General features: G+C 72.1%; 39 protein-coding genes, 1 other RNA gene and 1 pseudogene (1 of these 41 running past the window's edge). 22 read left to right on the top strand and 19 right to left on the bottom strand.

Translation table 11 applies throughout. The annotated features are described in order from the left end of the window. Both ABFX81_RS36235 and ABFX81_RS36230 read right to left on the bottom strand, forming a co-directional pair. On the bottom strand, positions 1-822 hold the 5' portion of the coding sequence (locus ABFX81_RS36235; protein ID WP_346139252.1) for a hypothetical protein. It extends 57 nt beyond the left edge of the window; only the first 822 of its 879 coding nucleotides appear in the window; its start codon is at positions 820-822; its stop codon lies off the left edge, out of view. A 12-nt stretch (positions 823-834) separates the two neighbouring features. Continuing rightward, positions 835-1,080, bottom strand: coding sequence for a hypothetical protein (locus ABFX81_RS36230; protein ID WP_086604464.1), 246 nt, complete (start codon positions 1,078-1,080; stop codon positions 835-837). Positions 1,081-1,290: 210 nt separating this feature from the next. Between ABFX81_RS36230 and ABFX81_RS36225 the strand changes: the two genes are divergently transcribed. The 3 genes from ABFX81_RS36225 (at position 1,291) to ABFX81_RS36215 (ending at position 5,820) form a co-directional block, all read left to right on the top strand. Further along, positions 1,291-2,499, top strand: coding sequence for an MFS transporter (locus tag ABFX81_RS36225; protein WP_346139251.1), 1,209 nt, complete (start codon positions 1,291-1,293; stop codon positions 2,497-2,499). 91 nt (positions 2,500-2,590) lie between these two features. Further along, positions 2,591-4,846, top strand: coding sequence for an alpha-xylosidase (gene yicI / locus ABFX81_RS36220; RefSeq protein ID WP_086840585.1), 2,256 nt, complete (start codon positions 2,591-2,593; stop codon positions 4,844-4,846). Next, positions 4,846-5,820: a substrate-binding domain-containing protein gene (locus tag ABFX81_RS36215; protein WP_086840583.1), complete on the top strand. Its 975-nt coding sequence runs from the start codon at positions 4,846-4,848 to the stop codon at positions 5,818-5,820. Before yicI ends, ABFX81_RS36215 begins: the two co-directional genes overlap by 1 nt. A gap of 48 nt (positions 5,821-5,868) precedes the next feature. Here ABFX81_RS36215 and ssrA read toward each other — a convergent pair. From ssrA to ftsE, 5 genes are all read right to left on the bottom strand, one after another. Further along, positions 5,869-6,272, bottom strand: a transfer-messenger RNA (tmRNA) gene (gene ssrA, locus ABFX81_RS36210). A 182-nt stretch (positions 6,273-6,454) separates the two neighbouring features. Further along, positions 6,455-6,934 (bottom strand): SsrA-binding protein SmpB, encoded by a 480-nt coding sequence (gene smpB / locus ABFX81_RS36205; protein ID WP_086840581.1) that lies wholly within the window; start codon positions 6,932-6,934, stop codon positions 6,455-6,457. Positions 6,935-6,980: 46 nt separating this feature from the next. Continuing rightward, positions 6,981-8,150 carry a S41 family peptidase gene (locus tag ABFX81_RS36200; protein ID WP_346139249.1) on the bottom strand — a complete coding sequence of 390 codons (1,170 nt, stop codon included), beginning with the start codon at positions 8,148-8,150 and terminating at the stop codon, positions 6,981-6,983. 68 nt (positions 8,151-8,218) lie between these two features. Beyond that, entirely contained in the window at positions 8,219-9,136 is a 918-nt protein-coding gene (gene ftsX / locus ABFX81_RS36195) for a permease-like cell division protein FtsX (protein WP_086840577.1), read from the bottom strand. A gap of 40 nt (positions 9,137-9,176) precedes the next feature. After that, a complete protein-coding gene (gene ftsE, locus ABFX81_RS36190) occupies positions 9,177-9,866 on the bottom strand; it encodes a cell division ATP-binding protein FtsE (protein ID WP_003990615.1) in 690 nt (229 codons plus the stop codon). A gap of 314 nt (positions 9,867-10,180) precedes the next feature. On the opposite strand from ftsE, the gene ABFX81_RS36185 reads away from it, so the two are divergent. Beyond that, the gene (locus ABFX81_RS36185) at positions 10,181-10,372 is read left to right on the top strand and encodes a hypothetical protein (protein ID WP_086604469.1); all 192 of its coding nucleotides are present in this window, start codon (positions 10,181-10,183) and stop codon (positions 10,370-10,372) included. 112 nt (positions 10,373-10,484) lie between these two features. On the opposite strand, the gene ABFX81_RS36180 is transcribed toward ABFX81_RS36185, so the two are convergent. The 4 genes from ABFX81_RS36180 to ABFX81_RS36165 form a co-directional block, all read right to left on the bottom strand. Then, complete coding sequence (locus tag ABFX81_RS36180) at positions 10,485-11,120, bottom strand: hypothetical protein (RefSeq protein WP_086840575.1); 636 nt, start codon at positions 11,118-11,120, stop codon at positions 10,485-10,487. 290 nt (positions 11,121-11,410) lie between these two features. Beyond that, positions 11,411-12,517 (bottom strand): peptide chain release factor 2, encoded by a 1,107-nt coding sequence (gene prfB / locus ABFX81_RS36175; RefSeq protein WP_086840573.1) that lies wholly within the window; start codon positions 12,515-12,517, stop codon positions 11,411-11,413. A gap of 252 nt (positions 12,518-12,769) precedes the next feature. Continuing rightward, positions 12,770-14,017, bottom strand: coding sequence for a protein kinase domain-containing protein (locus ABFX81_RS36170; protein ID WP_086855379.1), 1,248 nt, complete (start codon positions 14,015-14,017; stop codon positions 12,770-12,772). A 122-nt stretch (positions 14,018-14,139) separates the two neighbouring features. Next, positions 14,140-15,831, bottom strand: coding sequence for a serine/threonine-protein kinase (locus tag ABFX81_RS36165; RefSeq protein WP_346139248.1), 1,692 nt, complete (start codon positions 15,829-15,831; stop codon positions 14,140-14,142). 380 nt (positions 15,832-16,211) lie between these two features. Between ABFX81_RS36165 and ABFX81_RS36160 the strand changes: the two genes are divergently transcribed. The 10 genes from ABFX81_RS36160 to ABFX81_RS36115 all read left to right on the top strand — a co-directional run bounded on the left by ABFX81_RS36160 (position 16,212) and on the right by ABFX81_RS36115 (position 35,838). After that, positions 16,212-20,048, top strand: coding sequence for an FtsK/SpoIIIE domain-containing protein (locus ABFX81_RS36160; RefSeq protein ID WP_346139288.1), 3,837 nt, complete (start codon positions 16,212-16,214; stop codon positions 20,046-20,048). 189 nt (positions 20,049-20,237) lie between these two features. Beyond that, positions 20,238-21,641 carry an extracellular solute-binding protein gene (locus ABFX81_RS36155; RefSeq protein ID WP_086850162.1) on the top strand — a complete coding sequence of 468 codons (1,404 nt, stop codon included), beginning with the start codon at positions 20,238-20,240 and terminating at the stop codon, positions 21,639-21,641. Between the two features lie 4 nt (positions 21,642-21,645). Further along, positions 21,646-22,992 (top strand): carbohydrate ABC transporter permease, encoded by a 1,347-nt coding sequence (locus ABFX81_RS36150; protein WP_428837248.1) that lies wholly within the window; start codon positions 21,646-21,648, stop codon positions 22,990-22,992. Beyond that, positions 22,989-23,849 carry an ABC transporter permease subunit gene (locus tag ABFX81_RS36145; protein WP_086850158.1) on the top strand — a complete coding sequence of 287 codons (861 nt, stop codon included), beginning with the start codon at positions 22,989-22,991 and terminating at the stop codon, positions 23,847-23,849. Before ABFX81_RS36150 ends, ABFX81_RS36145 begins: the two co-directional genes overlap by 4 nt. Before the next feature lie 142 nt (positions 23,850-23,991). Further along, the gene (locus ABFX81_RS36140; RefSeq protein ID WP_086850156.1) at positions 23,992-26,244 is read left to right on the top strand and encodes a CDP-glycerol glycerophosphotransferase family protein; all 2,253 of its coding nucleotides are present in this window, start codon (positions 23,992-23,994) and stop codon (positions 26,242-26,244) included. Positions 26,245-26,382: 138 nt separating this feature from the next. Then, positions 26,383-28,584: a CDP-glycerol glycerophosphotransferase family protein gene (locus ABFX81_RS36135; protein WP_086850154.1), complete on the top strand. Its 2,202-nt coding sequence runs from the start codon at positions 26,383-26,385 to the stop codon at positions 28,582-28,584. Between the two features lie 8 nt (positions 28,585-28,592). Then, the gene (locus ABFX81_RS36130) at positions 28,593-30,833 is read left to right on the top strand and encodes a CDP-glycerol glycerophosphotransferase family protein (RefSeq protein WP_086850152.1); all 2,241 of its coding nucleotides are present in this window, start codon (positions 28,593-28,595) and stop codon (positions 30,831-30,833) included. After that, a complete protein-coding gene (locus tag ABFX81_RS36125; RefSeq protein WP_086850150.1) occupies positions 30,830-32,635 on the top strand; it encodes an arabinofuranosyltransferase AftB family protein in 1,806 nt (601 codons plus the stop codon). The genes ABFX81_RS36130 and ABFX81_RS36125 overlap by 4 nt, the downstream gene beginning before the upstream one ends. A 129-nt stretch (positions 32,636-32,764) precedes the next feature. After that, on the top strand, positions 32,765-34,324 hold the full coding sequence (locus tag ABFX81_RS36120) for a hypothetical protein (RefSeq protein ID WP_086850148.1): 1,560 nt from the start codon (positions 32,765-32,767) through the stop codon (positions 34,322-34,324). Between the two features lie 245 nt (positions 34,325-34,569). Then, positions 34,570-35,838 carry an RNA-guided endonuclease TnpB family protein gene (locus ABFX81_RS36115; RefSeq protein WP_086850166.1) on the top strand — a complete coding sequence of 423 codons (1,269 nt, stop codon included), beginning with the start codon at positions 34,570-34,572 and terminating at the stop codon, positions 35,836-35,838. On the opposite strand, the gene ABFX81_RS36110 is transcribed toward ABFX81_RS36115, so the two are convergent. After that, the gene (locus ABFX81_RS36110; RefSeq protein ID WP_086850146.1) at positions 35,828-36,241 is read right to left on the bottom strand and encodes an Ohr family peroxiredoxin; all 414 of its coding nucleotides are present in this window, start codon (positions 36,239-36,241) and stop codon (positions 35,828-35,830) included. The genes ABFX81_RS36115 and ABFX81_RS36110 overlap by 11 nt on opposite strands. Before the next feature lie 125 nt (positions 36,242-36,366). Here ABFX81_RS36110 and ABFX81_RS36105 point away from each other — a divergent pair, with 125 nt between their 5' ends. Continuing rightward, positions 36,367-36,855, top strand: coding sequence for a transcriptional regulator, SarA/Rot family (locus tag ABFX81_RS36105; RefSeq protein ID WP_086850144.1), 489 nt, complete (start codon positions 36,367-36,369; stop codon positions 36,853-36,855). 60 nt (positions 36,856-36,915) lie between these two features. Here ABFX81_RS36105 and ABFX81_RS36100 read toward each other — a convergent pair whose 3' ends face one another. Then, entirely contained in the window at positions 36,916-38,502 is a 1,587-nt protein-coding gene (locus tag ABFX81_RS36100; protein WP_346139287.1) for a glycosyltransferase family 39 protein, read from the bottom strand. A gap of 157 nt (positions 38,503-38,659) precedes the next feature. On the opposite strand from ABFX81_RS36100, the gene ABFX81_RS36095 reads away from it, so the two are divergent. Beyond that, the gene (locus tag ABFX81_RS36095; protein WP_346139247.1) at positions 38,660-40,276 is read left to right on the top strand and encodes a glycosyltransferase family 2 protein; all 1,617 of its coding nucleotides are present in this window, start codon (positions 38,660-38,662) and stop codon (positions 40,274-40,276) included. Positions 40,277-40,341: 65 nt separating this feature from the next. Next, positions 40,342-41,322: a UDP-glucose 4-epimerase GalE gene (gene galE, locus ABFX81_RS36090; protein WP_086855485.1), complete on the top strand. Its 981-nt coding sequence runs from the start codon at positions 40,342-40,344 to the stop codon at positions 41,320-41,322. A gap of 19 nt (positions 41,323-41,341) precedes the next feature. Here the strand turns inward: galE and ABFX81_RS36085 are convergent, their stop codons facing one another. Continuing rightward, a complete protein-coding gene (locus ABFX81_RS36085; RefSeq protein WP_279545565.1) occupies positions 41,342-41,968 on the bottom strand; it encodes a TetR/AcrR family transcriptional regulator in 627 nt (208 codons plus the stop codon). A gap of 184 nt (positions 41,969-42,152) precedes the next feature. Here ABFX81_RS36085 and ABFX81_RS36080 point away from each other — a divergent pair, with 184 nt between their 5' ends. From ABFX81_RS36080 to ABFX81_RS36065, 4 genes are all read left to right on the top strand, one after another. Beyond that, entirely contained in the window at positions 42,153-43,079 is a 927-nt protein-coding gene (locus tag ABFX81_RS36080; RefSeq protein ID WP_086854854.1) for an ABC transporter permease, read from the top strand. Next, on the top strand, positions 43,072-43,902 hold the full coding sequence (locus tag ABFX81_RS36075; protein ID WP_086854855.1) for an ATP-binding cassette domain-containing protein: 831 nt from the start codon (positions 43,072-43,074) through the stop codon (positions 43,900-43,902). The genes ABFX81_RS36080 and ABFX81_RS36075 overlap by 8 nt, the downstream gene beginning before the upstream one ends. Positions 43,903-44,084: 182 nt before the next feature. Next, a complete protein-coding gene (locus ABFX81_RS36070) occupies positions 44,085-46,289 on the top strand; it encodes a CDP-glycerol glycerophosphotransferase family protein (RefSeq protein ID WP_086854856.1) in 2,205 nt (734 codons plus the stop codon). Beyond that, positions 46,286-47,932, top strand: coding sequence for a glycosyltransferase (locus tag ABFX81_RS36065; protein WP_086854857.1), 1,647 nt, complete (start codon positions 46,286-46,288; stop codon positions 47,930-47,932). The genes ABFX81_RS36070 and ABFX81_RS36065 overlap by 4 nt, the downstream gene beginning before the upstream one ends. 177 nt (positions 47,933-48,109) lie before the next feature. Here the strand turns inward: ABFX81_RS36065 and ABFX81_RS36060 are convergent, their stop codons facing one another. From ABFX81_RS36060 to ABFX81_RS36040, 5 genes are all read right to left on the bottom strand, one after another. Continuing rightward, complete coding sequence (locus ABFX81_RS36060) at positions 48,110-49,597, bottom strand: hypothetical protein (RefSeq protein WP_346139246.1); 1,488 nt, start codon at positions 49,595-49,597, stop codon at positions 48,110-48,112. Continuing rightward, positions 49,578-50,039 carry a GtrA family protein gene (locus ABFX81_RS36055; RefSeq protein WP_346139245.1) on the bottom strand — a complete coding sequence of 154 codons (462 nt, stop codon included), beginning with the start codon at positions 50,037-50,039 and terminating at the stop codon, positions 49,578-49,580. The genes ABFX81_RS36060 and ABFX81_RS36055 overlap by 20 nt, the downstream gene beginning before the upstream one ends. Positions 50,040-50,162: 123 nt before the next feature. Continuing rightward, positions 50,163-55,121 carry an NAD-glutamate dehydrogenase domain-containing protein gene (locus tag ABFX81_RS36050; RefSeq protein ID WP_086850358.1) on the bottom strand — a complete coding sequence of 1,653 codons (4,959 nt, stop codon included), beginning with the start codon at positions 55,119-55,121 and terminating at the stop codon, positions 50,163-50,165. 592 nt (positions 55,122-55,713) lie between these two features. After that, the gene (locus tag ABFX81_RS36045; RefSeq protein WP_086855641.1) at positions 55,714-56,376 is read right to left on the bottom strand and encodes an HAD family hydrolase; all 663 of its coding nucleotides are present in this window, start codon (positions 56,374-56,376) and stop codon (positions 55,714-55,716) included. An 89-nt stretch (positions 56,377-56,465) separates the two neighbouring features. Further along, entirely contained in the window at positions 56,466-56,978 is a 513-nt protein-coding gene (locus ABFX81_RS36040) for a DUF6912 family protein (protein WP_086855640.1), read from the bottom strand. A gap of 308 nt (positions 56,979-57,286) precedes the next feature. Between ABFX81_RS36040 and ABFX81_RS36035 the strand changes: the two are divergent. After that, positions 57,287-57,671 (top strand): annotated as a pseudogene (locus ABFX81_RS36035) (Rv3235 family protein); the annotation flags it as partial.

Raw genomic sequence — 57,671 nt, 5'->3', positions numbered from 1 at the left:
CGCACACCCGCCCGAAACCGCACCGGCGCCGCCACCGGCACCCGCACCCGTCACTTCGCCCGCCGGGACATCCCCACCGGACAGCTCCCTCGACGGAACCTGCCCCAGGCGATGCCGGGGCACAGTACGCACGGGCGGACGGGTCAGCGTGATCTGGCGGACGACCTGCTGGAAGCACGTGAGCGCAGCCAGCCCGGGCAGGGCGGCCGCCGCTGTGCCGAGGACGGTCCTCGGCGCCTGGGCGACACACAGCAGCACGGCGACGCACGAGAAGACCAGCACCACACACCAGGAGTGCACGGCGCGGCGCTGGTGCAGCGCGGCCCGCAGGACGGACAGCGAGGCCACCAGCCAGGGCCCGTACACCAGCAGGGGCCACCAGGCGCCGAGGCTGCGCTCCGCGGGGGACAGCGCGGCCAGGCGCAGCGGGTCGTAGGCGACCATGCCGCTCAGGAGACTCACCGCGGAGGCGATGACGGCCGCCAGGGCGGCGATGAGGAAACTGGTGGTGCGGAGCAGGCGGGGGGTTCTGCGGGCCCGCACCTTGCGGTGGCGCCGGGGGACCTCCCGCACGGGCGGCAGTTCCTCGGTGATGTCCTGGAGCCGCTGCATGCGCTCGCCCGGGGCCGGATCCGCGGGGGCGGCCGGTGCCGCGTCACGCGGGGCGGGGATCCTCGACTCCTGCTCCCCGAGTGCCTCCTCGAGGATGAACGCCAGTTCCTCGGCCGGGTCCCAGGTCGGGTCCGGTGGTGTCAGGGGAGTAACGAAATCCCGGGTCGGAGCCCGGTGCCGGCCGGTGCCCTCGATTTTATTGTCATACATGGCGCGGCCCGACTATTCCGCAAGCGCGAATGCGGGCCATTCCGTCGCACTGATCCACCGTCGCGCTAGATCCTTTTCCAGCACGCTCATGGTGTCGATGAAATCGCGCAGAACCGGCTCGGTCACTTGCAGTGTGACCGGGCAACCGCCGTTGGTGAGCGTGCCGTTGACTGTGGCCGACGAGTGCGCCGGAGCGGGAATGTAGGTGTACGGGCCGAGCGTTACCGCCCAACCGTCTTTCCTGGTCGCCTCGGTCATGTACCGACTAACCGTCGCCCCTCTTCGGCGGATGCGCGGCAAACGAGTGAAGGATTTTCCCGTTGAGCATCTTTTCCATGCGTCATGAGGAGTATGAGGAATATCCATATCCCTGTATGAAGAACACAAGGCGGTCCTACAACCCAGGTGCGTGAGTCCGTGCGGAACAGGTGTTGGACCGGTTGATCACCGCCGGGTGACGGTGGGCGCATGCCGCACCTCACCCCCTACCGCCGTCTCTTCCGCCTGCCGGGCGCCGGTGCGTTCACCGCCGGGAACCTGATCGCCCGGCTGCCGATGGGCATGTTCAGCGTCAGCGCGGTCGTCATGATCGCCGGGACGCGGGGCTCGTACGCCCTCGCCGGTGCCGTCACGGCGACCGGGCTCGCGGCGACCGCGGTGGTGGCGCCGTGGACCGCTCGGCTCGTCGACCGGCACGGGCAGGCCCGGGTGGCCCTGCCCGCCACGGTGATCGCCGTCCTCGGCTCGCTCGCGCTGCTGCTGTGCGTGCGCCACGGCGCCCCCGACTGGACCCTGTTCGCCTCCTACGCCGCCACCGCCACGACTCCCAACACCGGCGGCATGTCCCGGGCCCGCTGGGCGTATCTGCTGGCCGGTGACGCCAAGGCGCTGCACACCGCCAACTCCTTCGAACAGGCTGCGGACGAACTGTGCTTCATGCTGGGCCCGGTTCTGGCGGCCTTCCTGTGCGGGGCGTTCTTCCCCGAGGCGGGCACGCTGGTCGGCGCGGTGCTGCTGCTGACGGGAATGCTCCTGTTCACGACCCGGCGCGCGACGGAGCCGCCGGTCCGCGCGCACATACCCGTCAAGGCGCCGCTGAGCGCCCCCGGCATGCCCCCGCTGCTCGCGGTCTGCCTGGCGATGGGCGCGGTGTTCGGCTCGACGGAGGTCGTCACGCTCGCTTTCGCGGCCGAACGGGGTCACGGTTCGGCGGCCGGTGTCGTGCTCGCGCTCCAGGCGGCGGGCTCGTGCGCGGCGGGCCTGCTGTACGGCGCTTGGAAGCCCGCCGGGCCGGCCGCGTCCCGTCTGCCGTGGTGCGTGGCCGCGATGACCGCAATGCTGACCCTGCCCCTCCTCGTGGCCGTCCTCACCGGTTCGCTCCCGCTCCTGGCGGGTGCGCTGCTGATCGCCGGCATGGCGACGGCCCCGACGATGGTCACCACCATGACGCTGGTCCAGCAGCGCACCCCGGAGGGCCGGCTGAACGAGGGCATGACCCTGGCGGTGACCGGCCTGCTCGGCGGCATCGCCTGCGGCAGCGCGCTCGGCGGCTGGACGGTGGAGCACCTGTCGGCGACGGCCGGGTACGGCATCCCGGTGACGGCGGCGGCCGTGGCCCTGGCGCTGTCCCTGTGCGGGACGTCGAATCGCTTCACCGATCGGCGCACGCCCCATTGACGCCTTCCCGCACCCCCACATACGTTCTTCCGTCGAAGCGCTTCGACGTCACGTGCCGATCCCCGCGGGCACGGGAAGAAGGACCCCCCACATGAAGTTCACCGACGGCTACTGGCTGCTCCGGGAGGGCGTCACCGCGGCGTACCCGGCCGAGGTGCTCGACGTCACCGAGTCGGACGGCGCCCTGGAGATCCACGCGCCGACCCGGCCCGTCCGCTCCCGCGGGGACCTGCTGAAGGGCCCCGTCCTGACGCTCCGCGCGCACACGCCCATGCCGGACGTCATCGGCCTGACGCTGACGCACTTCACGGGAGGGGAGCCGCGGGGTCCCGAGTTCGAGCTCACCGGGTCGGGTGCCACCCCGCGGATCTCCTGCGACGACGAGCACGCGACCCTGACCTCGGGCGAGTTGTCGGTCCGGGTGGCCCGCGGCGCCCCCTGGCACGTGGAGTTCCTCGCGCACGGCCGCACCCTCACCAGCAGCGGCGACAAGAGCATGGGCATCATGCGGGACGCGACCGGCGCCCACCACCTGCGCGAGCAACTGGTCCTCCAGGTCGGCACATCCGTCTACGGCCTGGGCGAGCGCTTCGGCCCGCTGGTCAGGAACGGCCAGGTCGTCGACATCTGGCAGGCCGACGGCGGCACATGCAGCGAACAGGCCTACAAGAACGTCCCCTTCTACCTCACCGACGCGGGCTACGGCGTCTTCGTCGACCACCCCGGCAAGGTGTCCTTCGAGGTCGCCTCGGAGGTCGTGTCCCGGGTGCAGTTCAGCGCGGAGACGCAGGAGCTGACGTACTACGTCGTCTACGGCCCGACGCCGAAGGAGATCCTGCGCAAGTACACGGCCCTGACCGGCCGCCCGGCCCTGCCGCCCGCCTGGTCGTTCGGCCTGTGGCTGTCGACGTCCTTCACGACGTCGTACGACGAGGAGACGGTGACGTCCTTCATCGAGGGCATGCGGGAACGCGAACTCCCCCTGTCCGTCTTCCACTTCGACTGCTTCTGGATGCGCGAGTTCCACTGGTGCGACTTCCGTTGGGATGCCCGGGTCTTCCCCGACCCGGAGGGCATGCTGGCCCGGCTGAAGGCCCGTGGCCTGCGCGTCTCCGTCTGGATCAATCCGTACATCGCCCAGCGCTCCCCGCTGTTCGCCGAGGGCAAGGCGCTCGGGCATCTGCTGAAGCGCCCGGACGGCAGTGTGTGGCAGTGGGACCTGTGGCAGCCCGGCATGGCCCTGGTCGACTTCACCAGCCCGGCCGCCCGCGACTGGTACGCCGCCAAGCTGGAGGCGCTGCTCACGCAGGGCGTCGACTGCTTCAAGACCGACTTCGGCGAACGCGTGCCGGTCGATGTGGCCTGGTCCGACGGCTCCGACCCGGAGCGGATGCACAACTACTACACCTACCTGTACAACCGCACGGTCTTCGAGGTGCTGCGCAAGCACCGCGGCGAGGCGGAGGCCGTCCTCTTCGCCCGCTCGGCGACAACGGGCAGCCAGCAGTTCCCCGTGCACTGGGGCGGCGACTGCGAGGCGACGTACGAGTCGATGGCAGAGTCGCTGCGCGGCGGCCTGTCCCTCGGGCTGTCCGGCTTCGGCTTCTGGAGCCATGACATCGGCGGCTTCGAGGGCACTCCGACACCGGCCCTGTTCAAGCGCTGGCTGGCCTTCGGCCTGCTCTCCTCGCACAGCCGCCTGCACGGCAGCAGCTCCTACCGCGTCCCCTGGCTGTTCGACGAGGAGTCGGTGGAGGTCGCGCGCCACTTCATCCGGCTGAAGCTGCGCCTCATGCCCTACCTGTACGAGACGGCCCGGACCGCCCACACCGAGGGCGTGCCGATGATGCGGGCGATGGTGCTGGAGTTCCCGGACGACCCGGGCTGCGCGCACCTGGAACGGCAGTACATGCTCGGCCCGGACCTCCTCGTGGCACCGGTGTTCAGCGACGAGGGCGACGTCACGTACTACGTCCCCGAGGGCACCTGGACGCATTTCCTCACCGGCGAGCAGGTGACCGGGCCGCGCTGGGTGCGCGAGCGGCACGCCTTCCTGAGCGTGCCGCTGCTGGTCAGGCCGGGCTCGGTGATCCCGGTGGGCGCGGTGGACGACCGCCCGGACTACGACCACGCCGACGGGGTGACGCTGCGGGCGTACGGCCTCCGGCCCGGCGACGAGACGACGGTACGGGTCGGGGACGTGACCTTCACGGTCGTACGCGAGGCAGACACCCTCCGGGCGACGTGCAGCGACCCGGCGGCTCCCTGGGCGCTCGCCGCCGCCGGCCACGAGGTCCGGGCACCGGCCGGAACCCGCTCCCTGACACTGGGGCTGGAGCCGGCCTGATGGTCAGGATCACGGACGTGGCACGGCGGGCCGGGGTCTCCCCCAGCACCGTGTCGTACGCGCTGAGCGGCAAGCGCCCGATCTCCGCCGAGACCCGGCGGAGGGTCGAGGCGGCGGCCCGGGAGCTGGGCTACCGCCCGCCGGCGGGCGCGTCGGCGCACGGCAGGTCGAAAGTCCTGGCCGTGGCGGCTCCGCTGCGCACCGGCGTCCACGTACCGGCGATGATGCGTGTGACGCAGTCGGTGGTGACGGCGGCACGCGAGTACGACCACGACGTCCTGCTCCTCACCCATGAGGAGCGCCTGACCCGCGTCGGGGAATCGGCGCCGGCGGACGCGTTGGTGGTCATGGACGTCGGCCTCCACGACCCACGCCTCCCCTTGCTCCGCTCCCTGAACCGCCCGTCCGTCCTGCTCGGCCTGCCCGCCGACCCGCAAGGTCTGACCTGCGTGGACCTGGACTACAGAGCGGCGGGCGAGGCGTGCGTGCACCACCTGGCGCGGCTCGGCCACCGCGCGGTGGCCCTGGTCGGCTCGCCGCCGGAGGTCTTCCTCCGCAGGACCGCCTCGGCCCACCGCCTGGTCGAGGGCTTCACGGCCGCGGCCGACCACCACGGGCTGGCTTCGTCGGTGCACCCCGCCGTGCCGGCCCCGGCCGAGGCCCACGGCATCGCGGACCGGCTGCTGCGCGAACACCCCGCCCCGACGGCCGTGGTCGTCCACAACGCCCCCCTGCTGGAACCCCTGATCACGGCCTTCCAGCGGCTCGGCCTCCGCGTCCCCGAGGACCTGTCGATCACGGCCGTCTGCCCCGACGACCCCGCGACCGTCACGTCGGTCCCCCTGCCGGCCGCGGAGCTCGGCACCCGAGCGGTGGCACTCCTGATGGCAAAACTGCACGGCACACCCGTGCCGGAGGCGACGCTGCTGCCGCCGCGGCTGACGGAGCGGGCGAGCACGGGCCCCGCCGCATGACAAAGGCCCCGCCGCTCGTAAGCGACGGGGCCTGTGCCCACATGGGATGAGTGGAGATGGCGGGAATCGAACCCGCGTCCAACGGTGCGGAACCAGGGCTTCTCCGTGTGCAGTCGGCTGTGCTTTTCTCGGCCCCGGAGATCACGCCGACAAGTCTCCGACGGGCCCAGTCACTGTGTGGTTTCCCTCTTCACCCCGTGACCGGGATCAAGGTTTAGTTCCCTAAATGATGCCAGGATCCGGGTCGGGAACACCCCCGGGCTGACACTCCCTTAAGTAGGGGAGCCGCTGCTCGCTACCTGAAGATCAGGCAGCGAGGGCGAGCTCGCCCTGGGAGATGGATCGCTTGGAATTGGCGATTATTTTTTTCGGCCTGTGGTTTACGAGATCATGGCCGCTTCCTCGACACGCTTCCCCTGCTTCGACAGCCGCTGTCGAAACCGATCATCCCCATGTTGTTTTTTCAATCGTCGCCCCCGCTGTGAGGGGCTCACACCGCCTGGGCGGTGCAGATGCCATCGTACGGGATCAACCTCCGCCGATGCCACCGTATTCCCGGCGGTCACCCCGCCGTCGTACCGGGTTCAACGCCTCCCTGCGCCGGAGCATTCCCGACCCCGGCTTGTGATGCAGGTCACGCCCGCTGCTTCCGCCGTACCGCGGAGATCACCCGCTCGGCCTCGCGCCGGTCCTGCTTCTCGCGGAGCGTCTGGCGCTTGTCGTACTCCTTCTTGCCCTTCGCCAGCGCGATCTCTACCTTGGCGCGGCCGTCCTTGAAGTACAGGGCGAGGGGCACGATGGTGTGACCCGTCTCCTGCGACTTCGACTCCAGCTTGTCGATCTCCTCGCGGTGCAGCAGCAGCTTCCGCTTGCGGCGGGCGCTGTGGTTGGTCCACGTGCCCTGGCTGTACTCCGGCACGTGCACGTTGTAGAGCCACGCCTCGTGCCCGTCCATCTGCACGAAGCCGTCGACCAGCGACGCCCGTCCCTGGCGCAGCGACTTCACCTCGGTGCCGGTGAGGACCAGGCCGGCCTCGTAGGTGTCGATGACGAGGTAGTCGTGCCGCGCCTTCTTGTTCTGCGCGATCATCTTGCGCCCTTTTTCCTTAGCCATAGTGCCGCCCATTTTCGCACTACGGAGGGGCCCCGCGGGAAGTCGATTACGAGGGGCCGGTCAGACCGCGCAGTACGGCCTCGGCCCGCTGGAGGGCCCCTTCGTCGGCCTCCAGGTCGGGCGTGATGCCCCGGCCGTCGACCGCGCGGCCGGAGGGGGTGCGGTAGTGCCCGACGGTCAGCTCCGCGACGGAACCGTCGGGCAGCCGGCTCGGCATCTGGACCGAGCCCTTGCCGAAGGTCCGGGAGCCCACCACGAGCGCCCGTCCGCGGTCCTGGACGGCGCCGGTGAGGAGTTCGGCCGCACTCATCGTCCCGCCGTCGACGAGCGCGACCAGGGGTCTCGTCGTGTCGCCGCCGGGCTCGGCGTGCAGGGCGCGCTGCTCGCCGTCGACGCCGTACGTGGCGACCAGCCCGCCGTCGAGGAAGGCGGAGGCGGCGGTGACGGCCTCGGTGACCAGGCCGCCGGAGTTGCCGCGCAGGTCGAGGACGATCCCGCCGCCGGGCCGGGCCTGCCGGACGGCCTCGCGGACCTGGTCGCCGGAGCCCTTGGTGAAGGTGTCGACCCGGATGACGGTGACCGATCCGGCGACTTTTCGAACGGCGACCGAGTCCGTGGACAGCTGGGCCCGGCGCAGGGTCTCGGTCCACGCGCGCGTGCCGCGCTCCAGACCGAGGCGCACGGTGGTGCCGGCGGGGGCGTCGGTGGCGTCCCCGCGCAGTAATGAGACGACCTCGGTGACGGGCCGCCCGTCGGTCTTCTCGCCGTCGACGCTGCGCAGCACGTCTCCCGGGCGGATCCCGGCGGTGGCCGCGGGCGAGCCGGCGCGCACCTTCGTCACCTCGATACGGCCGTCGCGTTCGCTGCGCGCCCACAGGCCGACGCCGGTGTACTGGCCGTCGAGGGTCTCCTCGAACTCCTCGTAGTCGCCCCGGGAGTAGACGGCGCCCCAGCGGTCGCCGCTGCGGCTGACGGCGCGCTTCGCGGCCTCCATCGGGGACTTGCCGTCGGCCATGGCCTCCTCGGCCGCCCTGGCGACGTCCGCGTGGTGCCCGGCCGGGGTGGCCGAACGGGCCTCGTCCTGCGCGGACTTCCGCTCGGCCTGCGGGAGGGATCCCGTGGCCGCTCCGGCGACGAGCACGCTCGCGAACATCAATGTCAGGGCGGCCCCGCGGCGGTTGCGACGGGGCTGACAGAACGGGTCACGGCCTGACATGCCGGTGAGTCTAGGACAAGGGAAAGGGCCGTACGGCTTGTTGACCGCACGGCCCCTCTTGGTATGCGTCACACCTTCAAGTACTTGCGCAGCGCGAAGAACGCGGCCAACGCGGGCATCAGCAGGCTCGTGGCCAGGATGAGCGGCAGCTTCGTCAGGACGGCGTCCCAGCCGATGAAGTTGATCAGCGTGAGCTGGTCGGCCAGGGCCAGTCCGTGGTCGATGAGGAAGTACCGGGCGATCAGCAGGAAGGCGCACGCGAGGGTGCCGCCGATGAGCCCGGCGACCGCGGCCTCCATGATGAACGGCGCCTGGATGTAGAAGCCCGAGGCACCGACCAGGCGCATGATGCCGGTCTCGCGCCGGCGGCTGAACGCCGAGACGCGCACGGTGTTGACGATCAGCATCAGCGCGACGACCAGCATCAGCGCCATCACCGCGCGCGCGGCCCAGTTCATGCCGTTCAGCAGCTTGAAGAGGTTGTCCAGGATGCCCTTCTGGTCCTGCACGGACTGCACGCCGTCCCGGCCGTTGAAGGCGGTGGCGATGACCTGGTACTTCTGCGGGTCCTTCAGCTTGATGCGGTACGACTCCTGCATCTGGTCCGGCGTGAGGGAGCTGGCCAGCGGGGAGTCGCCGAACTGCTCCTTGTAGTGCTTGTACGCCTGGTCCTGCGACTCGTAGGTGACCGTCTGGACGACGCCCATCTTGTCGAGGTCGGCCTTGATCTGCTTCTTCTGGTCGTCCGTCACCGCGCCCTTGGCGCAGTTGGGGTCGGACTCGGCGTCGCTCTTGTTGCAGAGGAAGATCGAGACGTTGACCTTGTCGTACCAGAAGCCCTTCATGGTGTTGACCTGGTCGCTCATCAGGAGCGACCCGCCGAACAGGGCGAGCGACAGGGCGACGGAGACGACGACGGCGAAGGTCATCGTCAGATTGCGGCGGAGACCGACGCCGATCTCCGACAGGACGAACTGGGCGCGCATGGCGAGGGGTTATGCCTTTCCGTGACTCTCGGGTGCGGTCTCAGTGCTGGTAGCCGTAGACACCGCGGGCCTGGTCGCGGACGAGGCGGCCCTTCTCGAGTTCGATGACGCGCTTGCGCATCTGGTCCACGATGTTCTGGTCGTGCGTGGCCATCACCACGGTCGTGCCCGTCCGGTTGATGCGGTCGAGCAGCTTCATGATGCCGACGGAGGTCTGCGGGTCGAGGTTGCCGGTGGGCTCGTCGGCGATCAGCAGCTTGGGCCGGTTGACGAAGGCCCGCGCGATGGCGACGCGCTGCTGCTCACCGCCGGACAGCTCACCGGGCATCCGGTCCTCCTTGCCGCCGAGCCCGACGAGGTCGAGCACCTGCGGCACGGACTTGCGGATCTCGCCGCGCGACTTGCCGATGACCTCCTGCGCGAAGGCGACGTTCTCGCCGACCGTCTTGTTCGGCAGCAGGCGGAAGTCCTGGAAGACCGTCCCCAGCTGGCGCCGCATCTGCGGCACCTTCCAGTTGGAGAGGCGCGCGAGGTCCTTGCCCAGAACGTGCACCTGTCCGTGGCTGCACCGCTCCTCGCGGAGGATCAGCCGCAGGAAGGTGGACTTTCCGGAGCCGGAGGACCCCACGAGGAAGACGAACTCGCCCTTCTCGACCTCCAGGGAGACATCCCTGAGGGCGGGGCGGGTCTGCTTGGGGTAGACCTTGGACACGTTGTCGAATCGGATCACGGATGCACCACGGGTAGCCGGGGGTAGATGAGCGTGACCATACGCGAACCGGGCAGCAGACCGCAGTCACCGGCTGTGGTTGCGTAGTGGATGTGGCGTTTTGTGCCGACCCAAGGGGCGCGGGGCTGTGACATATGCGGCTCCGCCGCGTGGGCGCGACCAGCCCCCACAGGCCCGCAGCCGCGCAACAATGCACACCCACCCCTCTGGGAGCGACCCGCGCGACCTCCGGAGGAACCTGGCACAGTGGAGAGGGAACGTTCGCACCACTGCGAGCGTTACACACTAGGAACCGGCGCAAGGAGGGCGAGCGCATGACGTACGACCGGCTGGTGTGCGCGAACTGCGCGGCGCCTGTGAGCGAGGGCCGGTGCCACGTGTGCCGTGCGAACCGCGAGCGGCTGCAGCAGGAGAACTTCCTCGCGGGTCTGAACCCGATGGCGCTGATCGCACTGCTGGCAGTGCTGATCGCCGCGGTGGCACTGCTGGCGCACCAGACCGCCTGATACGCCCGGCGGCGTACTCAGCGGTCCAAAAACACGGCCGAGGGCCCGGAGCGTTTCGCTCCGGGCCCTCGGCGTTGCGCTGTGCCTACTGTCCGTACGGACGCGGCTACCGTCAGGCGGCGGTCCCGCCGCGGCCGCCCATGAGGCGCGGCAGGACGCGGAAGCCGACACCGCCGGCGATCATCGTGGCGGCGCCGATCACCAGGAAGGTGGTCTGCGCGGCACCCGTCTCGGCGAGCTCCTGGCCGTTGCCCTGGGCCTGCGGCGCCACCGGGGTGGCGTCCGAGCCGGTGTCCGTGAGGGACGAGGAGCCCTCGTCCTGCGGGGAGGTGCCACCGTCGGGGTCGGCGGCGTTGCCGCCGCTGACACTGCCGCCGTTGCCGTTTCCGCCGCCGTTGCCGTTTCCGCCGCCGTTTCCGCCGCCGTTGCCGTTGCCCGGGTTGCTCGGCTGGCTCGTCGGGTCCTCGGTCGGCTCGGTGGGCTCGTCCGTGGGCTCGGTCGGCTCGTCGGTGGGCTCCTCGGTCGACGGCGGGTCGGTCGGGAGGTCCGTCGGCGGGTCGGTCGGGAGCTCGGTGGGAACCGGCGGCGTCGGAGTCGGGACCGGCGACTCCTTGGCGCACAGGATGCCCAGCAGGCAGTCCTCGGACTCCGCGGCGGATGCGGCACCGGCGGCGGTAAGCGAGGCACCGGCCGCGATCACGGCACCGGCCGCTATCCGCGCGACACGGATCCGCGTCTTCTTCGTCATGTGGTTGCTACCCCCAGTAGCTCATCGTCATTAGGCACCGCTCGGGGCTGTGCTCGACGGGGATAGCTGCGGTGAAGAGCCCCCCGGTTCACATGCGCCCCAGAGACACGCATGCCGCGCTTTACCCTTCCCATTTTTCAAGAACACGTCAAGGGCGTTTGCGGACGCCATGTCCAAGTACGGGGGCAATGCCGGGAGTCTGACTCTGTGAGTGTGATGTAAAACCCGGACATGCGGGCACAGAAAAGGCAACTGCCGCCCTGCCGTCGGCAGTTGCCTTATCGACAAACTTACTTCGCCTGCTGCTTGCGCCAGCGAATTCCGGCTTCGAGGAACCCTTCGATTTCGCCGTTGAACACGGCCTCGGGGTTGCCGACCTCGAAGTCGGTGCGCAGGTCCTTGACCATCTGGTACGGGTGCAGCACGTACGAACGCATCTGGTTGCCCCAGGAGTTGCCGCCGTCGCCCTTGAGGGCGTCCATCTTGGCCTGCTCCTCCTGGCGGCGCCGCTCCAGCAGCTTGGCCTGGAGCACGTTCATGGCCGACGCCCGGTTCTGGATCTGCGAGCGCTCGTTCTGGCAGGAGACGACGATGCCGGTGGGGATGTGGGTGATGCGCACCGCGGAGTCCGTGGTGTTCACGCCCTGACCACCGGGGCCCGAGGACCGGTAGACGTCGACCCGCAGCTCGCTCTCGTCGATGTCGACGTGGTCGGACTTCTCGACCACGGGCAGGACCTCCACGCCCGCGAAGGAGGTCTGCCGCCGGCCCTGGTTGTCGAAGGGCGAGATGCGCACCAGCCGGTGCGTGCCCTGCTCGACGGAGAGCGTGCCGTACGCGTAGGGCGCCTGGACGGCGAAGGTGGTCGACTTGATGCCGGCCTCCTCCGCGTACGACGTCTCGTAGATCTCGGTCTTGTAGCCACGCTGCTCGGCCCACCGCAGGTACATGCGCTGGAGCTTCTCGGCGAAGTCGGCGGCGTCGACGCCGCCGGCCTCGGCACGGATGTTCACCAGGGCCTCACGGGCGTCGTACTCGCCGGACAGGAGCGTGCGGACCTCCATCGCGTCCAGCGCCTTCTTCACGGCGAGGAGCTCGGACTCGGCCTCGGCGCGGGTGTCCGGGTCGTCCTCCTCCTCGGCCATCTCGAAGAGGACGGCGAGGTCGTCGATACGACCGCGCAGGGCCTCCGCCTTGCGCACCTCGGCCTGGAGATGGGACAGCTTGCTGGTGATCTTCTGCGCCTCTTCGGGGTTGTCCCACAGGGACGGCGCGGCCGCCTGCTCCTCGAGCACGGCGATGTCTGCCCTCAGCCTGTCGAGGTCCAGAACGGCCTCGATCGACTCCATGGTCGAGGAGAGGGACTTGAGCTCTTCGGATACATCGACGACTGCCACGCCTCCAGCGTAACGGCTCCGCCCGGCGGCCAGCGCCGGGCTGCCGGAGCCGACCGTTCAGGGGACGGGGTTCCGAGGTCTCGGCGTCCTGCGGCGACCAGCGCCGGTCACCCGCCGTCGACAGCGGGGCACGCGCCACCCTCGCGCCGGTCCCCCCACCGCCGGCCACTCCCCGCCCCGGCCGCTGCCACCGTCGGGCTTCGGCCGTCCTGCGGGAGGCGCCAGGGGGAAACAGGGCCGAGCTCGGGGCGGTCAGGGGGACTGCGGGGCCGAGTTCTTCGTGTCCTGGGGCGGGGTGCTCGCGTCGTCGCCCGATGTGGACATCCACGCCCCGATGCCGGCCGCCGCCGCCAGGACGACCGCGGCCACGCCCAGGGCCACGCGGCGGCGCCGGGCGATGGCACGGTTGCGGGCCGAGCCCGGCCGGGGCGTGCCCGACGCGCGCGGGGCCCGGGCCGTGCCGTGGGCGCCGCCGGCCAGTTCGTCGGGGGCCGGGACGCGCATCGAGGTGTGGGTGTCCCGGTTGGAGTCGGCCGGTTTGGCGCCCGGCACCAGGGGGACCGCGCCCCGCCTCCGGACTCTCTCCCCGGCCGGTGCCGGTCCGGCGGGCTGCTCCTCCCGGTCCGCCTCCTCGGCGGCCTCCGTGTCCGGCTCGTCCACCTCCAGTGGCGGCATGCCCGCCAGCATCGGCAGCAGCTCCCGCAGCCGGGCGCCGAGCTCCGAGGCCCGCAGCCGCGAGGCCGGCGCCTTGGCCAGGCACTGCACGAGCAGCTGCCACAGCTCGTCCGGGATGCCGGGCAGCGGGACGACCGTCTCCGTGACGTGCCGGCGCAGGACCGCGCCCGGGTGGCCGCCGCCGAACGGGGTGAAGCCGGCCAGCAGCTCGTAGAGGACCGTGGCGAGCGCGTAGATGTCGACGGAGGCGCGGGGCGGCAGGCCCTCGACGATCTCCGGGGCGAGGTAGTCCGGCGTGCCGATGATCTTCGTGGCCTTGGTGCGGCGCGGGGTGTCGATGAGTTTCGCCACGCCGAAGTCGGTCAGCAGCGCGCGGTGGGAGCCGCCGGGGCCGAGCGGGCCCTGCATGTCCAGGAGGACGTTCTCCGGCTTCACGTCCCGGTGCACGACACCCGCGGCGTGCGCGGCCGCCAGCCCGTCGGCGATGTCGGCCGAGATCGCGACGGCCGCCTCCGGCGCGAGGCGCCGGTCCCGCTCCAGCCGGGTCCGCAGGTCGGTGCCCCGCACGAGGTCCATGACCAGCGCGAGGTCGTTGCCGTCCACGACCAGGTCGCGCACCGACACCACGTGCGGGTGCTCCAGGCCGAGCAGCGCCGTCCGCTCCTGCACGAAGCGCCCGACGAGCTCCTGGTCGGAGGCGAGGTCCTCGCGCAGCAGCTTGATGGCGACGGGGCCCTCGGGACCCTCACCCAGCCACACCGTGCCGGCGCTGCCCCGCCCCAGGATCTGGTGGGCGGTGTACCGGCTGCCGATCTTCCGTGCCAAGGCTGCTCCTACCGACGCGTGTTGTCGCTAAAACTACGCGCCCGGAGAGCCAACCTTCACTGCCGAGGCAGAAATCACCCGCCAGGTGTCGACAAATCACCAACCCCGTAGGGCGGTTCCGGTCAGTTCGTGCCGGAACTGCTCCCGAGCTTCTCGAACCAGCCGGTCACGGTGTTGAACCAGTCGGTGAGCTGGTCCCAGTAGCCCTTGCCGGTGCCGATCCACTCCTGGAGCGGGCTCAGCTCCCAGATGAGCCAGCCGGCCACGAACAGGATGACGATCGTGAAGAGACAGCCCTTCAGGCAGCCGAGCCCGGGGATCCGCATCCGGTTGGCGCTGCGCTGCCGCGGCTGCCGGGGCTCGCGCTGGGGCCGCTGCGGCTGCTGGGGCTGCTGCGGCGGGGCGGGCGGGGCATAACGCTGCGGCGGCTGGGGCCGCTGGGGCTGTGGGGCGTACTGCTGGGGCTGCTGCTGCGGATGGCCGTAGCCGGGTCCGGGCTGGGGCTGCCGGCCGCGCTGCGGGGGCTGCTGGGGCCGGGCGACCTGGCGCTGGGGGCGGCGGCGCAGCGGGTCCTCGTTGGGGTCGAGGTACTGGACCTGCGTCTGTTCGTTGCGGTCGCGGGCCGCTCGCAGCTGGTTCTGCCACGGGTGCGGGTCCTCGGGTCCGCCCTGCTGGCCCTGCTGACCGGGGTGGCCGGGCGAGCCCGGCGGGACCGGCGGCATGACGGCGGTCGGGTCGGCCGCGCCCCGGTTGGGGAGGACGGCCGTGGGGTCGGCGGCGCCGGCCGGGCCGCCGGTGTGCGGCATGACGCTGGTCGCGGCGTTCGGGTCGTAGGAGCCGGCGCCCTGCGGGAGGACCTGGGTGGGGTCGGCCGCGCCTGACATGTCCGGCACGGGCGCGGGCGCCGGGTCGGGCACCAGGAGCGCGCCGACGCCCTCGGCGGCGGCGATCTGCGCGGAGTTCGCGTGCACCCCGATGCCCTCGGCGACGACGCGCAGACCGCGGGCGAGGTTCACGGCGCTGGGCCGCTCGTCCGGGTTCTTGCGCAGACAGCGCTCGATGACCGTCCACAGCGGGTCGGGGACCGTGGAGGGGCGGCGCGGCTCGGCGCTCAGGTGCTGGTGCAGCACCTCCAGGGCGGAGCCGCCGGCGAACGGCGGGCGGCCGGTGACCAGCTCGTACAGCAGGATGCCGGCGCCGTAGATGTCGACGGCGGAGGTCTGCGGGCGGCCCTCGGCGGACTCGGGCGCGACGTAGGCGGGCGTCCCGACGAACTCCTGGGTTCGGGTCAGGCCCGGGGAGTCGGCCAGGCGGGCGATGCCGAAGTCGGTGAGCAGCGGGTGCATCTGCCCGTCGTACTGCTGGAGCAGGACGTTCGCCGGCTTGAGGTCGCGGTGGACCACGCCGTCGGCGTGGCTGGCGGCGAGCGCGTCGGCGATCTGGGCGGTGAGCAGGGCCGCGGCGACGGGGCTGAAGGGCCCGTTCTCACGCAGGTAGCGGTGCAGGTCGGGGCCCTCGACGAGGTCCATGACCAGCGCCAGCAACTCGCCCTCGACGACCAGGTCACGGACCCGGACGATGTTCGGGTGGGTCAGCCGGAGCAGGACGGAGCGCTCCCGGAGGAACCGCATGACGATGTCCGCGTCACTGGCCAGCTCTTCCTTGAGGACCTTGATGGCGACCGTCTCGCCGGGCTGTCCCGGCACGGCCGCCTCGGCGCCCGCGGTCTCGCGCTGGCGGGCTCGCCAGACGGTGCCCGTGGCGCCGCGTCCGAGCGGCTCCTCGAGCAGGTACTTGCTGCCTACCGGCCGCACGTCATGCGCTCCCTGGTGCTTGCCTTGCCTGCTGGCCTGTCCGACCCACTGTAGTGCCGTGCCGCCGGGGACCGGGGTGTCGTCATTCTGTGGGTCTTACGTATCTGTTCTCGCACGCGTTCGAATCTCGCACGCGTTCGAAGGAAAGACGCTCACCTCGGTCTCGTGGTTGCCGAGAGTGAGCGTGACCGATCTCAAGTGATCGCGAGTGGGTCATCTCTCAGGCACTTTTGCGGGCAGAGCCGACCAATCAAGATCACTTGTTCCGGAGCAAGGGGCGCGCTGTCAGTGGCAGGTGCGAGGATGCGTGTCAGTACTGGCCGACGTGCTGGGGCGGGGTGGGGGACTCCGCGCCCGGGCAGAAGGGACCGCTGACGGCGATGCAGATCCGGCTGACCGTCGTAGACCCGCTGGGCCTGGCGGCTCCGGCCCGGGACCGCGCCGCGCGCTGCGACGTGCTGGTCACCGCGCCCGCCGGGACGGCACTCGCGGCGGTGTCCTCGGCGCTCGCCCAGGTGGTCCTCGGCGGTGACGGCTCGGGCTCCCCGGTGCTGTACGCCGGGGAGCAGCGGCTCGACGCCCAGCGCTGCACGCTCGGCGAGCCCCCGCTGACCGACGGTGCCGTGCTGTCCGCGGGCGCGCCGGGCGAGCCGGAGCCGCATCCCGAGCTGGACGACGCCCCGGCCCAGCTCCAGGTGGTCGCCGGGCCCGACGCAGGCGGCGTCCACCTCCTGCACGGCGGCGAGATCCGCATCGGCCGCTCCGCCGACGCCGACGTACCGCTCGACGACCCGGACGTCTCCCGGCTGCACTGCGCGGTGACGGTGAGCCCCGACGGCCGCGTCTCGGTCGCCGACCTCGACTCCACGAACGGCACGACGCTGGACGGCGCGCGGGTGGCCGGCCGGGCGGTCCGTTTCGCGCCGGGGGCGCTGCTGCGGATCGGTGAATCGGCGCTGCGGCTGGCTCCCGCCGGGGGGCCGGGCGGCCGGGTGGACACGACGCCGGACGGGGAGGGGCACGTGCGCGTACCCGGGCCTGTCGGCGCCTCGGGGGCGGACGCGCGCGCGTCGGAACCGATCCCTGCCGGGCCTGTCGGCCCTGCTGGTGCTCAGGGGCCTGCCGGGCCCGGATCTGCCGGGCGTTCCGTATCTGCCGGGGCTTCTGGCGCTTCCGGTGCTTCCGGTCCCGCCGTTCCTTCCGGTCCCGCCGTTCCTCCCGGTCCCGCCGTTCCTTCCGGGACGACCCATCATGCTTACGGCTCGGCTGCCTGGGGCGTGCCGGGCACCGCGGGGCACGGTTCCGGGGACTCCGCGGTGGTGCCGGAGCAGGGTGGGGCGCCTCGGGTCGAGAGCAGGGGTGCGGGTGCGCCCGCGGAGGCTCCGCGGCCGACTGCCGGGGGCGGGCCGGGGACCGCGCAGGGCGGGTTCCAGGCCGCTGCCGGTGAACTGGGGTCGGGCATAGACCGCGGCCAGGAGGACTCGGGGCCCGTCGTCCGGGCTCCGCGGCAGCGCGGTGCGACGCAGGGCGGGCCCGGTGCCGGGGACACGCACGCGGGACGCTCCGGGGCCGGGGCTCCGGGCGGGGCGTTCGGTGACGGGCGTGCGGACGGTTCCGGCCAGGGCGCCGGACCAGCGGACGGCGCAGTCCCTCATGCCCGGGCCGGGGGCCAGACGGCCCCCCACCCGACAGTTCCTGTCGGCGCCGGCCCGGTCTCCCCGGCGGAGGCCGCGGACGATCGGTCCGGTCGCGGGCGCAAGGGCACTCCCCTCCGGGGCACCGATGTTCCGCCGGGGACGCGCAGGCGTGGCCTCGGGGCGTGGGCGCGACGGTTGGCCGGAGGGCGTGGCGAGCAGGGGCCGGCCGCGGGCGGCACGTACGAGGACGAGCCGGCCGAAGTGGCGGTGGAGCGCTCCCCCGTCGGGCCGGCGGCGCCGGAGACCTGGCCGGATCCGGCCACGCTGCTGCTGACGGCGCTGGGGCCGGGGTCCCGGCTGTGGGAGCGCGGCCCGGGCCACCCGGAGGCGCTCGCGGTACGCCTCGGCACGGCTGACCGTGCGGCGCCGGACGGCTCGGGCCTGCTGCCCGCCGTGCCGGTGACCTCCGGGCTGCGCGAGGTCGGCGCACTGGGACTGGCCGGGCCCCGGGCACGGCTCGCCGGGCTGGCCCGTGCCGTGCTGGCGCAGCTCACCGCGCTGCACTCCTCCGACACCCTGGAGATCGTCCTGATCGCCGCGGACCGCTCCCGCCCCTTGGAGGAGCGCACCGCCGAGTGGGGCTGGCTGGGCTGGCTGCCGCATGTCCGCCCGGGGCACGGGCAGGACTGCCGCCTGCTGCTCGCCTACGACCGGGAACAGGCCGCCGCCCGCACGGACGAGCTCCTCCGCCGCCTGGATGACCAGCTGGCGGACGCGGGAGGCGGTGCCGCAGGGACCGCCGGGCTGCTGGGCAACGTGCGGTTCACCAGAGCCCAGGAGACCGACGGCCCGAGCGGCAACGCACCGGGCCCCGACGCCCAGGGCGGCGACAGCCCGGCGACAAGCACCGCCGGTCCAGTGCCCCGCCGCCCCTCCTGGGCCCGGGACGACACTCCCCTCCCCGACCCGGAACCCGACTTCCCCGGCCCCTACACCGTCCTCGTCGTGGACGGTGACCCCGGCGGAGCCGACCTGCGTGAGGCCGTGGCGCGGCTGGCGCTGGAAGGCCCCAGGGCCGGGATCCACGTCGTCTGTCTGGCCGAGACGGCGGCCGCCTCCCCCGCCTCGCCCGTGACGGAGACCTACGAGGCGGCCTGCGCGGCGTCGCCGACGTTCCGGCAGTGCGGTGCGATCGCTCTGCTCAGCGGGGACGTGGCGACGGCGCTGCGGCTGATGCGCGTGGCCCGGGTCGGCGGCGCCGCCGGACCTGTCGGGCCCGTGGGCCACGGCACCATCGCCACCGTCGACGCCGTCTCCCCCGCGTGGGCCGAGCGGTTCGCGCGGGCGCTGGCGCCGCTGTGTACGGACGGCGCGACGAACGAGCGGCAGCCGCGCGTGTCCGCGCCCCTGCCCCAGGCGGCCCGGCTGCTGGACGAGCTGGGTCTGGCCCGCGCCACCCCGGCGTCGCTCATGGCGCGCTGGGCGGACGCGGCCGACGACACCGAGGCGCTGGGCGGGCGGGTGCGCGCGGTGCTGGGCGCCGGGCCGCGCGGCCCGGTCTGCGCGGACCTCGCGGCCCAGGGACCGCATCTGCTGATCGAGGGCCCGCCGGGCAGCGGCCGTACGGAGCTGCTGCGGGCGGTCGTCGCGTCCCTGGCCGCCGCCGAGCGGCCCGACCGGCTGGGCATCGTGCTGGTCGACGGCCGGGGCGGCCCCGGTGCGGGCGGCGGGGCCGGCGAGGGACTGCGCGTGTGTACGGACGTCCCGCATGTCACCACGTACCTCACGGCCCACGACCCGGTCCGGATGCGCGAGTTCGCGCAGTCCCTGAGCGCCGAGCTGAAGCGGCGCGCCGAGCTGCTGGGGCGGTCCGACTTCGCCGAGTGGCACACCGGGCGGGAGCTGTCGGGCCGTATGGTCGCCCAGCGCACGGCGACGGCCCGGGGCGGCGCCCAGGACGGGGCCGGTGCGGGGAACGCCGCCGGGGCCGGGGATCTCGACTCTCCGCCCAGTTCGACCATGCGGCTGCGGCCCCGAGCAGCCCGGCGGCAGACGGAGGCGGCGCCGCCGCTGCCCCGGCTCGTCGTGGTCGTGGACGACCTGGACGCGCTGGTCTCGCCCGCCCTCGGCTCGACCGGACGGCCCGCGGCCGGATCGGTGATGCGCGCGCTGGAGGCCGTGGCCCGGGAGGGCGAGCGGCTGGGCGTCCACCTGGTGGCGGCCACCGGCCCGTGCGCCCGTACGGCGGAGACGGAACCGGCGCGCCGGGCCACGCTCCGCGTCACCCTCGACGCCCCGGCACCGGGCCCGGACGAGCCCGCTCCGGGCCGTGGCCGCCTCGTCTGTGCGGACGGGCGGATCACGCCGTTCCAGGGCGGGCGGGTCACCGGCCGTATCCCCCGGACGGCGACGCTCCGGCCCACGGTCGTACCCCTGGAATGGCACCGCATGGGTGACCCTCCTGCCCGGCGTCCGGTGCGGGAACTCGGAAACGGCCCGACCGACCTGGCACTGTTGGCCAGCGCGCTGGAAAGGGCGGCGCGGGAGGTCGCGGCGGCGCAGGTGCCGTCACTTCTGTAGCACTCGTCCGTGGCACTGGCTGGATGCCGACCCCGTCCGTTGCTCAGGGACGAGTCCCTGGTCACGAGGGGGTCACGATCCCCCGCTTGACAGCCGACGCCATCTTGCCGCCCCCGCACACCCGGGCGTAGACCAGATCGCACGGGAGCGCGCTCGACGTTCGACGATGGAACGAAGAACGGGGCAGTCATGCGCATGACGAGCAGCACCATCCGGACACGCTGGTCGCCGAAGCCGGACAAGGCGACCCCCCACCACCGCAGAGCCGCCAAGGCCGCGGCCGCCGTCGCCGCGGGAGCGCTCGCGCTCTCGCTCACCGCCTGCGGAGGCGACGACGACGGAAACAGCGGAACCCAGGGCAACACCGAGGAGACCGCCAACAACGTCACTCTTCCGAAGCTGGACGGGACGAGCCTGGAGATCGCCGCCGTGTGGACCGGCGCCGAGCAGGCCAACTTCAAGAAGGTCCTGGCGGAGTTCGAGAAGCGCACGGGCGCCAAGGTCACGTTCGTGCCCGCGCAGGACCCGATCATCAACTTCATCGGCTCGAAGGTGGCCGGCGGGCAGCCGCCGGACATCGCGATGCTGCCGCAGCCGGGCGCCATCAAGCAGGCCGTCGACCGGGGCTGGGCCAAGCCCATCGGTACGGAGGCGCAGAAGGAGCTCGGCGAGAACTACTCGCAGGGCTGGCAGGACATCGGCAAGGTGGGCGGCAAGCAGTACGGCGTCTACTACAAGGCCGCCAACAAGTCCCTCATCTGGTACAACAACCAGGTCTTCGAGAACGCCGGGGCGAGTGAGCCCGAGACCTGGCCGGATCTGCTGAAGACGGCACAGACGGTCTACGACTCCGGCGTCACACCGTTCTCCGTCGGCGGCGCCGAGGGCTGGACGCTGACCGACTGGTTCGAGAACGTCTACCTCTCCCAGGCCGGGCCGGAGAAGTACGACCAGCTGGCCAAGCACGAGATCAAGTGGACGGACCCGTCCGTGAAGGACGCGCTGACCACGCTCGCGCAGGTCTGGGGCAAGGCCGACTACGTCGCGACCGGGGCGTTGCAGACCGACTTCCCGGCCTCCGTCACGCAGGTCTTCACCGGCGGGGACCAGCCCAAGGCGGCCATGGTCGCCGCGGGCGACTTCGCGCAGGTCAACATCCCCACGACCATGAAGGTCGGCACGGACGCGAAGGTGTTCCCGTTCCCGGCGGTCGGTGACAACGGGCCGGTGGTCTCGGGCGGCGACGCGGCCGTGATCCTTCAGGACTCGAAGGGCGCGCAGGCCCTGGCCACCTGGCTCGCCTCGCCCGACGCGGCACAGATCCAGGCCAAGCTGGGCGGCTACCTCTCGCCGAACAAGAACGTGCCGAACTCCGCGTACCCGAACGCGGTGCAGCAGAGGATCGCCAAGGCGCTCATCGACGCCGGTGACGACTTCCGCTTCGACATGTCCGACCAGGCCCCGCAGGCCTTCGGCGGCACGCCCGGCAAGGGCGAGTGGAAGATCCTCCAGGACTTCCTGAAGAACCCGAAGGACGTCGCGGGTACGCAAGCGAAGCTGGAGGCCGAAGCGGCCGCGGCCTACGGAGGCTGACGGCATGCCGTCGGCCACGGCGGCAGGGGGCGTCAAGCCCCCTGCCGTTGGCAAGTCGCGCAAGAGTGTGACCGGCACCCGCAGGACCGTCGCGGCGCTGTTCCTGCTGCCCGCGCTCGTCCTGCTCGGCGCGCTCGTGGTGTACCCGATCGGGTACTCGGTGGTCCGCAGCTTCTACGACCAGTCCGGCGACGGCTTCGCCGGGATCGACAACTACAAGGCCCTCTTCACCGACGAGGGCATCCGCACCGCGCTGAAGAACAACATCATCTGGGTGGTGTTCGCGCCGACGGTCGCGACGGCGCTCGGCCTGATCTTCGCGGTGCTGACCGAACGGGTGCGCTGGGGCACGGCCTTCAAGCTGGTCGTCTTCATGCCGATGGCGATCTCCATGCTGGCGGCGGGCATCATCTTCCGCCTGGTGTACGACCAGGACCCGGACAAGGGCGTCGCGAACGCGGTGTGGGTCGGCGTGCACGACACCTTCGCCCAGTCGTCGGCGTTCCCGAAGGCCCACCCGGGCCGTCAGTCGCCGCTGGAGCCGGCGGGCGGGGGCGCCTTCATCACCAAGTCGCCCGTCCGCACGGGCGAGACCGTCTCGCTGCCCCTGGTGGGTGTCGCGCCGGACCTGATGCCGGACGGCGCGAAGCCGGCGGTGGCGCCGAAGCCCGAGCCGGACAAGGTCACCGGGACGACCTGGCAGGACTTCACGCGGGGCGAGGGCGTGGGGACGCTCAACCGGATCGACTCGTCCGAACTGGGCTATGCCGGCATGAGGATCGAGGCCGTGAAGGACGGCAGGGTGGTGGCGTCGGCGACGGCAGCGGACGACGGCACCTTCACGCTGCCGGCCTCGGCCGACGGGGCCCAACTCCGGCTCCCCAACAGCAACTTCAAGGAGCCGTACAACGGCCTGGACTGGCTCGGCCCGTCCCTGGTCACCCCGTCCATCATCGGCGCGTACATCTGGATGTGGGCGGGCTTCGCGATGGTGCTGATCGCGGCCGGGCTCGCGAGCGTGCCCCGTGAACTGCTGGAGGCCGCCCGGGTCGACGGCGCGAGTGAGTGGCAGGTGTTCAGACGGGTCACGGTGCCGCTGCTGGCGCCGGTCCTCGCGGTCGTCGCCGTCACTCTGATGATCAACGTGCTGAAGGTCTTCGACCTGGTCTTCATCATCGCCCCCGGCTCCTCCCAGGACGACGCGAACGTCCTGGCCCTGGAGCTGTACCGCAAGGGCTTCTCCGAGGACCAGCCGGGCATCGCCAGCGCCATCTCGGTGTTCCTGCTGCTGCTCGTGATCCCGGTGATGTGGTTCAACGTGCGTCGGCTGAGGCGGGAGGTGCGGCGATGAAGGCGAAGCAGTCGCTGGGGTCCCGGCTGGCCGAGGGGGTCAGCGGCGGACTGGTGCGGGTGTTCCTCATCGTCGTCGGCCTGTTCTGGCTGGTGCCGACGATCGGTCTGCTGCTGGCCAGCCTCCGCTCGCCCGAGGACATCGCGGCGAGCGGCTGGTGGAACGTGTTCACCGAGCCGTCGCAGATCACGTTCGACAGCTACGCCAAGCTGCTGGAGAACGAAGACATCACCAGCAGCCTGGCCAACACGGTGTGGATCACCGTCCCGGCGACCCTGCTGGTCGTGATCATCGGCTCGCTGGCGGGTTACGCCTTCGCCTGGATGGAGTTCCCGGGGCGTGACTGGTGGTTCCTGGGCGTGGTCGGCCTGTTGGTGGTGCCGGTGCAGGTCGCGCTGATCCCGATCGCCGAACTCTTCGGCAACATCGGCATCTTCGGCTCGGTGATCGGCGTGGTGCTCTTCCACGTCGGCTTCGGCCTGCCCTTCGCGGTGTTCCTGCTGCGGAACTTCTTCGCGGAGATCCCGCGGGAGCTGCTGGAGGCGGCACGCCTGGACGGGGCGGGTGAACTGCGCCTGTTCTTCCGTGTCGTGATGCCGCTCGGCGCCCCGGCGATCGCGGCCCTCGGCATCTTCCAGTTCCTGTGGGTGTGGAACGACTTGCTGGTCGCGCTGATCTTCTCGGACTCCGGGAGCCAGCCGATCACGGTCGCACTCCAGACGCAGGTACGGCAGTTCGGCAACAACATCGACGTGCTGGCACCCGGCGCGTTCATCTCGATGGTGATCCCGCTGGCCGTCTTCTTCGCGTTCCAGCGGCAGTTCGTGTCCGGCGTGATGGCGGGAGCCGTCAAGTAGCCTACGGCGCACGGTAGTTGGAGGGGCGGGCCGGTAACGGTCCGCCCCTCGCGCGTTCCCCCGGATGCCGTAGCCGCCGTAACCAACTCGCCCCACCGGCCGTTCCCGGGCCGAACGCCCGCGCCGACCGATGGATGGCCTCTTGCCCAGGTTCAGTGTCATTGTCCCCGCGTACCAGGTTCAGGCGTACCTGCACGAGTGCCTCGAATCGGTGCTCTCCCAGTCCTGTCCCGATCTGGAACTGATCGTCGTCGACGACTGCTCCCCGGACGCGTGCGGCGCGATCATCGACGAGTTCGCCGCCCGCGACGCGCGCGTCCACCCCGTCCACCTGCCCGAGAACGTCGGCCTGGGCCCCGCGAGAAACGCCGGTGTTTCCCACGCGAGCGGGGACTACCTGCTGTTCCTCGACAGCGACGACACCCTCACACCCGACGCGCTGCGCTCGATCGCGGACCGGCTGAAGGAGACGGGCGATCCGGACGTCCTGGTCTTCGACTACGCGCGCACCTACTGGACGGGGGAGGCGATCCGCAACCAGGCGGCCCTCCAGCTCACCGAGCAGGGCCCGGCCCCGTTCCGCCTGGAGGACCGGCCCGGCCTGCTGAGGCTGCTGATGGTCGCCTGGAACAAGGTCTACCGGCGGGAGTTCGTCGAGGAGAAGGGGTTCGCCTTCCCGCCCGGGTACTACGAGGACACGCCGTGGACGTACCCGGTGCTGATGACCGCGGAGTCGATCGCGACCCTGGACCGCGTCTGCGTGCACTACCGGCAGCGGCGGCAGGGCAGCATCCTGCGCACCACCAGCGAGCGGCACTTCGACGTCTTCGAGCAGTACGACCGGCTGTTCGCGTTCCTGGAGGAGCGCCCCGAGCTGGCCCGCTGGCGGCCGGTGCTGTTCCGCCGCATGGTCCATCACCTGGCGATCGTGTACTCCCGGCGGGACCGGCTGCCCCCCGGCTCACGCGCGGACTTCATGCGCCGGGCCCGCGCCCACTACCGCCGCTACCGCACCCGGGGCGCCCCCGTCCCCCTGCGCGCCCGGGTGCAGCACGCCCTGATCCGCTTCGGCCTGCACCGCACGTACCGCACACTCCAGCTGGTGTCGGCCCTGCACCGCGGCGTCGCGCAGACCACCGGGAAGCTGCTGCGCGGTCTGCGGTCCGCCGCGCTCAGGCTCCACTACCGCGTCCAGCGCTGTCTCCCGCTGCGCGCCGACCGGGCCGTCTTCGCCGCCTACGACGGCCGCGGCCACAGCTGCAACCCGGGCGCGCTGGAGTCCGCCTTCCGCGATCTCGCGCCGCACATCCGCACGGCGTGGATCGCCCGTCCCGAGCACCACCACACCATCCCGCCGGGCCCGCGCCGCCTCGTCCCCGGCACGGCCGCCTACTGGACGGCACTGGCCCGCTCCGCCTACCTGGTCAGCAACACCGCATTCGACCACCGCCTGGTCAAGCGCCGGGGCCAGACCATGATCCAGACCGGGCAGGGCACCCCGCTGGGGCACATCGGCCTCGACCTCCAGGAACGCCCGGCGGCGGCCCGGGGCAGGGACTTCGCCCGGCTGCTCAAGGGCGTCGACCAGTGGGACTACGTGCTGTCCGCCAACCGCCACACCACCCTCACCCACGAGCGCGTCCACCCCGGGCGCTACACCACGCTGGAGTACGGCTACCCCCGCAACGACGTGTTCCGCACGGCGACCGAAGCGGACGTGGCCCGGCTGCGCGCCTCGCTCGGCATCCCGCAAGGCACGGTGGCGATCCTCTACGCGCCGACCCACCGCGACTACCGACGCTCCCAGCGCCACGCCCTCGACCTCCAGCGCATCGTGCGCCGCCTGGGCCCGCGCTTCCTCGTGCTGGCCCGCGCCCACCACGCCTACGGTGCCCCGCTGACCAGCACCTGCGGCCGGGTCGTCGACGTCAGCGACCACCCGAGCGTGGAGTCCCTGTGCCTGGCCTCGGACGCCCTGGTCACGGACTACTCGTCGCTGATGTTCGACTACGCCAACCTGGACCGGCCGATCGTGATCCACGCCGACGACTGGGAGGCGTACGAGGCGGCCCGCGGTACCTACTTCGACCTGCGCTCCTTCCCTCCTGGCGCGGTCGCGCGCGGCGAGGACGAGCTGATCGACATCTTCGCCACCGGCCACTGGCGCGGCTCCCGGTCGGCCCAGCTGCGCTCGGCGTTCCGGGAGCGGTTCTGCACGTACGACGACGGCCGGGCCGCCGAGCGGGTCGTCCGCCGGGTCGTCCTCGGGGAGTCGGAGCTGCCGCCGGTCGTGCCGCTCGACGAACGCCGGCCGGTGCCGTCGGCGGCGGCCTCGCTGGTGCGCGAGCCGCTCGCCACGGTGCCGCAGCCGGCCCTCGTCGTCGACAGCCTCTGAACCCGGTTCTCAGGTGGGAGTCCGTATGCCCTCCAGCCCGTCGCGGCCGACCCCGTCCCGGCCGTCCTCCTGGCGCCCGTCCGGGCGGCCGGGACGCCCCGCTTCCGAAGACCCTCGCCCCTCGACAGAAAGAGCAGAATGCCCCGCTTCAGCATCGTCGTCCCGTCCCATGGGGTCGCGGGCCGGCTGTCCCAGGCGCTGGACTCGATCCTCACCCAGTCGTTCGGCGACTTCGAGCTGATCCCGGTGTGCGACGCGCCCGACTCACCCGCGGCGGACGTCGTCGCCGGGTACGCCGAGCGGGACTCCCGGGTGACGCCGGTGCACTCACCGCCGTCGGCCGGTCTGGCCGGGGCGCGCAACACCGGGCTGCGGTCGGCGGTCGGCGGCCATGTGCTGTTCCTCGACGGGGACGACACCCTGGTCCCGGGGGCGCTGGCGGCGCTGGACGCCCGGCTGGGCGCGGTCGGCGACGTCGACGTCCTGCACTTCGAGCACGAGCGCACCCCCTGGTGGGAGGGCGAGCCGGCCAACCCGGCCGCGCCCCTGCTGGCCGGGACGCCGGACGGGGCCTTCTCCCCCGACCGGGCCCCGCGGCTGACGGGCGTGGCGCTGCCGGCGTGGAGCGCGGCCTACCGCCGGGGCTTCCTCACCGAGCAGGGCCTCGCCTTCCCCGGGGACCACTTCACCGACACCGGGTTCGGCGGTCTGGTCACTCTACGGGCGGAGCGGGTGGCGGCCCTGCGCGCGGTCGTCGTCCGGCATCTGCTGCGCCGGCAGGGCAACCGTCTCAACCTGCCCGGGGAACACCACGCCGAGCTGCTCGACCAGACCGAGCTGGTGCTGACGCGGGCCGTGGAGCAGGGGCTGCCGACGGACCGGCTGAAGCCGCTGTTCGAGCAGCTCTTCGCCGCCGTGCTGAAGACGGCCGCCCATCCCCGGCGGCTGCCGGCCGGACGGCGCGCCTTCTTCCGCCGGGCGAGCACGCTCTACCGGCGGCACCGCCCCGCGGGCTACCAGCCGCCCGGCGGCAGCCTCGGCGTCCAGCACCGGCTGCTGGCGGCCGGGTCGTACGCGGCGTTCCGCGCCCTGCGCGCCGCCAACCAGAGGGCCGCGCGGGCCGCCGCGCTGCTCCCGCACCCCCGGGGACTGCGCACCCGCCTGCGCTACGCGGCGGACCTGCGCCTCCCCCTCGACGAGAACCTCGCCGTGTACTGCGCGTACTGGGGCCGCGGCTACGCCTGCAACCCGGCCGCGATCCACGCCAAGGCCCGCGAACTCGCCCCGCACATCCGCTCGGTGTTCCTGGTGGAGCCCGACGCGGTGGACAGCGTGCCGAAGGACGTGGAGTACGCGGTGATCGGCAGCCGGAAGTACTGGCGGGTGCTGGCGCGCGCCAAGTACCTCGTCAACAACGCCAACTTCGCGGACGCCGTCGTCAAACGCCCCGGCAGCGTGCACCTCCAGACGCAGCACGGCACACCGCTGAAGAAGATGGGCGCCGACCAGGCGACGTACCCCGTGGTGGCCGCGGCGACCGGGAGCTTCGCCAGACTGCTGGCCCGGGTCGACCGCTGGGACTACAACCTCACCTCCAACCGCCACTCCACCGAGATGTGGGAGAAGGCGTTCCCCGGCGCGCACGAGACCCTCGAGTACGGCTATCCGCGCAACGACGTCTACTGCACGGCGTCCGCCGAGGACGTCGCCCGCGCCCGCAAGGAGCTGGGCGTCCCCGACGGCAAGAAGGCCCTGCTCTACGCGCCCACGCACCGCGACTACGCCACCGGCTTCGCGTCGGGCCTGGACCTGGCGGAGTTCTGCGAGGCGATCGGCGACGACTACGTGGTGCTGCTGCGCGCCCACTACTTCTACGACCAGGGGTCGAGCCGGGGCGGCGGCCGGATCATCGACGTCACCGGGCACCGCTCCTCGGAGGACGTGTGCCTGGCCGCCGACGCGCTGATCACCGACTACTCGTCGATCATGTTCGACTACGCCAACCTGGACCGGCCGATCGTCGTGTACGCCGACGACTGGGAGGTCTACCGCGAGGTCCGGGGCGTCTACTTCGACCTGATGGAGTCCCCGCCCGGCCGGGTCGCCCGTACACCCGAGGAACTGGCGGCCGTCTTCCGCGACGGCGGCTGGGCGGACGAGTCCGCCACGGCCCTGCGCGCCGCGTTCCGGGAGCGCTTCTGCCAGTTCGACGACGGGCGGGCCGCCGAGCGCGTCGTACGCCGGGTGCTGCTGGGGGAACCGCCCGAGTCGATCCCGCCCCTGATCCCGCTCGCGGAGCGCGTCCCGGCCCCCGCCGCCGCCACCCTCGTAAGGAGCTGACCGAAGAAGTGCCCCGCTTCAGCATCATCGTCCCCGTCTTCAAGGTGCAGGGTTTCCTGCGCGAGTGTCTCGACTCGGTGCTCGGCCAGTCGTACGGCGACTTCGAGGTGATCGCCGTGGACGACCGCTCGCCGGACGGCAGCGGTGCGATCCTCGACGAGTACGCGGCCCGCGACGCCCGGGTGCGGGTGCTGCACCTGCCCGAGAACGTCGGCCTGGGCCGGGCCCGCAACGCCGGCCTGGAACAGGCGGCCGGCGACTACGTCCTGTTCCTCGACAGCGACGACCACTACACGCCGGGCCTGCTGGCGGCCGTCGCCGCGCGCCTGGAGATGACGGGCGACCCGGACATCCTGGTCTTCGACCACGTGCGCACCCACTGGTGGGGCCGGGGCGGGCACAGTGAGGCGGCGGACCTGCTGGCCGCGGCGGGCACGGACACCTTCGGCATCCGGGAGAGCCCGCAGTACCTGAACCTCTTCCTGGTCGCCTGGAACAAGGCGTACCGCCGGTCCTTCTTCCAGGAGCACGGTCTTCGGTACGCGCCGGGGCTGTACGAGGACGCGCCGGTCACCTACCGGTCGATGGTGCTGGCGGAGCGGATCGCCTGCCTGGACCGGATCGGGGTGGAGTACCGGCAGCGCAGGCAGGGCGCGATCACCAAGACGCCGGGGCGCCGGCACTTCGACATCTTCCCGCAGTACGAGGGCCTGTTCGCGTTCCTGGAGCAGCGCCCCGACCTCGACTGGGCGCGGCCGCCGCTGCTGGAACGGGCCCTGGACCACATGCTGTTCGTGCTGGCCAGGGAGGACCGGGTACGGCCCGCGGACCGGGGCGACTTCTACCGCGAGATCCGCTCCTTCCACCGCCGTCACCTCCCCGAGGGCGGCTTCCCGGAGCCGGACGGCTGGCGCGGGGTCGAGATGCGGCTCGTGGCGTCGGCGCCCTACGCGTCGTACGCGGCGGTGCGGAGCCTGCGGGACCTGCGCGCGGCGGCCCTGGGCGGGCAGCGGCGGGTGGCGCGGAAGGCGTCGGACGTCGCCGTGCGCACCTGGTACCGGGCCCAGTCGAAGCGGCCGCTCGATCCGCATCTCGCCGTCTACTCGGCGACCCACCACCGGGGCGTGTCCGGCGACCCGGCCGCGATCCACGCCAAGGCGCGCGAGCTCGCCCCGCACATCCGGGGCGTGTGGGTGGTCAGGGACGACGCGGTGGACGCGCTGCCGCCCGGCATCGACCACGTCACGCCGGGCTCGCGGCGCTACCACGAGGTCATGGCGCGGGCCACGTACTGGGTGAACAACGTCAACTGGCCCGGCACCCTGTCCAAACGGCCCGGCAGCGTCCACATCCACACCCACCAGGGCACCCCGCTCAAATACATGGGCGCGGACCTGCTGACCAAGCCGGGCGCCCGGCACGGCTTCGACGTGCCGCAGATGCTGCGCCGCGCCGACCGCTGGGACTACAGCCTGGTCGCCGGGCGGCACGCCGAGCGGGCCTGGGAGCGGGCCTACCCCTGCCACTTCACCTCGCTGCGGACCGGCAGCCCCCGCAACGACGTGCTCGTCGGCGCCGGCCCGGAGCGGGGCCTGGCCGTGCGCGAGCGGCTAGGCATCCCCGCCGACCACACGGCCGTGCTGTACGCGCCGACCCGCCGCGACTACCGGCGGGGCGGCCACATGGACCGGTTCGACCTGGCCCGGTTCGCCGCGGACCTCGGCCCCGGCCACACGCTCGTCGTCCGTCTGCACCCGTCGCTGGCCCAGGGCGTGGCGCGCGGCCTGGGCCTTGCCGACCTGCACCGGCGGGGGGTGGTGGTGGACGCGACGGACGAGGCGCACGTCGAGGACGTGCTGCTCGCCTCCGACGCGCTGGTCACCGACTACTCCGCCCTGATGTTCGACTACGTCCTCCTCGACCGGCCGGTCGTGGTGCACGCCGACGACTGGGGCGCGTTCACGGCGAGCCGGGGCGCCTACTTCGACATCACGGCCGACGCTCCCGGACACGTGTCGCGCTCGTACCGGGAACTGGCCTGGCTGTTCGCGTCCGGCACCTGGCAGGACGCGGAGTCGGCACGGCTGCGGGCGGGATTCAGGGAGCGGTACTGCGAGTTCGAGGACGGGCAGGCCGCCGAACGCGTCGTACGCGTGCTGATGCTGGGCGAGCGGAGCGGTGCGCTGCTGCCCGCGGCCCGCCGGACCCCGGGGCTGCGTGCCCGGCCCGAGGCGCTGGTCGAGCGATGAGAACTCCCGCCGGCCCCGAGGCCGTTCCCTCCCTGCCCGGCCAGCGCGCCTCCTCGGCACGGCCCCCGGCCGTCGTGGAGCGGCTGCGGCCGGTGCACTGGTGGCACGCGGCACTGGTCGCCGTACCGACCGCGGCCCTGTTCGTGCTGGGCTACCGGCGGCGCTGGATCTGCGACGACGGGCTGATCTACCTGCGTCCGGTCCGGCAGATCCTGGCGGGCAACGGGCCCGTGTTCAACGTGGGGGAACGGGCGGAGAGTTCGACCGGCACCCTGTGGCAGTGGCTGCTCGCGCTCGGCACCTGGGTCACCGGCGAGGACCCGGCGTTCCTCGCCGTCGGGCTGGGGCTGCTGCTGAGCACGGCCGGATTCGCGCTCGCCCTGATCGCCACGTGCCGGCTGCACCGGGGCGCGGGGCCGCTGCTCCCGGCCGGTGTGTTCGTGCTGCTGGCCGTGCCCCCGTTCTGGTCGTACATGACCTCGGGACTGGAGAGCGGCCTCGGCGCCTGCTGGACCGGCCTGTCCTGGTGGCTGCTGACGGGCACCCGGCGCGGTCAGGAGGCCCGGGTGACCTGCGCCGCCGCCTTCGTGTTCGGACTGGGGCCGCTGGTCCGGCCCGATCTGGCGGTGGTCACGGCGTGCTTCCTGGCGGCGCAGTGGTGGGTGCTGCGCCCGTCCCGGCGGGGCACCGCGGCGATGCTGGCCTCGGCGGTGGCGCTGCCGCTGGCGTACGAGGTGTTCCGGGCCGGGTACTACGGGATCCTGGTGCCGCTGCCCGCCATCGCCAAGGAGGCGAGCGCCAGCGACTGGGGCCGGGGCGCCGGCTATGTGCAGGAGACACTCGGGCCCTACTGGCTGTGGCCCGTCGTGCCCGTGCTCGCCGCCCTGGCCGTCCTCCTCGTGCGGCGCGTCCGCCGGGAACGGCGGGACCGCGCCCCGGGGCGTGCCTCTCTCGCGGTGCTGCTGGCGCCGCTCGTGGCGGGTGCGCTGCTCGCCGGGTACGTCGTCCGCGTCGGCGGCGACTACATGCACGCCCGCATGATCCTGCCCGCCCTCCTGCTGCTGCTCCTGCCGGTCCTGATCGTTCCCGCGACCAGGTTCACGGGGGTCGCGAGCGCGCTGCTGCTGGTGTGGCTGGGCGCTGCGGTCAGCCCGCTGCGGGCACCGTTCGACGTGCGCAGCACGCCCGGCTCCTTCAACGTGCGCAGCTCCGACGTGGAGGGCCTCGGCGACCACAACCCGGTGCGCACCGCCACCTGGGTGGACAACTGGCCGTCCCTGCCGGAGGGGCGGGGCATGCTGGCTCGGGCCGCGCGGGCGCCCCGGCCGACGCTGCTGTACTTCGACGCCGGGCGCCGGCTGCACGCCACGCCGATGCGGGAGGACTCCCCGTACCACGTGGTGATCGTGGGACGTCATCTCGGTGTCACGGGAGCCGCGGCGCCGCTCGACGCCTATGTCAACGACGCCTGGGGGCTGGCCAGTCCCGTCGGCGCGCACCTCGCGCTGGAGCGCTGGAGCTGGCCCGGGCACGAGAAGTTCCTGCGCAACCACTGGGTCTTCGCGGAGTGGGCGGTGGAACACCCGCCGCAGCGCGACCTGCTGCGGGCCGGGGCCTCGCGGGAGGCGGTCGAGGCGGCCCGGGCCGCGCTGGGCTGCGGCGAGCTGGCCGAGCTGAAGGAGTCGGTGCGCGCGCCGCTGACCGCCGAGCGGTTCGTGCGGAACCTCACGGGGGCATTCGAGCGGACGCGGTTCCGGTTCGCACGCTGGCCGGTCGCGGCGGAGCGGGCACTGTGCGACTGACGGCGGCAGGTGGGTGCGTCGGCAGGTGGGTGTAGCCGCCTCACCCGATGAAGTGACCCGGGGTCAGGGCTCCGGCACGGGCGGGAACATTCGGCGCATGCCCCAGTCCCTCTCCTTCCCCGCAGTCCTGTGAGCGCCGGAGTCCTCGTCCGGCGGACCGTGCGCGGCGCGACGGCGCTGCGCGGCGGCCGTGTGGGGCGGCTGACGCCGTACCAGCTCTTCGGCGCCCTGTTCTGGCTGGTGATGACGCTGGCGTTCTGGCGGGTCCCGCTGTGCTGCGACGCCGGACAGCACGCGGCGGTCGTCGAGCGGCTCAAGGCCGATCTGCTGCATCCGGCCCACACCATGGCCGATCTGCCGGGCGAGGGCAGCCCGTACTACGGGCCGTACGCCGTCGCCCAGGGCGTCCTGGCGCGGCTGACGGGGCTGTCCGGCTGGGCGGTCGTGAAGCTCGCCGGGCCGGTGCACCTGCTGGTGCTGCTGACCGGGGTCGGCCGTTTCGTCCGGGCCCTCACCCCCCGCCCGTGGGCACCGGTCCTGGCGCTGCTGTTCATGACGCTGCTGTGGGGCACCGCGCGGATCCTGTGGAGCGGCTACCTCGGGCTGATGTCGATGACGACGAATCTGGGCTATCCGTCCGCGGTCGCGATCGGGCTGACGTTCTGGGCCTGGGCCTGGACCTGCGTGCGCGCGCGTGAGGACGCCCCGTCCGTGCGGTTCGTCGGTCCCAGCGGGCTCGGCGGCTGGTGGGGCTATGCCGGGATCGGCGCTCTGTACGGGCTGATCCTGCTCACCCACCCCGTCACGGCGGCCTCGGCGCTCATCGGGGCGGTGGCGATCGTGGCGTCGCGGCAACGGGGCCGGCGCCGGCCGGTCGTGGCGCGCTGGGCGCTCGCCGGTGGGTCCTGCGCGGTGGTCGCCGTGTCGTGGCCGTACTACGACGTCCTGTCGCTGGTGGGCGACACCGGCATGGACGCGATGCACCGGCGGCTGTACGAGGGGATGCTCGCCAACTCCTGGCTGGCGCTGCTCGGCCTGCCCGCGCTGTGGGTGCGGGCCCGCAGGTCGGTGCGTGACCCGCTGGTGCTGATGTTCCTGCTTCAGTGCCTGCTGGTGGCGTACGGCTGGGTGAGCGGGCACTACACGTACGCCCGGGCTCTGTGGGCCGTGCTGGTGCCGCTCCAGTTCGCGTCGGCGGTGGAGCTGGCGGCGCCCCGGCCGTGGCGGCGGGCCCGGAGGGTGCTGGGCGGGGCGGCGGCGGCCGGGGTGTGCGTCGGGTTCGTCACCGTGCACGCCGGGGCGGTCGTGCCGCGCTCGGTCGACCCGGTGGGGTTCACGCAGCCGACGCGCTGGCCGTCGTACGACTGGGCGGCGCGGCACATCAGGCCGGGCGAGGTGGTGATCACCGACGGGTATCTGGCCGGCCACTCCATCGCCGGGTACGGGCCGAACCTCGCCGCGCCGATCTGGCCCGACCCGGCCCTGGACGAGCGGGAGCGCGAACGCCGGGAGGCCGACGTCCGCGCCTATCTGGCCCCCGACGCGACCCGCGCCGAGCGTGCCGCCGTCGTCCGCCGCTATCACGTGCGCTGGCTGCTGCTGACGCGCTGGCACCCGGTACCCGAGGAGGCCGTGGTGGTGGCGTGGAGCAGACGGACGGGGGAGGTGCTGGCGCGGGTCGGGGAGTGACGCTCGGTTTGCTGGGCTTCTTGCAGGCGACCACGGGCGGCGGGCGGGGCCGTGGAACGCTTAGTGCTCCGCCTCCGAGTCCTCGCTTACCCCGTGCATGATCTCTTCGCAGTGCGTCAGCATCTCGACCTGCGACGCCGCTCCGGCGCGATCGACTCGAACACACTTGCTCACATCGTGTGCAATTCCGGTTGGATGTGATCTTTCACTGCGAGCGGCCACGAAGCATCCATACGGTGATCGATATGCAGCTCCGCTACAACTACCGGGCCTACCCGGATGCCCAGCAGCGCCGTGCGCTTGGCAGGGCGTTCGGGTGTGCCCGTGTGGTGTGGAACGACTGCCTGCGCGACCGCAGGGAAGCGCATGCGGCGGGGCTGCCGTTTGTAAAGTCGGTGGAGTTGTCCCGGCTGCGCATCACCGAGGCCAAGCGCACCGAGGAACGGGCCTGGCTGGCCGACGTGTCAGCGGTCGCCCTGCAGCAGTCCCTGCGTGACTTGGACACCGCCTACAAGAACTTCTTCGACAGTCTTAAGGGCAAGCGGCAGGGCCGGAAGGTCGGGCCGCCCCGCTACAAGTCGAAGAAGGACACCCGGCAGTCCATCCGCCTCACCACCAGCGCCTTCTCCTTACAGGGCGACGGCGCGGTGTATGTGGCCAAGGTCGGCAACCTCAAGGTCAAGTGGTCCCGCCGGTTGCCGGCCGTGCCCACTTCCGTGACCGTTACCAAGGACAGCTGCGGCCGGTACTTCCTCAGTTTCGTCGTGGACACCGAGCCGGACATCCTCCCCGAGGTCGAGACCGATGCCGGGATCGACCTGGGGTTGTCCGCCTTCGCTGTCCTGTCCGACGGGCGGAAGATTGACAGCCCTCGTTTCCTGCGCAGGGCAGAGAAGAAGCTCAGGCGCCTTGGGCGGGAGCTGTCCCGCAAGGTCAAGGGGTCGAAGAACCGGGCCAAGGCCCGCCTCAAGGTCGCACGCCAGCACGCCAAGGTGGCCAACCGGCGCCGGGACTGGCACCACAAGGCTTCCACGCAGATCATTCGCGATAACCAAGCGGTGTATGTGGAAGACCTCGCGGTGTCCGGTCTCGGCCGCACCCGGCTCGCCAAGTCCGTGCACGACGCGGGATGGTCTGCGTTCGTCGGCATGCTGGAGTACAAGGCGGTCAAGCACGGCCGCACTTTCGCCAAGGTGGACCGTGCTTTCCCGTCCTCGCAGGTCTGTTCGTTCTGCGGCTTCCGGGACGGTCCCAAGCCGCTGCACGTTCGGAAGTGGACGTGCGGCGCGTGCGGCACGGTGCACGACCGTGATCACAACGCAGCCCGCAACGTCCTCTTCGAAGGACGCCGTATCGTCGCCGCCGGACGGGCGGAGACACTAAACGCCTGTGGAGCGCCGGTAAGACGGGCACACGTGCCCGCCCAGCGCGGTGAAGCAGGAAGCCCCCGGAAGGGTCAGACGACCCAGGCCGAAATCTCTGGCCTCCAGGCCAGGGAGCACGTCAATCGATGACGAGGTCGACCTCGATGTTGCCCCGGGTGGCGTTGGAGTACGGGCAGACCTGGTGGGCCTGCTCGACCAGCTTGCGGCCGGTCGCCTCGTCCACGCTGCCGGGGAGCTCCACGCGGAGGATGACGGCGAGCCCGAAGCCCTCGCCCTGCTTGCCTATGGAGACCTCGGCGGTCACGGCGGCGTCGCTGACGTCGACCTTGGCCTGGCGGCCGACGAGGCCGAGGGCGCTGCCGAAGCAGGCGGCGTACCCGGCGGCGAAGAGCTGCTCGGGGTTGGTGCCCTGGCCGTTGCCGCCCATCGCCTGGGGTACGCCCAGCGCGAGGTCCAGCACGCCGTCGGAGCTGACGGCGCGGCCGTCGCGGCCGTGGGTGGCGGTGGCGACAGCGGTGTAGAGCGCGTCCATGGAAAACCTTCCCTCTCACACGTCAACGTTCGGCGGCCCTCTTCCGGGGCCGCCTGACACCCAGAATTAGAGCACACAATTAAGTTGCACGCAATTGAATGGTGGGCACGAGCTATCCTGGAGGCATGAACACGCCGGACGACGACTGGCTCCGCCTGGACCAGCAGATCTGCTTCTCCCTGCACGCGGCATCCCGCGCCTTCAACGGCGTCTACCGCGGGATCCTCAAGGACCTCGGGCTCACGTACCCGCAGTACCTGGTGATGCTGGTGCTCTGGGAGCACGACGAGCTGCCCGTGAAGAAGCTCGGGGAACATCTGCGCCTCGACTCCGGCACGCTGTCGCCGCTGCTCAAGCGGCTGGAGGCGGCAGGGCTCGTGCGCCGGGAGCGCAGCGCGCGCGACGAGCGGTCGGTGGAGGTGCGGCTGACCGAGGAGGGCGTGGCGATGCGGCGGCGGGCGCTTCAGGTACCGCGCCGGATCGCCGCCTCGACGGGCTTCGGCCCGGACGAGATCCGCGCCCTGCGCGCCCGCGTCGACGAACTCACCACGGCACTGGACGCGGCCGCGCTGGCGGAGCCGCAGGGTGGTGCGCCGGGAGACGAGCGGTCGTAGCGGAGGCGGGGGGCGCGGTGGACGCGCCGGGCGGCTCATCGGCGGCCGGTACGTCGGGCATCAAGGGGCGCGGTGAACTGCGCGATCAACCACCGACGGCCGGCGCTCGACACGAAACCCCGAGCTGCCACGGCGCATGGGGAACGGCTCACCGGCGGTCGCCACCCCGGTGGACGGCTCGTCGGTGGCAGGCGCGTCCGCCGGTGCCCTCCGTACGTGGAGGCGGAGGGTCACCCCGTCCCGGGCGTGTTCCTCCCGGACCGTGAACTCCTCCGCCAGGACGGCCAGTTTCGTGCGCTCGGCCGGGTCGCGCGGAGACCAGCGCGGGTCCAGCGCGTACGCCTCGGCGACGACCCAGACGCGGTCCACCGAGGCGAGCCTGTGCCGCAGGTCCCCGGGGTTCGCCTCACGGCCCCACAGCGTCCCGGACCGGGGCGCCGACTCCCGCAGCGCGATGTCCCGGACCTGCCGGAACCCCTTGGGGTAGGCCAGCGCGGCGAGCCTCCCGACCGACGGCACGAACAGCACCGGGTCGCCGGGGCGCATCTGGCGGAGGGCGAGCGCGGAGACGACGGCGAGGTTGTCGGGGCGGTGTGCGGCGGACCGGTCCTGGCGGTGGACGGGGAGGTGGTGGACGAAGGTGACGGTGAGGGCGAGGACGCCGGTGACGCCCAGCAGGGCGTGCACCTGCCGGCCGCCGACCCGTACCCGGCGCCCGTCGAACCGCAGCCGCCCCAGCACTCCGGCCACCCGCCCGGCTCCGGCGGCGACCAGCAGGGACGCCCCGGCCAGGGAGTAGAGCACGTACCGCTCGTGGAACAGCGGCCGCACCTGCGACACCGTCATCAGGATCCCCGGCGGCACGAGCAGCAGCGGGAGCGCGACCGCCGCCAGTCGCCGCGTACGGAGCCCGACGGCCACCAGCAGCAGCGAGCCACAGAAGACCACCCCGGCCGGCCCGGGAGAGAAGTGCCGCACCAGCCTCTCGGCCTTGTCCCAGCCGGGCGTCACCAGCCACGCCACCTGCCCGGACTGCCCCTGCGACACCCACACCAGCGGCAGCAGGAGCAGCACGACCGCTCCCGCCGCACGCCCCCAGCCGGACCAAACCCTCCTCGGCACCCGCATGAGGGCCAGCGTCGCCGCGTGCGCGCACAGCACCAGCACCGCCAGCTCGTGCAGCAGACAGGTCAGGGCGGCGACGGTCCCGTACGGCCACCAGGCCCGTGCGGTGGCCGCCTCCACCGCCCTGAGAAGCAGCAGCGTCGCCCCCGCCACGCCCGCCGCGACGAGCGCGTACGACCGTCCCTCCTGGGCGTAGTGGCCGGTCATCGGCGTGATGGCGTAGAGGAGACCGGCCCACAGGCCGACCCGTGGCCCGGCCAGCCGGACGCCGAGGGCCGCGACCAGGCCGGCGGTGGCGGCCGCCGCGCACAGCGACGGCAGGCGCAGGACGACCTCGTCCGGGTGGACGGCGAGGACGGCGTGCATGAGCAGGTAGTACAGGCCGTGCACGGCGTCCACGTCGTGCAGCAGCCGCCAGATCTGCGGCACCGTGCGCTGCGCGACCTGGAAGGTGACGCTCTCGTCGCCCCACATGCCGCCCCGGTCCAGGCCCCAGAGGCCGACCGCCGGCATCACCGCCATGGGAACCGCCACGGGCACCACGCCCGGGCCGAACCGGCCGCTCCCCCTCGACTGTGCGCTCATCACGGCCTGATTGTGTGACGTTACGCCAGCCTTGGTGACACTTGATGGTGTGTTACCACTTTCATGTCATTCGCCCGGCTTACGATCGGCCGTAATGAATGCCGTACGGAACCCCGAGAGGCCCCTCCCCCAGGTAGCCGTCGTGGTCATCGGCTACGACGACGCCGCCCATGTGACGGACGCCGTGCGCTCGGCGCTCGCCCAGGGCCCCGCCGTGCGCGAGGTCGTGGCCGTCGACGACTGCTCGACGGACGGCAGCGCCGGCCTCCTCGACCGGCTCGCCGCGTCGGAGCCCCGTCTGAAGGTCATCCGCCGCCGGGCCAACAGCGGCGGCTGCGGCACCCCGCGCAACACCGGGCTCGACGCGGTGACGTCGCCGTACGTGATGTTCCTCGACAGCGACGACGTCCTGCCGCCCGGCGCGGTCGACGCGCTGCTCGACGCGGCGACCGGCGCGCACGCGGAGGTCGCGAGCGGCCTGTGCGTACGCCGGGAACTGCCCTCGGGGCGAGAAGTACCCTGGCAGGCGCGCCTGTACGCACTCCACGCCGCTGTACCGCACCCCGCGCAGCGCCCACGCCTGGTCCACGACACGCTCTGCGTCAACAAGCTCTACCGCACCGGCTTCCTGCGCGAGCACGGCATCCGCTTCCCCGAGGGCCGCTTCCCGTACGAGGACGTCGTCTTCACCGCGCGCGTGCTGGCCGCGGCACCGCGCATCGCCCTGGTCCCGGACCTGGTGTACGTCTGGCACGTGCGCCGGTCCGCCGAGCGGCTGTCGATCTCGCTGGACCGGTCCGGCGTCGCGAACTGGCGGGCCCGTACGGAGGCGTGCCGGCAGGCGTACGAGGTCCTGCTGGGCGCCGGGCAGAAGGAACTCGCGCGGGTCGCGCGCGCCAAGTTCCTCGACCACGACCTGCGGATGTACCTGCGTGAACTGGGGTTGCGCGACGCCGCCTACCGGCGCGCGTGGTGGGAGATCACGCGGGCGCACCTCGCGGAGTACGACGCGGACGACTGGGCCCGCGACCCGGCTGCTCCCGGTCGGCTGGCCGGGCGGGTCGTCCTGGCCTCCCCGGAGCCGCGTGACCTGCCCCGGCTGCGGGAGCTGGCGGCCCGCCCGGCCCGGCTGTACCCGCCGTACGCCCGGGCCGCGGACGGCACGCCCGTCTGGTCGGAGGACCTCCCGCAGGTCTCCCTGGAGCCCCTGCTCACCCGGCCCGTGCCCGTGCTGCCCCTCGCCGTCGACGCGGAGCTGCGGCCACGCGCGCGTGGCGCCCGGCTGCGGCTGCGCCTGCACGAGCTGTACGGCCGGGTGGCGCGGGCGGGCCCGGAGGCGGTGGAGGCGGAGTGGCGGCACCGGGACGACGGCGACGAGGCCGTCCGCGGTACGACCGCGCTGGTGCCGTCGGCCGGCACCTGGTCGGCGGAGACGACCGTGGACCTCCCCGCGCTGGCCGCGCACGGCGTGGGCACCTGGGACCTGCGCCTTCGCATCCGCTTCCGCGACGGCGTGAGCCGCGACGTCACGGCGCACGCCCTCACGGGCGCCGGTCTGCTGCGCCGCAGCGCCCTCCCGAGCGCCCGGCACGGCGTGGTGCTCGTACAGCCGTACGCCACCCACTCCGGCGCGCTGGCGCTGCGCGTCGCGCCCGGCGCACGCGGTGTGCTGTCCGTCGTACGCGGAAGGCTGCGTCGCCTGCTTCACTGAGAGCACGACGCGTATCGGCACGGAGCACCACCGCCACGGGCCAACTGACGAGGGGACGGCCGCACATGACCTGGTTGATCACCGGCGGCGCCGGTTACATCGGCGCTCATGTCGTACGGGCGATGACCGCGGCGGGGGAACAGGCGGTGGTGTACGACGACCTGTCCACCGGTATCGCCGAGCGCGTGCCCGACGGGGTGCCGCTGGTGGTGGGCTCGACACTGGACGGCGAGCGGCTCGCGCGCACCCTCGCGGACCACTCGGTCACCGGCGTCGTCCACCTCGCGGCGAAGAAGCAGGTGGGCGAGTCGGTCGAGCAGCCGCTGCGCTACTACCGGGAGAACGTCGAGGGCCTGCGGGTCCTGCTGGACGCGGTGACGGCGGCGCAGGTGCCGTCCTTCGTCTTCTCCTCCTCGGCGGCGGTGTACGGCATGCCGGACGTGGACCTGGTCACGGAGGAGACGCCCTGCGTGCCCATGTCGCCCTACGGCGAGACGAAGCTGGCCGGTGAGTGGCTGGTGCGCGCGACGGGCCGGGCGACCGGGCTGTCGACCGCGTCCTTGCGCTACTTCAACGTGGCAGGGGCGGCGGGCCCGGAGCTCGCGGACGTCGGGGTGTTCAACCTCGTCCCGATGGTCTTCGAGAAGCTCACCGAGGACGCGCCGCCGCGCGTCTTCGGCGACGACTACCCGACCCCGGACGGCACCTGCGTACGCGACTACATCCACGTCGTCGACCTGGCCGAGGCCCATGTCGCGGCGGCCCGGGTCCTGCGCTCCTCCCCCGGCCGCGAACTCACCCTCAACATCGGCCGGGGTGAAGGCGTCTCCGTCCGCGAGATGATCGACCGCATCAACACGGTCACCGGCTACGACCGGCCGCCCACGGTCACGCCCCGCCGCCCGGGTGACCCGGCCCGCGTCGTCGCCTCCGCCGAGCGCGCTGCCGCGGAGCTGGGCTGGAAGGCCCGGCACGACGTCCAGGACATGATCACGTCGGCGTGGGAGGGCTGGGTGCGCCTGCATCCGGAGGCGGCGCGGGGCTGACCCGGGCCGTCCGGCAGAACTACAACGCCTTCAACGCCCCCGCCGTGGCCCGGGCCAGCGACCCCAGGTACCCCTTGGGCAGCTTCGGGCTGCGGATCACCACCGAGCGCCAGTAGAGCGGCCCGGAGATCAGGTCGAGGGCCAGGTCGTGGTCGAGGCCCCGGCGGAGTTCGCCGCGGGCCTCCGCCGCCGTGACAATGCCGGTGGCGACCCCGTCCTGGCCCTCGCGCAGGGCCTTCTGGAGGGCCTCGGCGATCTCGGGGTTGCGGGCCGCCTCGGCCTGGAGGTCGGGGATGACCTGCGAGGCCACGGGGTGGCGCAGCGCGCGGGAGGTCACCTCGTACAGCAGCCGCAGGTCGCCCTCCAGCGAGCCGGTGTCCGGCGCGGGCAGGCCCTGCACCGCGAGCGCCGAGACGATGTCGAGGACCAGGTGCAGCTTCGAGCGCCAGCGGCGGTACACCGCCGTCTTCCCGACCCCCGCCCGGCGCGCGATCCCCTCGATGGACATCCGCGCGTAGCCGACGGCCGCGAGCTCCTCGAAGACGGCCGCCCGGATGGCTTCCGTCACGTCCTCCCGCAGTACGGCCGCCCCCGCGGGGGCCCGGCGGCGCCGGGGCTGCTGGGGCTCGTCGGGCTTCGTCGTCATGCCGACAGCATAGGGCGTCACGACGAAACGGTTGCGTTCCGACGCTCGGACGACATACGCTCGCGTTGCGACGATACGGTCCCGTCCCGACGTAAGAAGTCGTGAAGAGTCCGGTAAGAACCGCCTCATCCCCTCACTCTTCACGCCCCCACAGGTCCCACACCCCCGAACGAAAGCAGCGGATGTGAGCCAGGTCCTCCACACACCGCCCCAAGCACCGGCCCCGGCCCCGGCCCCGGCCGCCGACGACCTCGCGGCCCTCGCCGCCCGCCACGGCCTCTCCGTCAGCGGCGCCCGCCCCTCCCTGCCCGAGTACGTCCGCCAGCTGTGGGCCCGGCGCCACTTCATCACCGCGTTCGCCACCGCCAAGCTCACCGCCCAGTACAGCCAGGCGAAGCTCGGCCAGGTCTGGCAGGTGATGACCCCGCTGCTGAACGCGGCGGTCTACTACTTCATCTTCGGCGTGCTGCTCGGCACCAAGCACGGGGTGCCGGACTACATCCCGTTCCTGGTCACGGGCGTGTTCATCTGGACGTTCACGCAGAGCTCGATCATGGCGGGCACCCGCGCCATCTCCGGCAACCTCGGCCTGGTGCGCGCCCTGCACTTCCCGCGCGCCGCGCTGCCCCTGTCGTTCTGTCTCCAGCAGCTCCAGCAGCTGCTGTTCTCGATGGGGGCCCTGGTCGTCATCCTGCTCTGCTTCGGCGTGCCGGTCGGCGTGTCCTGGCTGCTGGCGCTGCCGGCGCTGTTCCTCCAGTTCACGTTCAACGCGGGCGTCTCCATGGTCATGGCCCGGATGGGCGCCAAGACCCCGGACATCGCCCAGCTGATGCCGTTCGTGCTGCGCACCTGGATGTACGTCTCGGGCGTCATGTGGAGCATCGACAAGCTGGCGCAGAAGGACAGCCTCCCGCACGTGGTGACGCTGGCGCTGGCGGCCAACCCGGCCGCCGTCTACATCGACCTGATGCGCTTCGCCCTGATCGACAGCTTCCACGCGAGCCAGCTCCCGGCCCATGTGTGGGCGCTCGCCGTCGGCTGGGCGCTGGTCGCCGGCGTCGGCGGCTTCATCTACTTCTGGAAGGCTGAGGAGACCTACGGCCGTGGCTGACATCGCCAACGACAGGATCCCCACCGTCGTCGCCGACGGCGTCGACATCGTCTACCGCGTCAACGGCACCGGCGCCGGACGCGGCTCCGCGACCGCCGCCCTCAACCGCATCGTGCGCCGCAAGCAGACCGAGAAGGCGTCGGGCGTGCGCCGGGTGCACGCCGTGAAGAACGTGTCCTTCGTCGCCCACCGGGGCGAGGCCATCGGCCTGATCGGCACCAACGGCTCCGGCAAGTCGACCCTGCTGAAGGCCGTCGCCGGGCTCCTCCCCGTGGAGAACGGCCACATCTACACCGACGGCCAGCCCTCCCTGCTCGGCGTCAACGCGGCCCTGATGAACGACCTGACCGGCGAGCGCAACGTGCACCTCGGCGGCCTGGCCATGGGCATGTCCCGCGAGCAGGTCAGGGACCGCTACCAGGACATCGTCGACTTCTCCGGCATCAACGAGAAGGGTGACTTCATCACGCTGCCGATGCGGACGTACTCCTCCGGCATGGCCGCACGGCTGCGGTTCTCCATCGCCGCCGCCAAGGACCACGACGTGCTGCTGATCGACGAGGCGCTGGCCACCGGCGACCGCTCCTTCCAGAAGCGCTCCGAGGACCGCATCCGCGAGCTGCGCAAGCACGCCGGGACGGTGTTCCTGGTCAGCCACAACAACAAGTCGATCCGCGACACCTGTGACCGCGTGCTGTGGCTGGAACGCGGGGAACTTCTCATGGACGGGCCGACGGAGGACGTCCTGAAGGAGTACGAGGCGTTCACCGGCGACAAGTCGCCCAAGGCCAAGCCGAAGCCCAAGGTGCCTGTTTCCTCGTGAGGTGCCGTTCCCTCGTGAGGTGCCGGTTACCTCGTGAGGTGCCGGTTCCCTCCTGAGGTGCCGGCTCCCTCGTGAGGCGCCGGTTCCCTCGTGAGGCGCACCCCGGTCGATCCTTTTGTCTTATTGGTGACACCATGACCGCATAAGGTCCGCCCGGTGTGACGAGATGGAGGAGCCCCGTGATGCCCGAGCTCAGCGTCATCGTCCACGGGCCGAACGTTCAGGACCATCTGACGGAGCTCCTCGACTCCCTCGCCGCCCATCCCCTGCCGGACGCCGAGCTGATCGTGGCCGCGGTCGGCGACTGGGCCCGGGAGACTGCCGAGCGGCACAGCCCGGACGGCGGCCCGGTCGACGTAGTGCCGCTGCCGGACGGCACGGGCGACGCCGAGGCCTGGGCGGCGGGGGCGGCGCGGGCCTCCGGCCGCTGGCTGCACTTCGTCCACGCCAAGGACGGCCTGCCCGCCGGGGCCCCGCGCGCGGTCGCCGAGCGGGTGGCCGAGCTCCCGGCCGAGGTGGACGTCCTGCTGGTCGACCACGTCCGCAGCACCTGGCACACCTCCGGCATGCCCTCCCGGGACGGCCCCCTGCTGGCCCGGGCGGGCCGGGCCGACGTCGCCCTCGACGACTGCGCGCCCCTGCTGCGCCTGACCCCGCTGCTCGGCACCCGCGTACTGCGCGCGGACTTCTGGCGGGCGCACGAGCAGCGGCTCACCACCGACGACGAGCCGTACGCCGCCCTGGCCGCCCTGCTGCTCGCCGACCGTGTCGCCTGCCTGCCGCACGTCGCCTACGAGGACCGCGGGCTGCGCCCCGCGAGCCTGCCCCCGGTCACTCCCGGGCAGCGCTACGGCCTCGTCGAGCGCTACGAGTCGCTCCTCGACCTCACCCGGGACCGCCGCGCCGCCCACGCCGTGCTCTACGACGTCATGGTCCGCGACTGCCTGCGCACCTTCGCGCGCGGCGGCATGCCGGAGGAGGTCGCGCGGGAGTTCTTCCGGCGCGCGTCCCTGGCCGCCCTGCGCCGCCGCCCCGAGGGCTACCGGCGCCCCGCCGGCCTGGAAGGCGTCCGCCGCTCCCTGCTCGAAGAGGGCGCCTACGCGAGGTACCGGGCCTTCCAGACCGTCAACCGCACCCGCCGCACCGCCAAGTCGGCCGTACGGGCCCGCAAGCGGCAGGCCGGCGCCAAGCTCCGCGACCACCAGTACCGCAGGGCGCTCGGCCGCCCGGTCAACCCCCACCTGGCGGTGTTCTCGGCGTACTGGAACCGCGGCGTCGCCTGCAACCCGGCCGCGATCGCCGCGAAGCTCGCCGAACTGGCCCCGCAGGTCCACCCGGTGTGGGTGGTGACCGAGGAGAACGCGGCCCTGCTGCCGCCCGGCACCGACCACGTCGTGCCCGGCACCCGCCGCTACTGGGAGGTGCTGGCGACCGCCAAGTACCTCGTCAACAACGTCAACTTCCCCAACACGGTGGTCAAGCGCCCCGACGCCATCCACCTCCAGACCCACCACGGCACACCGCTGAAGCGCATGGGCCTGGACCAGATGGCGTACCCGGCGGCCGCGCAGGGCCTGGACTTCCAGGCACTGCTGGAGCGCATCGACAAGTGGGACTACAGCGTCTCCGCCAACAGCCACACCACGCGCATGTGGGAGCGCGCGTACCCGTCGCACTACGTCTCCCTCGACCACGGCTATCCGCGCAACGACGTCTACTACACGGCCGGCGCGCAGGACATCCGCGGGGTCCGCGACAGGCTCGGCATCGCGCCGGGCCGCCGGGCCGTCCTCTACGCGCCCACCCACCGCGACTACGAGGCCGGCTGGACCCCGCGCCTCGACCTCGCCGCCCTCGCCGACCGCCTCGGCGACGACACGGTCCTGCTCGTCCGCGGCCACTACTTCTACGGCGGCGCGGCCTCCCCGCTCACCAACCTGCGCCGCACCGGCCGGATCATCGACGTCTCCTCCTACGATCCGGTGGAGGAGCTGTGCCTGGCGGCGGACGCCCTGGTCACGGACTACTCCTCGATCATGTTCGACTACGCCAACCTCGACCGCCCGATCGTGATCCACGCCGACGACTGGGAGACGTACCGCACCACCCGCGGCGTCTACTTCGACCTGATGGCCGAGGCCCCGGGCCCCGTCGCCCGCAGCCAGCAGGAGCTGACGGAGATCCTCACCACCGAGGCCTGGCGCGACGAGGGCGCGGCGAAGGCCCGGGCCGTCTTCCGGCGCCGGTTCTGCGAGTACGACGACGGACGCGCCGCCGAACGCGTCGTGCGCCGGGTCTTCCTCGGCCAGGACGAAAGGTCCCTGCCGCCGGTGCTGCCGATCGAGGAACGCACCCCGGCCCCGACCCCGCAGGAGGCGACCGCATGAGCACCCCCGACGTCACCGTGACGGTCATCGTCTACAACGACGCCGAACGCCTCACCCGCGCGGTCGACTCGGTCCGCCGCCAGACCCACGCGAACGTGGAGATCGTCATCAGCGACGACCACTCGACGGACGACACCCCGGAGGTGGCACGTCGTCTGGCGGCCGAGGACCCCCGCATCCGCCACCTCCGGCTGGAGCGGAACAGCGGCGGATGCAGCGCGCCGCGCAACCGCGCCCTGGAGACCGCCCGGGCGCCGTACCTGATGTTCCTCGACAGCGACGACGAACTCCCCGACGACGCCGTCGAACTGCTGCTCGCCGCGCACCGCGAACGCGAGATCGACTTCGCCATGGGAGCGGTGCAGCGCGTCCGGGTCGACAACGGCCGCCGCTCGACGTGGATGCCGCACCTGGTCGCCGAGCGCCGCACCCTCGAGGGCATCGAGGCCGACCCGCGGCTGCTCTTCGAGCACCTCGCCACCAGCAAGATGTACGCCCGCGCCTTCCTCGACCGGCACGGCCTGCGCTTCCCCGAAGGCATCCACTACGAGGACCAGCTGTTCTCGGCGCAGGCGTACTGCCTGGCCAAGGCGTTCACGATCATCCCGGAGCCGGTCTACCGCTGGTACGTCGCGCCGTTCGCCGCCTTGGACGCGGCCTCGATATCCAACCAGCGGCACAAGCTCGCCAACGTCCGCGACCGCGTCCACGTCCAGCACCTCATCGACGCGTTCCTGGCCGAGAGCGGGCACGAGTCGCTGCGAGAGGACAAGGACCACAAGTTCCTCAAACACGACTTCCGGATGTACGCCGGTGACCTGCCCTACCGGGACGAGGAGTGGCTGTCCGCCTTCGCGGACATCGTCACGCCGTACCTGGACACGCTCGCCCCGGGCGCGTTCGCCCGCCTCCCCCGCGCCGAACGAGTGGTCATCCAGCTGATCCGCGACCACCGCCTGCCGGAGGCCAGGCTGGCGGCACGGGGCCTCGGCCACGGTGTGGCACCGAGGCAGGTCACGACGGACGAACAGGGCCGCACGTACTGGGGCTCCCACATCCCGTCCTCCACATGGTCCCGCCGCGAACTGGACATCTCGGACCTGGACCTGGAGACGCGCCCCTTCCCGAGCGCCCAGTTCCGCCACGAGATCACGGAGATCACCCGGGGCCCGGGCGCCTCCGTCGACCTCACCATCCGCACGTACGACCCCGCCCTGCGCCTCCCCGTCGGCCCCCAGCGCGCGACCCTCCTCATCGCCCCGGGCCGACGCCGCCTCCGCGTCCCGTTCCGCCTCTCCCCAGTCCGCCCCGGCATCTTCGAGGGCCGCGTCCACCTGGACCTGGCAGCGGCCCCCCTCCCCTTCCACGGCTTCGCCGGAGTCCGCCACCCGTTGCTCCGCCTGGAACACCAGGGCCTGTCCCACACGGGCCTCCTCCTGGCTCCCCTGGCCTTCCGACCCCTGACGACCCGGGTCCCCCACCACCGCCTGACCCTGGAACCAGAGGGCCACGGCCCGGGCCGCTTGCAGGTCCGCTGGGAGCCGGTGGGCGTGACGGCGAGGGTGATACGCCCGATGACACGCCGAGTGGCAAGGCCCCGGGTGAAGCGGGCAGCACGCTTGCTGGCAAGCGCGCTGAAATAGGCCCAGCCGCGGCTGCGGGCCCCGTCCCGCTCAGCTGCGGGCAGTCGTGCCGCCCGGCTGCGAGCCCCGTCCCGCTTAGCTGCGGGCAGTCGTGCCGCTAGGGGCGGCACGGGTGGGCGCAGCGGCACCCCGCTCCGCCGGGCTGCGGACCCACCCGACCTCAGGGCGTCGTACAGCTCATCGCACCACGGCGTAGAGCACCTGCCCCCTAGGCCCTCGAGCCACCTCCCGCAGCCCCACACCACGCCCGGCGGCAACGCCCGTATCCACAACCCACCGCACCCCGTACTCCCGGAGAATCTCCCCCCGCTCCCGTCCCGGCGTCCCCTCCGCGAAATACCTCCGCACAGCCGCCCCCCGCCGCCCCTCGTCCGACAGGAAGAAGTCGGGATACCCGGGCGCCACGGTGTACGCCCCGTACGCGGGGATCTGCCGAGCCGGCCGTCCCTCCCGGGCCATCACCACATCCCCGTACTTCAGCCAGGGCGTCATCCAGTAGTACCCCTCCCACGGCCGCCGGTACTTCTCGGCGACGGCCTCCGGCAGATCGCCCCGCTCCACCACGTATCCGACCGTCCCCACCTGCGTCCAGGCCCCCACGGCCAACGCCACCCCCAGCACACACGCCCACCCCACCCGAGCCCCCCGCCGCCCGGCCTCGCCGACCTCCACCGCCACCGCGATCTGCGCCGGAATCAACGCCGCCGGCAACGCCCGCCCCCACGACCAGTGCCCGCTCAGCCCGCCCGCCGCCACCACGGCCACCCCCAGTACGAAGAACAGCACCAGCGGATCCCACCGGTCCCGCCACCACCGCACGCCCAGCGCCACCACCCCGAGCAGCACCAGCCAGTACCGCCCGAACAGGTCCTCGTACAGCGACCGGTGCACCGACTCCAGATCGCCCCCGGCCCCGAACAGCGCGAAGAAGTCGTAGTACGGCCACAGCAGCAGGACGACCAGCCCCAGCACCAGCCCACCGCCCAGCCGGAGCCACACCACCCGCCCCGGCCGCGCGGCGACCACCGTCGCGAGCGCCCCCAGCGTGGCCACCACCCCCGAGAACTGATGGCACAGCAGGATCACCGCCCACAGCGCCCCCAGCCCGAGCCACACCCCCAACCCCGCGTCACCGTCATCGGCACCGCGCACCGCCCGCCCGAGCCACGCCCAGAGGTGGAACGCGAGCCCCAGCGCGAACACGCTCGGATACGACACCGTCAGCGCGAGCGAGTTGAGCCCGTAGAAGCCGCTCCAGTTGAACAGGACCGTCCCCCACAGGAACAGCAGGCTCAGCACGGCCAGTGCGGGCGCGGCGCGATGTCCGCTCAGCGTCCGCGCATACCGCCACACCCCTGACAGCAGCAGCGCGAGCCCGGCCAGCGCTCCCAGCCGCAGCACCACGAAGACCGACAGACCGCTCACCCGGGCGACACAGCCGAGCACCAGCATCCAGGGCGAGTAGTACGGGCTCGGCGTGTCCGCGTCGACGAGCGGATTGCCCGGGTCGACGAGATCGTGCCGCAGCCGCTGGACCGTCGCGGCGTGCATGCCGAGGTCCCCGGCCCACGGCAGCCGGACGATCACCAGCACCAGCAGCAGGACGACCACCGCGGCGGCCGCCTGGGCGGCGAGGGCCGCCGGCCTAGGCGCGGTGCGCGTCATGCTGGAACACCCAGGTGCGGCAGACGAGGAAGCGGAAGGCGGAGGCCAGCACGATGGAAGCCGCCTTGACCGCGTTCGACTCGAAGGGACCGGCCAGGCCGAGCCCGTGATATCCGACGTAGAACAGCCCGCTTTCCATCGCCACGCCGATTCCGCTGAAGACGAAGAACAGCGCGATCTGGCGCCGGGTGCGGGACGCCCTGTCGCGGTAGGTGACGTACCGGAATCCGAGGTAGTTGGTGCCCATGGCGACAAGGCTGGCCGCCACGGTCGCCACCATGGCGGCCCGGTGCAGTCCGTGCAGGAGCACGTTGAACACCAGGAAGTTCACCGCGACGCCGCTCCCGCCGACCAGCGCGAAGTTCACCACTTCGACGACGAGGCGCTTAACCGGCGGGGTGGCGGGAGCTGCCGTCCGCTCCCTGGAGAGGTTCACAGTCACGCCCCAAGCCTTAGCCGGAAACGGTAAGTCCTCCACTCGAATCGCCCTAAGACACACCAAGAAGAAAGCGCCCCGGGCCGATACCGGCCCGGGGCGCCCAGGACGCCGTACCGCTGCGAACCGCTACGAATGCGTCCGCAGCAGCGTCCGCATGGTCCGCATCGCCACCGACAGGTTCGCGAGGTCGAACGCCTCGGAGCCCTGGATCTCCTCCAGTGTGGTGCGGGCCCGGCCGAGGATCGCCGCGTTCTTCTGCTCCCACGCCTTGTAGCGCTGCTCGGGCGTCGAAGTGCCGTTGCCCACCGCCAGGACGTCGGCGGTCAGCGCCGCGTGCGCCGCGTACAGGTCCTCGCGGATCGCCGCGCGGGCCATGGACTGCCAGCGGTCGGCGCGGGGCAGCTCGATGATGCGGTCCATGAGCTGGGTGATCCGCAGCCGGTCGGCGAGGTCGTAGTAGACATCGGCGACATCCAGCGGCTCCCGGCCCATGCGGTCGGCGACCGAGACGATGTCGAGCGTCGGGAAGGCGGAGGAGAACCCGGCCACGCGGGTGGCGAGTTCGTCCGGCACGCCGACGTCCGTCAGCTCGTCGTAGATCTTCTGGTACCACTCCAGGTCCGCGCCGCGCAGCAGCTTCGGAAGCTGGGTCCAGACCTGCTCGACCCGCTCGGCGAAGAAGTCGACCGTCTCGGCGAGCTGGAGCGGCTGCGGCCGGTTGTTGAGCAGCCAGCGCGTGCCGCGCTCCACCAGGCGGCGCGAGTGCAGCCGGATACGGGTCTGGACGTCGGCCTCGACCTTGTTGTCGAGCGCCTCGACCCCGTCCCACACCGGCGACTGGCGGAAGATCTCCCGGGCCGCCGTCTGCGCCCGCACGATCTCCTCCAGCGACGCGCCGGTCTCCTCGCGCAGCCGGTGCAGATACGTCGTACCGCCCGTGTTGACCGTGTCGTTGACCAGGACCGTCGTGACGATCTCGCGGCGCAGCGGGTGCCCGTCGAGACGGTCCGGGAACTGCTCGCGCAGCTCGGTCGGGAAGTAGCAGTGCAGCAGGCCCCGCAGGTACGGGTCGTCCGGCAGCGAGGTGTGCAGCAGCTCCTCGGCGACCGTGATCTTCGTGTACGCCAGCAGGACGGCCGTCTCCGGGCTGGTCAGGCCCTGCCCCTGGGCGAGCCGCTCGCGGATCTGCCGGTCGGTGGGCAGGAACTCCAGCGCCCGGTCGAGGTGGCCCTCCCTGACCAGGTGCTTCATGAAGCGCTGCTGGGCGTGGAGCATGTCCTTGGACTGGGCGAGGGCGTTGGCGATCGCCGTGTTCTGCGCGTAGTTGTTGCGCAGCACGAGCTGGCCGACCTCGTCGGTCATCTCGGCGAGCAGCTTGTTGCGCTGCTTGACGGTCATGTCGCCGTCGGCGACCAAGCCGTTGAGCAGGATCTTGATGTTCACCTCGTGGTCGGAGGTGTCGACGCCCGCGCTGTTGTCGATGGCGTCGGTGTTGATCCGGCCGCCGTGCAGCGCGAACTCGATCCGCCCGAGCTGGGTCAGGCCCAGGTTGCCGCCCTCGCCGACGACCTTGACCCGCAGGTCCTTGCCGTCGACACGGATGGCGTCGTTGGCCTTGTCGCCGACGTCCGCGTTGGACTCGGTGGAGGACTTGACGTACGTACCGATGCCGCCGTTCCACAGCAGGTCCACCGGCGCCTGGAGGATGGCCTTCATCAGGTCGGCCGGGGTCAGCTTGGTGACCTTGGCCTCGATGCCGAGGGCCTCGCGGATGTGGGCGTTGACCGGGATCGCCTTGGCCGTACGCGGGAAGATGCCGCCGCCGGTCGACAGCAGCTCCTTGTCGTACTCCTCCCAGCTGGACCGCGGCAGCTCGAACAGGCGGCGGCGCTCGGCGTAGGAGGTGGCCGCGTCCGGGTTCGGGTCGATGAAGATGTGCCGGTGGTCGAAGGCGGCCACCAGGCGGATGTGCTCGGAGAGCAGCATGCCGTTGCCGAACACGTCACCGGACATGTCGCCGATGCCGACGACCGTGAAGTCCTCGGTCTGGGTGTCCACGCCCAGCTCCCGGAAGTGCCGCTTGACGGACTCCCAGGCGCCGCGGGCGGTGATGCCCATGCCCTTGTGGTCGTAGCCGGCCGAGCCACCGGAGGCGAAGGCGTCGCCGAGCCAGAAGTTGTACTTCTCGGCGACCCCGTTGGCGATGTCGGAGAACGTCGCCGTGCCCTTGTCGGCGGCGACGACGAGGTACGTGTCGTCCTCGTCGTGCCGGACGACGTCGGCCGGGGGCACGACCTCGCCGGCCACCATGTTGTCGGTGATGTCGAGCAGCGCCGAGATGAACGTCTTGTAGCTGGCGATGCCCTCGGCCATCCACGCGTCGCGGTCGACGCTCGGGTCGGGCAGCTGCTTGGCGACGAAGCCGCCCTTGGCGCCGACCGGCACGATGACGGTGTTCTTCACCATCTGCGCCTTGACCAGGCCGAGGATCTCCGTACGGAAGTCCTCACGGCGGTCGGACCAGCGCAGGCCGCCGCGCGCGACCTTGCCGAAGCGCAGGTGCACGCCCTCGACGCGCGGCGAGTACACCCAGATCTCGAACGCCGGGCGCGGCGCCGGCAGGTCGGGGATGGCCTGCGGGTCGAACTTCATGGAGACGTACTCGTGCGGCTTGCCGCCCGCCGCCTCCTGGAAGAAGTTGGTCCGCAGCGTCGCCTTGATGACCGTCAGGAACGACCTGAGGATCCGGTCCTCGTCGAGCGAGGCCACCTGGTCGAGGGCCGCGTCGACCTCCTCCAGCAGCGCGTCCACGATCTCGTGCCCCGCGCGCTGCCGGTCCGGCGACATCCGCGCCTCGAACAGGGAGACGAGCAGGCGGGTGGTGTGGACGTTGTTGCGGAGGGTGTCCTCCATGTAGTCCTGGCTGAACGTGGACGCCGCCTGCCGCAGGTACTTCGCGTACGCCCGCAGCACCGTCGCCTGACGCCAGGTCAGCCCGGCGCTCAGCACCAGGGCGTTGAAGCCGTCGTTCTCCGCCTTGCCGGTCCAGGTGGCGGCGAAGGCGTCCTGGAACCGCTCGCGGGCGTCGTCGCCGAAGTAGTCCCCGCCGCCCCGGGGGCGGGGCATGCGCAGGCCGAAGTCGTAGATCCAGGCCACGCTCCGGTCCGTGCAGCGCAGCTCGTAGGGCCGCTCGTCGACGACCTCGACGCCGAGCCGGTTGAGGACCGGCAGCACGGCCGACAGGGAGATGGCGTCGCCCGTGCGGTAGATCTTGAAGCGGCGCTCCTCGGGGGCGGCGCCCACCGGCTCGTAGAGGCTGAGCGCGAAGTCCTCGCCCTCCTCGGCGTTGAGCTGTTCGAGGTGGACGAGGTCGGCGACCGCGGCGCGCGGGTTGTGGTCGGCCTTGTAGCCCTCGGGGAAGGCGTGCGCGTACCGGCGCATGAGCTCCGCCGCGCGCTCCTCGCCGAGCTCCGCGTTGAGCGCCTCGGAGAAGGCGTCCTCCCAGGAGCGGGCGGCCTCCACCAGCCGGGCCTCGATGCGCTCCTTGTCGGCGTCGGACAGCTCGGGCAGCTCGGTGCCCTGCGGGACCCGGACCACGAAGTGCAGCCGGGACAGGATCGACTCGGTGTTCCAGGCCGTGAAGTCGACGCTGATGCCGCCCAGTTCCTCCTTCAGGATCTCGATGATCCGCAGGCGGACGGCCGTGGTGTAGCGGTCGCGCGGCAGGTAGACGAGGGCGGAGTAGTAGCGCCCGTACTCGTCCTGGCGCAGGTAGAGCCTCAGCCGCCTGCGCTCCTGGAGGTAGAGGACGGAGGTGACGATGGACCGCAGCTCGTCGACGGGGGTCTGGAACAGCTCGTCGCGCGGGTAGGTCTCCAGGATCTGGAGCAGGTCGCGGCCGTCGTGGCTGTTGGGCGAGAACCCGGCCTGTTCGAGGACCTCCTCGACCTTGCGCCGGATGACCGGGACCCGGCGCACGGACTCGGTGTAGGCGGCGGAGGAGAACAGCCCGAGGAACCGCCGCTCGCCGACGACATTGCCCTCGGCGTCGAACTTCTTCACCCCGATGTAGTCCAGGTACGACGGCCGGTGCACGGTCGACCGGCTGTTCGCCTTGGTCAGGACGAGCAGCTTGTGCTCGCGCGCCTTGGCCCGGGCGTCGGCGGGCAGCCGCTCGAAGGACGGGCTGACCGGGTGGCTCTCCTGGTCGGAGTGGTGCGGGTCGGCGCGCAGGATGCCGAGGCCGGTGCCGGGCACGGCGGCCAGCGAGTCGTCCCCGCGCAGCTGGTACTCGCGGTAGCCGAGGAAGGTGAAGTGGTCGTCGGCCAGCCAGCGCAGCAGCTCGCGGGCCTCCTCGACCTGGGGTCCGGGCAGGTCGGCGGGGATGGGCTCGTCCGGCAGCCCCTCCGCCAGCCGGGTCGCCGCTTCCCGCATCTTGCCCCAGTCCTCGACGGCCTCACGGGCGTCGGACAGCACCCGCAGCAGGTCGGCGGTGATCTGCTTCAGATCGGCCCGGTCGGTCTCACGGTCGATCTCGACATGGATCCAGGACTCGACGTGCGCGTCGTGCGGGAGATCGCCGAGGCCGGTCGCGGGAGAGGGCAGCACCTCGACGAGCTTGCCGGTGACGTCGCGCCGCACGATGAACTGCGGGTGGATGACGACGTGGATCCCGCGCCCCTGCCGCGTCAGCTCGTTGGTGACGGAGTCGACGAGGAAGGGCATGTCGTCGGTGACGACCTCGACGACGGAGTGGCTGCACGTCCACCCGTTCTCTTCGACCGTGGGGGTGTGCACCCGCACGTTGGCCGTGCCCTGGGGGCGATTTTCGGCCAGCCGGTAGTGCGAGACAGCGGCTCCGAAGACGTCGACCGGGTCGCGGTCGGTGAGGTCCTCCGGGGCCGTGTGCAGGTAGTAACGCTGGAGGAACGACAGCAGTGACTCGCGGTCCGGGGCCTCCTGGGCGTCTGGGGTCTCCTCGCCCGTCGACCCGGTCGGTAGGTGCCCCCCGACCGGGCTGTTCTCAGCAACCCGGGCGGCCCTCTCGAGCAACTCGGCCTTGGCTTCGTCCAGCTTGGTCTGCATTGTCCTCTGGCTCCTGTCGCGCGCCGTTGCGTGACGTAGAAGGAAGTACGGCCTCTGCGCTTACGACGTCACGTCGTGACACGGGGTATCCGGTCTGTTCCGACGCTATGCCGCAAGGTGAGATGAGCGGGGGTGTCTGAGCCAATCTTGAGCTGCCCCACGGGTGTGAGGCTGCTCTCGGCGACGCCTCGGTCCGGGTGGTGCTCGGCGTCCCGGGAGTCCTCGAAGCCCCGTCCCGCCCGCGAAGACCAGCGACCGCCGCCCGGTCACGGATGTGGTCCGTGCTCTCCGGGCGCAGGGCAGGGACGACGACGTCCCCGCGAACTATCGCGCTGATCACGCCACCAAGGCTATCGCTCCTCACAGGGGGCCCGTCATGAGCCGTATGTGTACAAAACCAGGCCTGGAAGTTTGACGTTCTGCACAGTGCCGCCATGTGGATACCGGCATAGTTGCGGGCAATCGTGCCTCCCCCAGTGCCTTAAGGGCCTGGGAGGTGCCCCCAGGGCGGCACGGGTGGGCGCAGGCAGCGGCACCCCGTCGCGCCGGGTTGCGCACCCACCCGGCCTCAGCACCACCGCCGAGCAGCCGGCTACGCCGCCAGCCGCTCCGCCTCGGCGACCGCTTCCTCCAGCGTGTCCACGACCGGCACGCCCACCGCCTCCAGACTGGCCCGACTGTGCGACCCGCCGGTATACAGCACAGCCCTCGCCCCCACATGCTCCGCGGCCACCGCGTCATCCGCCGCGTCCCCGATCACCACGGTCCGCTCGGGATCCACTCTCAGTGACCCCAGATGCCGCACCATGTGCTCGGCCTTGCTGCCCCCCGACGGCCCGGTCCGCCCGTCCACCCGTATGAAGTGCGGCTCGATCCCGAACCCCCGCACCAACGGAACCAGCTCTTCATGCACGTACATGCTGAGGATCGACTGACTCCGCCCCGCCGACCGCCACCCGGACAGCAGCTCCACCGCCCCCACGGTCAGCCCGCAGCTCACCCGGTGCTCCGCGTAGTACCGATGGAAGATGTCGTCCATGATCTCCCATTCGGCCTCGGTCGGCAGCCGCCCGATCAGCCGCTCGTAGAACTTCGGCACCGGTACGCAGTACAGCTCCCGGTACTTCTCCAGCGTCAGCGGCTCCAGCCCAAGCTCGGCGAACGCCGCGTTCGTCGCCCCGATGATCGCGTCGATGTCATGGAACAGCGTCCCGTTCCAGTCCCAGACAATGTGCGCGCCCGTCTGCTTCCCCATGCCCCAAAACGTACCCGCCCCCACTGACAATCAAGAGAACGGCAACTCAACGCGCCCCCTGGATGCCGAGAGCACCCGCCCCGGCTCGCTCAGTCCCCGCGATCCACCAGGTTCGGAATCTCCTGCGTGGCGAACCACAGCAGCTCGTGGTCCTCCGCCCCGTCCACGACGAACTGCGCGTCGTCGTCGCCACCGTCCGCCGCCGGCAGCGCCTCGGCGGCCGCCGTCACATCCGCCTCCGCGTCCGCCGCGTCGACGTGCACGGACGCCGCCTTGGCCAGCGGGACGGCGCCGGCGACCCGTACCTCCCCCAGCGCCGCCGGGTCGAGTCGGTCGGGATCCGCGCTCGCGACCCGGTCGGGCACGTCCACGGCCACCACGACCCGCCGCCGCGGCGCCTCCGGCTCGGCCGCCAGCAGCCGCAGCGAGGCCAGCGCGGCCCGGCTCAGCGCCGCGTACTCCAGTTCCTCGATGTCGTCGGAGAGGTACCACTCGCGCAGCCCGGGCGTCACGGCGTACGCGACGAACGGCCCGGCTCCCAGCTCACCCGTCCTGTACGCCTCGGCGAGACCGGGGAGGGTCAGGGGCACGTAGACACGCATGGCTGGCTGCTTCTTTCGTGGTCGTTTCATGGTCACAGGGCTCCGGAGGGCCTTCAGGATACGTGCGGGGCGTCCCCTTTCGAGTTCCGTCCCGTGACGCCGGACGCGGCAACTCCAGGCCCGGCATTCACCCGGCGCATCCCCGCGCTGACCGGCTCCATGCCCTCCGCACCACCCGGATAGGTGAACATTCCGGCGCCCGCCACCGGAGGCCCGCTTCCTTGCCCCTGCCCCCGTCGGCCCCGTACAAGATCACCAACCCGAAGTTACTCCCCGGTATCCACCGGGCCCACGAAACGGGGACCCCCATGAACAAGGTCATGACCAGGGCACAGCAGCGCCCGGCCAGCCGCCCGCCGACCCGCCGCGACTCACGCCGCCCCGACGGCACCGCCAACCCACGCACCCCCGCGAACCCCACTAACGCCCCCGACGGCACCGCCCCGCCACGCACCCCCCGCAGCACGACCCCACACACCCCCGGCAGCACCACGCCCCGCACCTCCGGCGACACCACCCCACCCCGCACCCCGGGCGGAGGCCCCACCCGCACACCGGCAGCCGACGGCCGCCCGCCGACCCGCCGCGACTCACGCCGCCCCGACGGCACCGCCAACCCACGCACCCCCGCGAACCCCACTAACGCCCCCGACGGCACCGCCCCGCCACGCACCCCCCGCAGCATGACCCCAC

The sequence above is a fragment of the Streptomyces coeruleofuscus genome (assembly GCF_039532725.1).
Classification (GTDB): Bacteria; Actinomycetota; Actinomycetes; order Streptomycetales; family Streptomycetaceae; genus Streptomyces; species Streptomyces coeruleofuscus.
This window is presented reverse-complemented; position numbering and strand designations above follow the sequence as displayed.

Bases quoted from the DNA above. Each gene is read 5' to 3' on its own strand.
- ABFX81_RS36110 (WP_086850146.1), bottom strand. From the start codon at position 36,241: ATGGACGCGCTCTACACCGCTGTCGCCACCGCCACCCACGGCCGCGAC.
- ABFX81_RS36065 (WP_086854857.1), top strand. From the start codon at position 46,286: ATGAGCACCCCCGACGTCACCGTGACGGTCATCGTCTACAACGACGCC.
- smpB (WP_086840581.1), bottom strand. From the start codon at position 6,934: ATGGCTAAGGAAAAAGGGCGCAAGATGATCGCGCAGAACAAGAAGGCG.
- ABFX81_RS36230 (WP_086604464.1), bottom strand. From the start codon at position 1,080: ATGACCGAGGCGACCAGGAAAGACGGTTGGGCGGTAACGCTCGGCCCG.
- ABFX81_RS36060 (WP_346139246.1), bottom strand. From the start codon at position 49,597: ATGACGCGCACCGCGCCTAGGCCGGCGGCCCTCGCCGCCCAGGCGGCC.
- ABFX81_RS36050 (WP_086850358.1), bottom strand. From the start codon at position 55,121: ATGCAGACCAAGCTGGACGAAGCCAAGGCCGAGTTGCTCGAGAGGGCC.
- ABFX81_RS36085 (WP_279545565.1), bottom strand. From the start codon at position 41,968: ATGACGACGAAGCCCGACGAGCCCCAGCAGCCCCGGCGCCGCCGGGCC.
- ABFX81_RS36215 (WP_086840583.1), top strand. From the start codon at position 4,846: ATGGTCAGGATCACGGACGTGGCACGGCGGGCCGGGGTCTCCCCCAGC.
- ABFX81_RS36100 (WP_346139287.1), bottom strand. From the start codon at position 38,502: ATGGCGGTGATGCCGGCGGTCGGCCTCTGGGGCCTGGACCGGGGCGGC.
- ABFX81_RS36070 (WP_086854856.1), top strand. From the start codon at position 44,085: ATGCCCGAGCTCAGCGTCATCGTCCACGGGCCGAACGTTCAGGACCAT.
- yicI (WP_086840585.1), top strand. From the start codon at position 2,591: ATGAAGTTCACCGACGGCTACTGGCTGCTCCGGGAGGGCGTCACCGCG.
- ABFX81_RS36155 (WP_086850162.1), top strand. From the start codon at position 20,238: ATGCGCATGACGAGCAGCACCATCCGGACACGCTGGTCGCCGAAGCCG.
- ABFX81_RS36125 (WP_086850150.1), top strand. From the start codon at position 30,830: ATGAGAACTCCCGCCGGCCCCGAGGCCGTTCCCTCCCTGCCCGGCCAG.
- ABFX81_RS36040 (WP_086855640.1), bottom strand. From the start codon at position 56,978: ATGCGTGTCTACGTGCCCCTGACCCTCCCCGGTCTCGCCGAGGCGTAC.
- ABFX81_RS36105 (WP_086850144.1), top strand. From the start codon at position 36,367: ATGAACACGCCGGACGACGACTGGCTCCGCCTGGACCAGCAGATCTGC.
- ABFX81_RS36150 (WP_428837248.1), top strand. From the start codon at position 21,646: ATGCCGTCGGCCACGGCGGCAGGGGGCGTCAAGCCCCCTGCCGTTGGC.
- ABFX81_RS36160 (WP_346139288.1), top strand. From the start codon at position 16,212: ATGCAGATCCGGCTGACCGTCGTAGACCCGCTGGGCCTGGCGGCTCCG.
- ABFX81_RS36115 (WP_086850166.1), top strand. From the start codon at position 34,570: ATGCAGCTCCGCTACAACTACCGGGCCTACCCGGATGCCCAGCAGCGC.
- ABFX81_RS36225 (WP_346139251.1), top strand. From the start codon at position 1,291: ATGCCGCACCTCACCCCCTACCGCCGTCTCTTCCGCCTGCCGGGCGCC.
- ABFX81_RS36095 (WP_346139247.1), top strand. From the start codon at position 38,660: ATGAATGCCGTACGGAACCCCGAGAGGCCCCTCCCCCAGGTAGCCGTC.
- ABFX81_RS36180 (WP_086840575.1), bottom strand. From the start codon at position 11,120: ATGACGAAGAAGACGCGGATCCGTGTCGCGCGGATAGCGGCCGGTGCC.
- ABFX81_RS36185 (WP_086604469.1), top strand. From the start codon at position 10,181: ATGACGTACGACCGGCTGGTGTGCGCGAACTGCGCGGCGCCTGTGAGC.
- ABFX81_RS36045 (WP_086855641.1), bottom strand. From the start codon at position 56,376: ATGGGGAAGCAGACGGGCGCGCACATTGTCTGGGACTGGAACGGGACG.
- ABFX81_RS36200 (WP_346139249.1), bottom strand. From the start codon at position 8,150: ATGTCAGGCCGTGACCCGTTCTGTCAGCCCCGTCGCAACCGCCGCGGG.
- ABFX81_RS36135 (WP_086850154.1), top strand. From the start codon at position 26,383: ATGCCCCGCTTCAGCATCGTCGTCCCGTCCCATGGGGTCGCGGGCCGG.
- ftsX (WP_086840577.1), bottom strand. From the start codon at position 9,136: ATGCGCGCCCAGTTCGTCCTGTCGGAGATCGGCGTCGGTCTCCGCCGC.
- galE (WP_086855485.1), top strand. From the start codon at position 40,342: ATGACCTGGTTGATCACCGGCGGCGCCGGTTACATCGGCGCTCATGTC.
- ABFX81_RS36145 (WP_086850158.1), top strand. From the start codon at position 22,989: ATGAAGGCGAAGCAGTCGCTGGGGTCCCGGCTGGCCGAGGGGGTCAGC.